This window comes from Stenotrophomonas sp. TWI602, from assembly GCF_039674045.1.
Lineage (GTDB): Bacteria > Pseudomonadota > Gammaproteobacteria > Xanthomonadales > Xanthomonadaceae > Stenotrophomonas.
In genome coordinates this window covers 1-56,499 of record NZ_JBDJMT010000016.1, presented here as the reverse complement: position 1 = coordinate 56,499, position 56,499 = coordinate 1, and the positions used below count along the sequence as shown (strand labels likewise).

50 protein-coding genes (1 of these 50 only partly in view) are annotated in these 56,499 nt (G+C 67.6%); 28 read left to right on the top strand and 22 right to left on the bottom strand.

Annotated features, from left to right (window positions below; genetic code table 11):
* The 3 genes from ABE483_RS14265 to ABE483_RS14255 all read left to right on the top strand — a co-directional run.
* On the top strand, positions 1-146 hold the final stretch of the coding sequence (locus tag ABE483_RS14265) for a cation diffusion facilitator family transporter (RefSeq protein ID WP_346481904.1). It extends 871 nt beyond the left edge of the window; only the last 146 of its 1,017 coding nucleotides appear in the window; the start codon falls outside the window, past its left edge; it ends in the stop codon at positions 144-146.
* Between the two features lie 86 nt (positions 147-232).
* Positions 233-982 carry a 2,3-diphosphoglycerate-dependent phosphoglycerate mutase gene (gene gpmA / locus ABE483_RS14260; RefSeq protein ID WP_346481903.1) on the top strand — a complete coding sequence of 250 codons (750 nt, stop codon included), beginning with the start codon at positions 233-235 and terminating at the stop codon, positions 980-982.
* Between the two features lie 221 nt (positions 983-1,203).
* Complete coding sequence (locus tag ABE483_RS14255; protein ID WP_313212864.1) at positions 1,204-3,297, top strand: M13 family metallopeptidase; 2,094 nt, start codon at positions 1,204-1,206, stop codon at positions 3,295-3,297.
* An 86-nt stretch (positions 3,298-3,383) separates the two neighbouring features.
* On the opposite strand, the gene ABE483_RS14250 is transcribed toward ABE483_RS14255, so the two are convergent.
* The 4 genes from ABE483_RS14250 to rlmJ form a co-directional block, all read right to left on the bottom strand.
* Complete coding sequence (locus tag ABE483_RS14250) at positions 3,384-3,965, bottom strand: HD domain-containing phosphohydrolase (RefSeq protein ID WP_259260099.1); 582 nt, start codon at positions 3,963-3,965, stop codon at positions 3,384-3,386.
* A gap of 114 nt (positions 3,966-4,079) precedes the next feature.
* Positions 4,080-7,547 carry a transcription-repair coupling factor gene (mfd, locus tag ABE483_RS14245; protein ID WP_313212860.1) on the bottom strand — a complete coding sequence of 1,156 codons (3,468 nt, stop codon included), beginning with the start codon at positions 7,545-7,547 and terminating at the stop codon, positions 4,080-4,082.
* A 180-nt stretch (positions 7,548-7,727) separates the two neighbouring features.
* Positions 7,728-8,273 carry a GNAT family N-acetyltransferase gene (locus ABE483_RS14240; protein ID WP_019184458.1) on the bottom strand — a complete coding sequence of 182 codons (546 nt, stop codon included), beginning with the start codon at positions 8,271-8,273 and terminating at the stop codon, positions 7,728-7,730.
* A 126-nt stretch (positions 8,274-8,399) separates the two neighbouring features.
* Positions 8,400-9,257: a 23S rRNA (adenine(2030)-N(6))-methyltransferase RlmJ gene (gene rlmJ, locus ABE483_RS14235; protein ID WP_282263631.1), complete on the bottom strand. Its 858-nt coding sequence runs from the start codon at positions 9,255-9,257 to the stop codon at positions 8,400-8,402.
* Between the two features lie 45 nt (positions 9,258-9,302).
* On the opposite strand from rlmJ, the gene creB reads away from it, so the two are divergent.
* From creB to ABE483_RS14210, 5 genes are all read left to right on the top strand, one after another.
* Entirely contained in the window at positions 9,303-9,992 is a 690-nt protein-coding gene (gene creB / locus ABE483_RS14230; protein ID WP_346464395.1) for a two-component system response regulator CreB, read from the top strand.
* A gap of 2 nt (positions 9,993-9,994) precedes the next feature.
* Complete coding sequence (gene creC, locus ABE483_RS14225) at positions 9,995-11,452, top strand: two-component system sensor histidine kinase CreC (protein WP_346481902.1); 1,458 nt, start codon at positions 9,995-9,997, stop codon at positions 11,450-11,452.
* A 92-nt stretch (positions 11,453-11,544) separates the two neighbouring features.
* Positions 11,545-12,864 carry a cell envelope integrity protein CreD gene (gene creD / locus ABE483_RS14220; RefSeq protein WP_313217675.1) on the top strand — a complete coding sequence of 440 codons (1,320 nt, stop codon included), beginning with the start codon at positions 11,545-11,547 and terminating at the stop codon, positions 12,862-12,864.
* 9 nt (positions 12,865-12,873) lie between these two features.
* Positions 12,874-13,305, top strand: a complete 432-nt coding sequence (locus ABE483_RS14215) for a hypothetical protein (protein ID WP_346481901.1) — start codon at positions 12,874-12,876, stop codon at positions 13,303-13,305.
* Positions 13,306-13,405: 100 nt separating this feature from the next.
* Positions 13,406-14,992, top strand: coding sequence for a M20/M25/M40 family metallo-hydrolase (locus tag ABE483_RS14210; protein ID WP_346481910.1), 1,587 nt, complete (start codon positions 13,406-13,408; stop codon positions 14,990-14,992).
* 8 nt (positions 14,993-15,000) lie between these two features.
* Here ABE483_RS14210 and ABE483_RS14205 read toward each other — a convergent pair whose 3' ends face one another.
* Positions 15,001-15,699, bottom strand: coding sequence for a hypothetical protein (locus ABE483_RS14205; protein WP_346481900.1), 699 nt, complete (start codon positions 15,697-15,699; stop codon positions 15,001-15,003).
* Positions 15,700-15,837: 138 nt separating this feature from the next.
* Between ABE483_RS14205 and gltX the strand changes: the two genes are divergently transcribed.
* On the top strand, positions 15,838-17,241 hold the full coding sequence (gene gltX, locus ABE483_RS14200; RefSeq protein WP_346481899.1) for a glutamate--tRNA ligase: 1,404 nt from the start codon (positions 15,838-15,840) through the stop codon (positions 17,239-17,241).
* A gap of 16 nt (positions 17,242-17,257) precedes the next feature.
* A complete protein-coding gene (locus ABE483_RS14195) occupies positions 17,258-17,743 on the top strand; it encodes a Fur family transcriptional regulator (protein ID WP_346481898.1) in 486 nt (161 codons plus the stop codon).
* A 65-nt stretch (positions 17,744-17,808) separates the two neighbouring features.
* Here the strand turns inward: ABE483_RS14195 and ABE483_RS14190 are convergent, their stop codons facing one another.
* The 6 genes from ABE483_RS14190 to ABE483_RS14165 form a co-directional block, all read right to left on the bottom strand.
* A complete protein-coding gene (locus ABE483_RS14190) occupies positions 17,809-18,993 on the bottom strand; it encodes an HlyD family secretion protein (RefSeq protein ID WP_313217679.1) in 1,185 nt (394 codons plus the stop codon).
* 8 nt (positions 18,994-19,001) lie between these two features.
* Positions 19,002-20,687, bottom strand: a complete 1,686-nt coding sequence (locus ABE483_RS14185) for an MFS transporter (RefSeq protein ID WP_313217681.1) — start codon at positions 20,685-20,687, stop codon at positions 19,002-19,004.
* Positions 20,684-21,250: a TetR/AcrR family transcriptional regulator gene (locus ABE483_RS14180; RefSeq protein ID WP_313210773.1), complete on the bottom strand. Its 567-nt coding sequence runs from the start codon at positions 21,248-21,250 to the stop codon at positions 20,684-20,686. The genes ABE483_RS14185 and ABE483_RS14180 overlap by 4 nt, the downstream gene beginning before the upstream one ends.
* A 100-nt stretch (positions 21,251-21,350) precedes the next feature.
* Complete coding sequence (locus tag ABE483_RS14175) at positions 21,351-22,592, bottom strand: MFS transporter (RefSeq protein WP_346481897.1); 1,242 nt, start codon at positions 22,590-22,592, stop codon at positions 21,351-21,353.
* On the bottom strand, positions 22,589-23,023 hold the full coding sequence (locus tag ABE483_RS14170) for a MarR family winged helix-turn-helix transcriptional regulator (protein WP_313217685.1): 435 nt from the start codon (positions 23,021-23,023) through the stop codon (positions 22,589-22,591). Before ABE483_RS14170 ends, ABE483_RS14175 begins: the two co-directional genes overlap by 4 nt.
* Before the next feature lie 114 nt (positions 23,024-23,137).
* The gene (locus ABE483_RS14165) at positions 23,138-25,333 is read right to left on the bottom strand and encodes a TonB-dependent receptor (protein WP_346481896.1); all 2,196 of its coding nucleotides are present in this window, start codon (positions 25,331-25,333) and stop codon (positions 23,138-23,140) included.
* A gap of 157 nt (positions 25,334-25,490) precedes the next feature.
* Here ABE483_RS14165 and ABE483_RS14160 point away from each other — a divergent pair, with 157 nt between their 5' ends.
* Both ABE483_RS14160 and ABE483_RS14155 read left to right on the top strand, forming a co-directional pair.
* Positions 25,491-25,904: a MerC domain-containing protein gene (locus tag ABE483_RS14160; protein WP_121041406.1), complete on the top strand. Its 414-nt coding sequence runs from the start codon at positions 25,491-25,493 to the stop codon at positions 25,902-25,904.
* Between the two features lie 118 nt (positions 25,905-26,022).
* Positions 26,023-26,205, top strand: coding sequence for a 30S ribosomal protein THX (locus ABE483_RS14155; protein ID WP_019184443.1), 183 nt, complete (start codon positions 26,023-26,025; stop codon positions 26,203-26,205).
* Positions 26,206-26,286: 81 nt separating this feature from the next.
* Here ABE483_RS14155 and ABE483_RS14150 read toward each other — a convergent pair whose 3' ends face one another.
* From ABE483_RS14150 to ABE483_RS14140, 3 genes are all read right to left on the bottom strand, one after another.
* Positions 26,287-27,549: an ectonucleotide pyrophosphatase/phosphodiesterase gene (locus ABE483_RS14150; protein WP_346481895.1), complete on the bottom strand. Its 1,263-nt coding sequence runs from the start codon at positions 27,547-27,549 to the stop codon at positions 26,287-26,289.
* Between the two features lie 75 nt (positions 27,550-27,624).
* A complete protein-coding gene (locus ABE483_RS14145) occupies positions 27,625-28,116 on the bottom strand; it encodes a methylated-DNA--[protein]-cysteine S-methyltransferase (protein WP_313210785.1) in 492 nt (163 codons plus the stop codon).
* Positions 28,113-29,579, bottom strand: a complete 1,467-nt coding sequence (locus ABE483_RS14140) for an AlkA N-terminal domain-containing protein (RefSeq protein ID WP_313210787.1) — start codon at positions 29,577-29,579, stop codon at positions 28,113-28,115. Before ABE483_RS14140 ends, ABE483_RS14145 begins: the two co-directional genes overlap by 4 nt.
* Positions 29,580-29,755: 176 nt before the next feature.
* On the opposite strand from ABE483_RS14140, the gene ABE483_RS14135 reads away from it, so the two are divergent.
* From ABE483_RS14135 to ubiM, 4 genes are all read left to right on the top strand, one after another.
* Positions 29,756-30,898, top strand: coding sequence for a hypothetical protein (locus ABE483_RS14135; RefSeq protein WP_346466592.1), 1,143 nt, complete (start codon positions 29,756-29,758; stop codon positions 30,896-30,898).
* A gap of 61 nt (positions 30,899-30,959) precedes the next feature.
* Positions 30,960-31,505 carry a DUF4019 domain-containing protein gene (locus tag ABE483_RS14130; RefSeq protein WP_313217691.1) on the top strand — a complete coding sequence of 182 codons (546 nt, stop codon included), beginning with the start codon at positions 30,960-30,962 and terminating at the stop codon, positions 31,503-31,505.
* A gap of 18 nt (positions 31,506-31,523) precedes the next feature.
* Positions 31,524-31,913, top strand: a complete 390-nt coding sequence (locus ABE483_RS14125) for an MAPEG family protein (protein ID WP_313210793.1) — start codon at positions 31,524-31,526, stop codon at positions 31,911-31,913.
* A gap of 89 nt (positions 31,914-32,002) precedes the next feature.
* Positions 32,003-33,175: a 5-demethoxyubiquinol-8 5-hydroxylase UbiM gene (gene ubiM / locus ABE483_RS14120; protein WP_313217693.1), complete on the top strand. Its 1,173-nt coding sequence runs from the start codon at positions 32,003-32,005 to the stop codon at positions 33,173-33,175.
* 23 nt (positions 33,176-33,198) lie between these two features.
* Here the strand turns inward: ubiM and ABE483_RS14115 are convergent, their stop codons facing one another.
* The gene (locus ABE483_RS14115) at positions 33,199-33,429 is read right to left on the bottom strand and encodes an RNA-binding S4 domain-containing protein (RefSeq protein ID WP_019184435.1); all 231 of its coding nucleotides are present in this window, start codon (positions 33,427-33,429) and stop codon (positions 33,199-33,201) included.
* Positions 33,430-33,696: 267 nt separating this feature from the next.
* Here ABE483_RS14115 and ABE483_RS14110 point away from each other — a divergent pair, with 267 nt between their 5' ends.
* The 5 genes from ABE483_RS14110 to ABE483_RS14090 all read left to right on the top strand — a co-directional run bounded on the left by ABE483_RS14110 (position 33,697) and on the right by ABE483_RS14090 (position 41,904).
* The gene (locus tag ABE483_RS14110; RefSeq protein WP_346464416.1) at positions 33,697-35,646 is read left to right on the top strand and encodes a DEAD/DEAH box helicase; all 1,950 of its coding nucleotides are present in this window, start codon (positions 33,697-33,699) and stop codon (positions 35,644-35,646) included.
* Positions 35,647-35,868: 222 nt separating this feature from the next.
* Positions 35,869-38,250, top strand: coding sequence for an EAL domain-containing protein (locus ABE483_RS14105; protein ID WP_346481894.1), 2,382 nt, complete (start codon positions 35,869-35,871; stop codon positions 38,248-38,250).
* Positions 38,251-38,351: 101 nt separating this feature from the next.
* A complete protein-coding gene (locus ABE483_RS14100; protein ID WP_346481893.1) occupies positions 38,352-39,986 on the top strand; it encodes a diguanylate cyclase in 1,635 nt (544 codons plus the stop codon).
* Positions 39,987-40,042: 56 nt separating this feature from the next.
* Entirely contained in the window at positions 40,043-40,765 is a 723-nt protein-coding gene (locus ABE483_RS14095) for a pseudouridine synthase (RefSeq protein ID WP_019184431.1), read from the top strand.
* Between the two features lie 68 nt (positions 40,766-40,833).
* A complete protein-coding gene (locus tag ABE483_RS14090; protein WP_313217701.1) occupies positions 40,834-41,904 on the top strand; it encodes a sensor domain-containing diguanylate cyclase in 1,071 nt (356 codons plus the stop codon).
* Between the two features lie 52 nt (positions 41,905-41,956).
* Here ABE483_RS14090 and ABE483_RS14085 read toward each other — a convergent pair whose 3' ends face one another.
* Positions 41,957-42,904 (bottom strand): DMT family transporter, encoded by a 948-nt coding sequence (locus tag ABE483_RS14085; protein WP_293981624.1) that lies wholly within the window; start codon positions 42,902-42,904, stop codon positions 41,957-41,959.
* 78 nt (positions 42,905-42,982) lie between these two features.
* Between ABE483_RS14085 and ABE483_RS14080 the strand changes: the two genes are divergently transcribed.
* Positions 42,983-43,639: a Pr6Pr family membrane protein gene (locus ABE483_RS14080; RefSeq protein WP_346481892.1), complete on the top strand. Its 657-nt coding sequence runs from the start codon at positions 42,983-42,985 to the stop codon at positions 43,637-43,639.
* Positions 43,640-43,643: 4 nt separating this feature from the next.
* Here the strand turns inward: ABE483_RS14080 and ABE483_RS14075 are convergent, their stop codons facing one another.
* Both ABE483_RS14075 and ABE483_RS14070 read right to left on the bottom strand, forming a co-directional pair.
* Positions 43,644-44,462, bottom strand: a complete 819-nt coding sequence (locus ABE483_RS14075; protein ID WP_346481891.1) for a DUF72 domain-containing protein — start codon at positions 44,460-44,462, stop codon at positions 43,644-43,646.
* Positions 44,459-44,899, bottom strand: coding sequence for a VOC family protein (locus tag ABE483_RS14070; protein WP_346481890.1), 441 nt, complete (start codon positions 44,897-44,899; stop codon positions 44,459-44,461). The genes ABE483_RS14075 and ABE483_RS14070 overlap by 4 nt, the downstream gene beginning before the upstream one ends.
* Before the next feature lie 111 nt (positions 44,900-45,010).
* Between ABE483_RS14070 and ABE483_RS14065 the strand changes: the two genes are divergently transcribed.
* Complete coding sequence (locus ABE483_RS14065) at positions 45,011-46,588, top strand: serine hydrolase (RefSeq protein ID WP_346481889.1); 1,578 nt, start codon at positions 45,011-45,013, stop codon at positions 46,586-46,588.
* Between the two features lie 89 nt (positions 46,589-46,677).
* Positions 46,678-48,510 (top strand): multidrug efflux ABC transporter SmrA, encoded by a 1,833-nt coding sequence (gene smrA, locus ABE483_RS14060; RefSeq protein WP_346481888.1) that lies wholly within the window; start codon positions 46,678-46,680, stop codon positions 48,508-48,510.
* 193 nt (positions 48,511-48,703) lie between these two features.
* On the opposite strand, the gene ABE483_RS14055 is transcribed toward smrA, so the two are convergent.
* Complete coding sequence (locus tag ABE483_RS14055) at positions 48,704-50,512, bottom strand: DUF885 domain-containing protein (protein ID WP_346481887.1); 1,809 nt, start codon at positions 50,510-50,512, stop codon at positions 48,704-48,706.
* A gap of 156 nt (positions 50,513-50,668) precedes the next feature.
* Here ABE483_RS14055 and ABE483_RS14050 point away from each other — a divergent pair, with 156 nt between their 5' ends.
* Entirely contained in the window at positions 50,669-51,439 is a 771-nt protein-coding gene (locus tag ABE483_RS14050) for a DUF4349 domain-containing protein (protein WP_313210880.1), read from the top strand.
* A 45-nt stretch (positions 51,440-51,484) separates the two neighbouring features.
* On the opposite strand, the gene ABE483_RS14045 is transcribed toward ABE483_RS14050, so the two are convergent.
* Together ABE483_RS14045 and ABE483_RS14040 are read right to left on the bottom strand one after the other, a co-directional pair.
* On the bottom strand, positions 51,485-51,778 hold the full coding sequence (locus ABE483_RS14045; RefSeq protein ID WP_019184421.1) for a hypothetical protein: 294 nt from the start codon (positions 51,776-51,778) through the stop codon (positions 51,485-51,487).
* A gap of 87 nt (positions 51,779-51,865) precedes the next feature.
* Positions 51,866-52,816, bottom strand: coding sequence for a LysR substrate-binding domain-containing protein (locus ABE483_RS14040; protein WP_313210822.1), 951 nt, complete (start codon positions 52,814-52,816; stop codon positions 51,866-51,868).
* A gap of 160 nt (positions 52,817-52,976) precedes the next feature.
* Between ABE483_RS14040 and ABE483_RS14035 the strand changes: the two genes are divergently transcribed.
* The gene (locus ABE483_RS14035) at positions 52,977-53,858 is read left to right on the top strand and encodes a DMT family transporter (RefSeq protein ID WP_313210824.1); all 882 of its coding nucleotides are present in this window, start codon (positions 52,977-52,979) and stop codon (positions 53,856-53,858) included.
* A gap of 98 nt (positions 53,859-53,956) precedes the next feature.
* On the opposite strand, the gene ABE483_RS14030 is transcribed toward ABE483_RS14035, so the two are convergent.
* Complete coding sequence (locus ABE483_RS14030) at positions 53,957-54,856, bottom strand: peptidylprolyl isomerase (RefSeq protein ID WP_346464149.1); 900 nt, start codon at positions 54,854-54,856, stop codon at positions 53,957-53,959.
* Positions 54,857-55,006: 150 nt separating this feature from the next.
* On the opposite strand from ABE483_RS14030, the gene ABE483_RS14025 reads away from it, so the two are divergent.
* Together ABE483_RS14025 and ABE483_RS14020 are read left to right on the top strand one after the other, a co-directional pair.
* Positions 55,007-55,372, top strand: coding sequence for a PadR family transcriptional regulator (locus ABE483_RS14025; RefSeq protein WP_313210828.1), 366 nt, complete (start codon positions 55,007-55,009; stop codon positions 55,370-55,372).
* A complete protein-coding gene (locus tag ABE483_RS14020) occupies positions 55,369-56,346 on the top strand; it encodes a sensor domain-containing protein (RefSeq protein ID WP_346481886.1) in 978 nt (325 codons plus the stop codon). Before ABE483_RS14025 ends, ABE483_RS14020 begins: the two co-directional genes overlap by 4 nt.
* Positions 56,347-56,499 lie beyond the last annotated feature (153 nt).

The following is a 56,499-nucleotide window of genomic DNA, read 5'->3' as shown; positions in this document are numbered from 1 at the left end:
GCGATCCCTGCAGCGTCGGCAGCCCCCGCGACCGGCACGCCGATGACCATGCCGGGCACGACCACGCCGCTCACGCGCACGGCAGCCACGACAGCCGCCGCCCTGCACCGGACGCGCAGGGCCACCACGGGCATCCGCATCCCTGAGGGTCAGGGGCGGGCCGCGGCGGACGGGCAGGGCAGGGTTGCCGCTACAATGCGGGTCTGCCTTGCCATCTGTCGGAGATACTGCAGTGACCCGGAAACTCGTACTGTTGCGCCACGGCCAGAGCCAGTGGAACCTGGACAACCGCTTCACCGGCTGGGTGGACGTGGAACTGACCGAACAGGGCCGCCGCGAGGCCGCTGCCGCCGGCCGCCTGATGCGTGAAGAAGGGCTGCAGTTCGATGTCGCGCACACCTCGGTGCTCAAGCGCGCCATCCACACCCTGCAGGGTGCCCTGGCCGAACTGGACCAGGACTGGCTGCCGGTCAGCAAGAGCTGGCGCTTGAACGAGCGTCATTACGGCGGCCTGCAGGGCCTGGACAAAGCCGAGACCGCCGCCAAGCACGGCGAGGACCAGGTCAAGATCTGGCGCCGTTCCTACGACATCCCGCCGCCGGCGATGGACATCGAGGACCCGGGCCACCCGATCCACGACCGTCGTTATGCCGGCCTGGACCGCAACGCGCTGCCGGGCACCGAATCGCTGGCCACCACGCTGGACCGCGTGCTGCCGTACTGGTTCGATGCGATCGCCCCCCAGCTCAAGGACGGCAAGACCGTACTGGTCACCGCCCACGGCAACTCGCTGCGCGCGCTGTACAAGTACCTCAACAACGTCTCGCAGGACGCCATCCTGGAGCTCAACATCCCGACCGGCATCCCGTTGCTGTTCGAGCTCAACGACGACCTGACCGTGCAGTCGTTCCGCTACCTGGGTGACCCGGAAGCGGCACGCAAGGCCGCTGAGGCCGTGGCCAACCAGGGCAAGGCGAAATAACAACGAAAGGCCGGCGCAAGCCGGCCTTTTCTTTACCCCCGCGGGTAGAGCCACCCCATGGGTGGCTGCACGCAATGCACGGTTCACGCAGCCACCCATGGGGTGGCTCTACCGCTGCGCGATGGTGTGACCTTTGGCCGGTCCGCCCCGGCGCCTCCCGCGCTACGCTGCCCGATTGCCCGTGATCCGGGTGATGCATCCATCTGTAGCCGGAGAGTCGAATGAAGTTTTCCAAGCTGGTCCCGCTGGGCCTGACCGCCGCCATCGCCGTGTCGCTGGCCTCCTGCGGCAAGACCGATACCGCGCCTGCCGCCACCGCCGATGCCAAGCCGGCGTTTGATCAGTCGCAGATCAAGACCGCGCTGATCTCGCTCAACACGGCCGATCTGGACACCGCCATCGCCGCCTGTACCGACCTCAACGGGTTCGTGAACAGCAAGTGGCTCAAGGCCAACCCGGTCCCGAACGACCAGACCACCTGGGGCAGCTTCGAAATCCTGCGCGAGCGCTCGCTGGAAGTGCAGCACGCGCTGGTCCAGCAGGCTGCCGCCAGCCAGGCCAAGGCCGGCACGGTGGAAGCCAAGATCGGTGACATCTGGAAGACCGGTTCGGACGAAGCCAAGATCGAGGCCGCCGGCATCACCCCGCTGCAGCCGCAGCTGGACAAGATCGCCGCGCTGAACGATACCGCCGCCATTACCCAGTACCTGCGCGACAGCCAGGCGGTGGGCCAGGGCGTGCTGTTCTCGCTGTTCGCCAATGCCGATTACAAGGATTCGGCCAACGTCATCGCCTATGTCGGCCAGGGCGGCCTCGGCCTGCCGGAGAAGGGCTACTACTTCGACGATTCGCAGGCCAAGATCCGCGACGCCTACGTCGCCTACATCGCGCAGGTGCTGACCCTCTCCGGCGTGGACGCCGAGCAGGCCAAGACCCAGGCCAAGGCCGTGATGGACTTCGAAACGCGTCTGGCCAAGGCCTCGATGTCGCGCATCGAAATGCGTGACCCGGCCAAGCGTTACAACCCGGTCAGCGCGGCTGACGCGGACAAGCTGACCCCGAACTTCAGCTGGACCGCATTGTTCGAGACCCTGAAGGTGCCGGCCGCGCAGAAGTTCTCGATGGCCCAGCCGGGCTTCTTCGGCGAAGTGGACAAGATGCTGGCCGACGTGCCGGCCGCCACCTGGCAGGCCTACCTGCGCTTCCACACCATCGATGACGCCTCGCCGTACCTGAGCAGCGCCTTCGAAAAGGCCAACTTCGATTTCTACAGCACCACGCTGCGTGGTCAGAAGGAAATGCAGCCGCGCTGGAAGCGCGTGCTGGAGTCGGTCAACGGCGCCATCGGCGAAGGCCTGGGCCAGATGTATGTCGATGCCGTGTTCCCGGCCGACTCCAAGGTGCAGATGCAGCACCTGGTGGAGAACCTCTCGGTGGCGCTGAAGGCGCGCCTGGAGAAGCTGGAGTGGATGAGCGAAGACACCCGCAAGAAGGCACTGGAAAAGTGGGCCAGCTTCACCCCGAAGATCGGCTACCCGGACAAGTGGCGTGACTGGTCGGGCCTGGAAACCAACGGTGACAGCTACCTGGGCAACATGCAGGCCGCGCGCACGTTCAACTACCGCTTCATGCTCAACAAGATCGGCAAGCCGGTCGACAAGACCGAATGGGGCATGACCCCGCAGACCGTCAACGCCTACTACAACGCCACCAAGAACGAGATCGTGTTCCCGGCGGCGATCCTGCAGGCGCCGTTCTTCGACGCCAAGGCCGATCCGGCGCTGAACTACGGCGGTATCGGTGCGGTCATCGGCCACGAGATGATGCACGGCTACGACGACTCGGGCAGCCAGTTCGCCGCCAACGGCAACTTCGACAACTGGTGGACCGACAGCGACCGTGCCGCCTTCACCCAGCGTACCGACCAGCTGGTCGCGCAGTTCGACGGCTATGAGTCGCTGCCGGGCGTGAACGTGAAGGGCAAGCTGACCCTGGGCGAGAACATCGGCGACCTGGGTGGCCTGACCGTGGCGTACGACGCGCTGCAGATGGCGTTGAAGGAAGACCCGAAGGCCAACGTAGCGGTCGACGGCCACACGCAGGACCAGCGCTTCTTCATGAACTGGGCCACCGTGTGGCGCCGCAACTTCAATGAGGGCGAGCTGCGCGTGCGTCTGAACACCGACCCGCACGCCCCGGCGAATTTCCGTGCCAACGGCGCGCCGTCGAACATGCCGGCGTACGCGCAGGCGTTCGAGTGCAAGGCCGGCGATGCAATGGTGCGGGCCGACGACAAGCGCGTTGTGATCTGGTGATCGCACGCGGTTGAGTGAGACATGAAAAACCCGGCGAAAGCCGGGTTTTTCTTTTCCAGCACGCTCGCGGCAAACCCAGGCCGAGACTAGGTAGTGGCGGCCATCATCCGGGTGAACAGGCCGAACACCTCCGGGTCGACCAGCCCCCCCTGCTGCTCGGCGAGGATGCCCATCGCCTTGGCATGCGGCATCGGGCCGCGGTACGGGCGGGTGGTGGTCATGGCGTCGTAGCCATCGACGATGGTCAGCACGCGTGCGCCCAGGGGAATGTCGCTGCCTTTCAGGCCATCCGGGTAACCACTGCCATCGAACGCCTCGTGATGGCTGCGGATCAACCGCGCCACCTCGGCGGCGTCACTGCGCCCGGTGGTGGCGAAGATGCGCTCACCACGTTCGGGGTGGGTGCGCATGATCGCGCGCTGTGCGTCATCCAGGCGCGCGGGATACAGCAGCACGTTGTCCGGAATGCCGATCTTGCCGATGTCATGGAAGCGGGCGGCCAGTGCCAGATGCGCACGCTGCGTGTCGTCCAGATCGCACAGGCGGCCCAGCTGATCGCCGAGCAGGCCGACCCGGTCGCAGTGGAAACGGGTGTACTGGTCGCGCATCTGCAACGACATCGATAGCGCGTCGATGGAGCAGACCTGCGAAGGGGCGTCGTCGAACATGGGGGCGGTCACGTGGGGTCGGATGGCCGGCCGTCAGTGCCGGGGTCGGGCAGGCCGCCACGTGGCGCCTGCCCAGTGAACGATAGCGCCTGGCGACCGACGCCAGGCGTGAAATCAGCGCGGGGAGAGGGTCAGCAACAGGGCCTTGGCGGCGCTGAAGCGGTCTTCCGGCAGCGGCAACGGGTGCTTGATGCGCAGCTTGTCCGGCCCGTCCATCGTGTACAGCTTGGGCTGCTTCTGGATCAGCTGGATCACCGCCATCGGGTCGATCTCCGGCTTGGGATTGAACACGATGCGGCCGCCGTTCTCGCCCAGTTCCAGCTTGCGGATGCCCAGCACGTTGGCCTGCAGCTTGAGTTCGGCGATCGCGAACAGATGCTTGGCCGGGTCCGGCAGCAGGCCGAAGCGGTCGATCATCTCCACCTGCAGTTCGCGCAGCTCAGCACTGTCACGCGCTGAGCTGATGCGCTTGTACAGGGTCAGGCGGGTATGCACGTCGGGTAGGTAGTCATCCGGGATCAAGGCCGGCACATGCAGTTCGACCTCGGCACCGCGCGCTTCTTCGCCCGCATCCAGGTCCGGCAGCTTGCCCAGGCGGATGCTGCGCACCGCGCGTTCCAGCAGCTCGGTGTACAGGCTGAAGCCGACCTCGGCCATCTGGCCGCTCTGGTCCTCGCCGAGCAGCTCGCCGGCACCGCGGATTTCCAGATCGTGGGTGGCCAGGGTGAAGCCGGCACCAAGTTCGTCCATCGAGGCGATCGCCTCCAGACGCTTCTCGGCATCGGGCGTCATCGCGCGCTTGTCCGGCACCACCAGGTAGGCGTACGCCCGGTGGTGCGAGCGACCCACGCGGCCACGCAGCTGGTGCAGCTGGGCCAGGCCGAAGCGGTCGGCGCGGTTGATGATGATGGTATTGGCGTTGGGAATGTCGATGCCCGATTCGATGATCGTGGTCGACAGCAGCACGTTGAAGCGCTGCTTCTGGAAGTCCAGCATCACCCGCTCCAGCTCGCGCTCGGGCATCTGCCCATGGGCGATGCCGATGCGTGCTTCGGGCACCAGCTCGGCCAGCTCGCGCTGCATGCGGCCGATGCTCTCCACGTCGTTGTGCAGGAAGTACAGCTGGCCACCACGGGCCAGTTCGCGCTGGAAGGCTTCGCGCAGCAGCGCGTTGTCCCAGGCGGTGATGAACGTCTTGACCGCCAGCCGGTTCGGCGGCGGGGTGGCGATGATCGACAGATCCCGCAGCCCGGCCATGGCCATGTTGAGCGTGCGGGGAATCGGCGTGGCGGTCAGCGTCAGCAGATGCACGTTGGCGCGCATCGCTTTGAGCGCTTCCTTCTGGCGCACACCGAAGCGCTGCTCTTCATCCACCACGACCAGACCGAGGTCCTTGAACTTCACGTCCGGCTGCAGCAGGCGATGGGTACCGATGATGACGTCGATGGTGCCGGCGGCGACCTTCTCCAGTTCGGCCTTGATCTCTTTGGTGGATTTGAAGCGCGACAGCACCTCCACCTTGAGCGGCCAATCGGCGAAGCGATCGCGGAAATTGCGGTAATGCTGTTCGGCCAGCAGGGTGGTCGGCACCAGCACGGCGACCTGCTTGCCGGCGCTGGCGGCGGCGAATGCGGCGCGCACGGCGACCTCGGTCTTGCCGAAGCCGACGTCGCCGCAGACCACGCGGTCCATCGGCTGGCTGCTGGCCAGATCGCGCAGCGTCGCGTCGATCGCGGCCAGCTGATCCGGTGTTTCCTCGAACGGGAAGCCGGCCGCGAACGGCTCGTACATCGCGCGGTCCACGTGCAGCGCCAGGCCGGCACGGGCACGCCGACGCGCCTGGATTTCCAGCAGTTCGGCGGCGACGTCGCGGACCTTTTCGGCGGCCTTGCGCTTGGCCTTGGTCCACTGCTCGCCACCGAGCGAATGCAGCGGCGCGGTTTCCGGCGAGGCACCGGAATAGCGGCTGATCAGGTGCAGCTGGGCGACCGGCACATACAGGCGGTCGCCCTTGGCGTACTCGATTTCCAGGAACTCGCCGGGCATGCCGCCGGCATCGAGCACGATCAGGCCCCGGTAGCGGCCGACACCGTGGTCTTCATGCACGATCGGGGAGCCTTCGCTGAGCTCGCCGAGGTCGCGGATGATCGCTTCGGGCTCGCGCCCGGCCCGGCGGCTGCGGCGCTGCTGGCCGGCGCGTTCGGGAAACAGCTGACGTTCGGTCAGCACCGCGATCGGCGGGCTTTCCAGCGCGAAACCGTCTTCCAGCGGCGCCACGGTGATGCCGAAGCGCACGCTGTCGTCGGCCAGGAAGCCGGGCAGATCGGCGACCACCGGCGGCTTCAGCTCGGCGGCGAGCAGCACTTCCAGCAGGGCTTCGCGGCGGCCGGCGGAATCGGCGGCGATCAACACCCGGCCCGGATAATGACCGATGAAGGATTTCAGTGCCTCGGCAGCCGGGGCATCGCGTGCGGCCACCGGCAGCGGCGGCAGGGGCTGGTCGCCCAGCGGCTGTGCATCGCCGATGCGGTCGTGATCCAGCGGCCAGACTTCGACGCGGGCCAGGCCGTTGAGCGTGGCGCGCAGTTGCTCGGGGCTGGCATACAGCTCTTCCGGCGCCAGCAGCGGGCGCTCGACATCGTGGCGGCGCTGCTCGTAGCGGTTCTGCGTCTGCGCCCAGAAGGCGGCCGCAGCATCGAACACGTTCGGCGCCAGCACCGGCAGCACGTTGGGCTGCAGGTAATCGAGCAAGGTTGCGGTCTTGTCGAAGAACAGCGGCAGGTAATACTCGATGCCGGCCGGCGCGATACCCGCCTTGAGATCCTGGTACAGCGCGCTGCGCCGGGTATCCACATCGAAGCGCTCGCGCAGCGTGTTGAGCACCCGCGAGACGCTGAGATCATCCAGCGGTACTTCACGGCCGGGCAGCATGTGCACCGCCTCGACCTTGTCCAGCGAGCGCTGCGACTCCGGATCGAAGGCGCGGATCGAATCGATGTCTTCATCGAGCAGTTCCACCCGCAGCGGCGCCTCGGCCCCCATCGGGTAGACATCGAGCAGGCCGCCACGCACGGCGAAATCACCCGGGTCCATCACCTGCGGCACGTTGCGGTAGCCGGCCGATTCCAGGCGGCGCTTTTCCGCGTCCAGATCCAGGCGCTGGCCGACCGTCAGGTCGAAGCTGCCGCCGATGACGTACTTGAGCGGTGCCAACTGCTGCAGCAGCGTCTGCACCGGCACCACCACGATGCCGCGCTTGAGCGCAGGCAGGGCGTGCAGCGCAGCCAGGCGCTGGGAAATGATGTCCGGGTGCGGACTGAAGGCGTCGTAGGGCAGGGTTTCCCAATCCGGGAAGGCCACGATCGGCACGTCGCCGGCAGTGCCGAGCAGGGTGTGCAGATCGGCTTCGATCTGGTTCGCGCCATGGTTGTCGCGCGCGACCACCAGCAACGGCCCGTCGTGCGACTGCGCCGCGCGGGCGATGTACCACGCCAGCGCCGTGGCCGAAGCGGGGGCGCGCCACCAGGCGCGGAGCTGTCCAGGACGTGGCAGCGGCGGAACGGGATAGGAGGTGCGTGACATGAACCGTCGATTTTAGCAGACCGCAGCGTGGCGGCCGTGTCATCCGGCGGCAGGCAAGCGTACGGCCGATCCACGTTACCGGTATTGCCGGCCGCTGGCCGGCTCCAGGCGATGCGTGATGTGCGGGCAGCCGGCCAGCGGCCGGCTCTGCCGATGAGGGCGCGGAAAGACGCCCCCGCGTCAGCTGTCGAGTTCCAGCACCATGCGCACCAGGCCCGGCGTACCGTTCGGGTGCGGGATCGGCTGGAAGCCCAGCGAGGCGGCCAGCTGCTTCATCGGCTCGTTCTCTTCGGCAACATCACCGTACAGACGATCCAGGTACTTGCCGCGCGCCCACTTGACCAGCTTGCGCATCAACTGCCTGCCCAGGCCCTGGCCGACCAGGAAGCGGCTGACCAGGATGGCGTACTCGGCCTCGCGGGTACCGGGGATGATCGAGGCACGCGCGACCGCACCCACCACGGCTTCACCGGCGGGCAGCGACTCGGCCGCGACCAGGGTGATTTCGCTCTTGGGATTGGGATGGGTCAGGCGCTGCGTCGTTTCCGGCGACAGTTCGGTTACCGACTGCAGGAAGCGGTCGCGGATCTCTTCGGGACCGAACAGACTGAAAGCGGCATGCAGCGGCGGGCCGTCTTCCGGCCGGATGGGGCGGATCAGCAGCTCGTGGCCACTGGGTGCCTTGAAAATCTCGTGCCAGGGCGGCATGCGGTTACGGGTAGCCATACCGGTGATTCCTTGGTGGTCTTCGGATTCTCGCATCCCGGGGGCAGCGTTCCGTGAACGGATCACTCACGCCGCGCCAGACGGGAGGCGCCGGCCAGGCCGGGGTTCCGGCCTGGATTCAGGGGGTCATTCGGCCTGCTTGAGCCACTGCAGGCGGGTCGAGGCGCCGGCCTCGCCCAGGTGCTGCTTGAGCGCCGGCATGGCCGGGGCCAGGACCTGGTCGAACTGCCACGGCGGGTTGAGCAGCAGCATGCCGCTGCCATTGAGCCGCAGCGGGGAGTCGTCCGGGCGGATCAGCAGCTCGGCGGTCAGCACCGATTTCACCGGCAGCGCACAGGCCTTGCGCAGGAAATGCAGGATGGTCCGGCGCTGCTTGATCGGGAACCAGATCGCAAAGCTGGCCTGCGGCCAACGGCCCAGGATCTCGGTCACCGAGGCCAGGATGGCCTGGTACTCGGCGTCCTGCCCCTCGTAGGGCGGGTCGATCAGGACCAGCCCCCGGCCGATCTTCACGCCGTTGGCCTTGGGCGGCAGCAGCTTCTTGTTCTGGGCATAGCCATCGGCGTGATACACGGCCACCCGGCTGTCATGGGCGAACAGTGCCTTCAGCGCGGTGGCTTCGGCATCCTGCACTTCACAGACGGCCATGCGGTCCTGCTCGCGCAGGGTCTGGGCGGTCAGCAGGGGCGAGCCGGGATAGCTGATCATCGCCCCGACCGGGTTGTCGGCCTGGACTGCCTTGAGATAGCGCTCCACCACCGCGGGCAGCTGCGGCTGGGCCATCAGGCGCATCACGCCGTCTTCGGCCTCCAGCGTCTTGCGGCTTTCCTCGCTGGCCAGCAGGTAGCGGCCTGCGCCGCCGTGGGTGTCCAGCACGAAGAACGGGCTGTCCTTGCGCTTGAAAGTGTCGAGCAGGGCAAGCTGCACGATGTGCTTGAGCACATCGGCATGGTTGCCGGCATGGAAGGCGTGGCGGTAATTCATCGGCGCAGTGTACGGGGCGGCGGGCCCAGCGGCTATGCTGCGCGCATGAGCCACCCCCTGCACAACGTCCTGGTGGTCGAGGACGAAACCGCCATCGCCGATACCGTTCTGTATGCACTGCGCAGTGAAGGCTACGGCGCCCAGCATTGCCTGCTCGGCGGGGAGGCGCTGGCCCGGCTGCGCCAGCACGGCTTCGATGTGGTGGTGCTGGATGTCGGCCTGCCGGACATGAGCGGTTTCGAGGTCTGCCGCACGTTGCGCACCTTCAGCGAGGTGCCGGTGATCTTCCTGACCGCCCGCAATGACGAGTTCGACCGGGTGCTCGGCCTGGAGCTGGGGGCGGATGACTATATGGCCAAGCCCTTCTCCCCGCGCGAGCTGGTGGCGCGGGTGCGCGCGCGCCTGCGCCGGTCCGCGGCCCCGGCCGACACCACCGGCTGGCAGCAGCTTGGGCGCTTCTCGATCGACCGCGAGGGCAGCCGGATCCGCTTTGGTGACCAGCCGCTGGACCTGACCCGCTACGAATACGCGCTGATGGCGGCCCTGCTGCAGCGCCCCGGCGCGATCCTCAGCCGCGCCCAGCTGATGGACCGCGGCTGGGACAGCGACGCCGACAGCGCCGACCGCACCGTCGATACCCACGTCAAAACCCTGCGTGCCAAGCTGCGTGCCGCCGGTGCCGAGACCGACCCGATCCGCACCCACCGTGGCCTGGGCTACGCACTGGAGGTGTAGGCATGCGGCTGGGCCTGAAACTGTTCCTGGGCTTCTTCCTGATCGTGGGTATCGCCGCGTTCTTCGTGATGCGTATTTTCGTCAACGAAGTGAAGCCTGGCGTGCGCCAGGCGATGGAGTCCACGTTGGTCGATGCAGCCAACGTGCTGGCTGAAATGGCCGCCGCCGATCTCAAGGCCGGGCACATCCGCGACGGCCGCTTTGTCGCCGATCTGGCGCGTGCGCAGCGGCGTGACCCGAAGGCGATGGTGTGGCGTTTTCCCAAGCGCACGCTGGATTACCAGGTCACCATCACCGATGCCAAGGGCATCGTGGTGTACGACTCGACCGGGCGCGATGTGGGGCGCGACAACTCGCGCTGGAACGATGTCTATCGCACCCTGCGTGGCGAATACGGCGCGCGTTCCAGCCCGGAAACCCCGGGCGACGATACCCACTCGGTGATGCACGTGGCCGCGCCGATCTTCGATCCGGCCGATGGGCGCCGCTTGATCGGTGTGCTCAGCCTGGCCCAACCCAACCGCAGCATCGATCCGTTCATCGCCGCCAGCCAGCGCGCCATCATGAAGCGCGGTGCCTGGCTGATCGGTCTCTCGGCGCTGATCGGCCTGCTGATGACCGCGTGGCTGATGCACGGCGTGAGCCGGCTCAATCGCTACGCCAAGGCGGTCAGCGCCGGTGAGCCGGTGCCGCCGCCGAAGCCGCGCCGCGATGAGATCGGCGATCTGGGCCAGGCGCTGGAAACCATGCGTCGCAAGCTGGAAGGCAAGGCCTACGTCGAGCAGTACGTTCAATCGCTGACGCATGAAATGAAGAGCCCGCTGGCCGCGATCCGCGGTGCCGCCGAACTGTTGCAGGAGCCGTTGCCGGATGCCGACCGTGCGCATTTTGCACGCAGCATTGAAGGCCAGGCGCAGCGGCTCACCGAAACCATCGACAAGCTGCTGGCGTTGGCCGAGGTGGAACAGTACGGCTGGCTGCACAAGCACGAGCGGCTTGCCTTGGCACCCTTGCTGCAGGCCGCGACCGATGCGGTGGCGGTGCGTGCGCAGGCGGCGGGCGTAGCACTCCATGTGGAGGTGCTGGCCGAGAGCGTGCAGGGCGACGGCTATCTGCTGCGCCAGGCGCTCAACAATCTGCTGGAGAATGCCGTGGCGTTCTCACCCGCCGGCAGCAGCATCACGCTCGGTGCGCGTGCAGAAGGCGAGGGCATCGCGCTGACCGTGGCCGACTGCGGCAGTGGCGTGCCCGAGTACGCGCTCGACCGCGTGTTCGAGCGCTTCTATTCCCTGGCGCGCCCGGGCACCGGCCAGCGCAGCTCCGGCCTCGGCCTGTCGTTCGTGCAGGAAGTGGCCCGCCTGCATGGCGGCCGTGTCAGCCTGCGCAACCGCGATGACGGCGGCGCGCAGGCGGTGTTGTGGCTGCCGTCGCGGCTGCCTTCGGTCCCGCCGCGGCGCTGACCGCCGCTGCACTTCACACAGACTTCAAACTCGGCACAAACCCCGCACACCGGCGCGCGGGAAGCTGGCCCCCTCCCAACCGAGGACGGGTCATGAAATCCCTGAAGATGCTGTTGCGGTTCGCCATTGTCGGCGGGCTGATCCTGTTGCTGCTGATTCCGCTGAGCCTGATCAAGGGGGTGATCCGCGAGCGTGAGGCCTACCGCGACGAGGCGTACCAACGCGTCGCGCAGAGCCGCGCCGGCGCGCAGATTCTGACCGGACCGATCCGGGTGGTGCCGTGGACCGAAACCCGCGAAGTCGAGGTCGTGGATGCGGCCGGCACCAAAAAGAAGGAAAAGCAGGTCGAGCAGGGCCAGTGGCTGCAGATGCCGGCCACGCTCACGGTGGACGGCGTGATGCAGCCGGACGAGCGCCGCGTCGGCCTGTTCCGCGTCCCGGTCTATAGCTGGAAGGCCACGATCAGCGCCGCGTTCGCCGATGACGACTACCCGGTGAAAGCCGGCCGCGTGTATGGCACGCCCTTCCTGACCGTGGGCATCGCCGATGTGCGTGGCCTGGTCGGTTCGCCGAACCTGCGCGTGGATGGCAACGCCGTGACGCTGTTGCCCGATGCCGGCGGCGTCAGTGGCATCGGCACGGGCCTGCATGTCGGCTTGCCGGGCCTGGCGGATGAACGGGGTGGCGTGCTCAAGGGCAGCAAGGTCGAGCTGGAGCTGGTGCTGGATGGCACCCGGTCGCTGTCGGTGGTGCCGGTGGGCGATGACAGCCGCATCGCGCTGCGCTCGCCCTGGCCGCACCCGCTGTTCGGTGGCAGCTTCCTGCCCAACGAGCGCAAGGTCGACGCGCAGGGCTTCGACGCCCAGTGGGCGGTGTCCTCGCTGGCCTCGCGTGCCCAGCACCAACTGCGCAACCGCCCGGACATCGACGCCGAGGCGGTAAGCGTGGAGCTGGTCAATCCGGTCGATGTCTATACCCAGGCCGACCGCGCCAGCAAGTACGGCATCCTCTTCATCCTGCTCACCTTCGTCGGCTTCATCCTGTTCGAGCTGATCAAGCAGCTGCGCATCCACCCGCTGCAGTACCTGATGGTCGGCCTGGCGCTGGCGATCTTCTTCCTGCTGCTGCTCAGCCTCTCCGAGCACATCGCGTTCTGGCAGGCCTATGCACTCTCGGCGCTCGCCTGTATCGGCATCCAGACCGTGTATCTGTCCGGCGTATTGAAGAGCTGGAAACGCGGCCTGGGCTTCGCGCTGATGCTCAGTGCCCTGTATGGCGCGCTGTACGGGCTGCTGATCTCGGAGAACAACGCGCTGCTGATGGGCTCGCTGCTGCTGTTCGGCGTGCTGGCCGCGGTGATGTGGGTGACCCGCCGGGTCGATTGGTACGAACTCGGCGCACGCCTGAGCTGAGGAACGGACATGAGCTTGCGCCGCTGTCTGCAGGAACGAGTGCGCCGGGCGCTGCCCGCCCGGCTGGAGGTGGCTTCGCTGCTGGAGGGCGAGGCCTCGGGATGGCCGTCACCGCTGAGGGCGCTGCCCGGTACGCCGGCAGCGCCGGGGCTGCTGCGTTTCGGCTTGGCCCCGGCTACCTGCGAGGCGATCACCGTGCAGGGGCTACGCTTTCTGGAACAGGCACGGCAGGCGCGCGGACGCCTGCCGCTGCCGCACTGGTGTGGCGACTATCGGCCGTGGCGTGAGGGTGCACAGGCGTTGCGTGAGGTGGGCATCCGCGGGTTGCCCGCGGACTGGCCGGTGCATGCGGCGGTCTACGCCAGCGCCTCGGAAGACCGCAGCCGCTGGTTGCTGGTACTGCCTGCCCGTGGCCAGCTCTGGTACGGCTGGATGGCGTGACCATGACTCTTGGCCCGGGGGCACCGGGACCACGCCCGATAGACTCGGGGATTGTTCGTGGTCTGGCCGAGAGGCGGGGGTAATCGTGTTCAAGTGGGGCATGTTGAGCGTGGCATTGGCATTGAGTGGCGTCGCCGATGCACAGACGAAGGAAACGGTGGACCTGGACATGGTCAGCCGCATCCGCCAGGAAGCCTTCCACCGGTCGCAGGTGATGGCGACCTTCAGCCATCTGACCGAGCAGATCGGCCCGCGCCTGACCAATTCGCCCGCGATGGGCGAGGCCAATACCTGGACCCGCAGCAAGTTCAACGAGTGGGGCCTGGTCAACGTCCATGACGAGGCTTTCGATGCGTTCGGCCGCGGCTGGGAGTTCAGCAACGCCAGCGTGGAACTGCTGAGCCCGCGCGTGGCGCCGCTGTATGCGCTGCCGAAGGCCTGGACCCCGGGCACCAACGGCCCGGTCGAGGGCGAGGTGATCAAGGTCGAGATCAAGAAGCTCGCCGATCTGGATCAGTACAAGGGCAAGATCGCCGGCAAGATCCTGCTGCTCAATGATGCACGCGACTACGAACGGGCCACCAAGTCCGATTCGCACCGCCACGATGACGCCGGCCTGGCCGAGCTGCAGGTGTTCGCGGTGCCCAAGGACGTCGCCGATGCCAAGGCCGACCGTGCCAAGAAGGCCAAGGAGTTCCTGGAGAAGCAGGAACTGACCCGTGCCACCAACGCCTTCTTCGCCGAGCAGGGCGTGCTGGCCACGATCAGCATCAGCGGCTGGGACAACGGCATCATCCGCGTCGGTGGCGGTGGCTCACGCAAGGCGGGCGAACCGGTCGGCGTGCCCGAGCTGGCGATGATGGCCGAGCACTACAACCAGCTGGTGCGGGCGGTCGACCAGAAGCAGGCGGTCAAGCTGCGCGTGAATGTCGAGGCCCGTTTCACCGATACGCAGGACCAGCCGGGCTACAACACGCTGGCCGAGATCCGCGGCAGCGGCAAGGCCGATGAGATCGTGATGCTCGGCGCGCACATGGATTCCTGGCACACCGGCACCGGTGCAGCCGACAACGCTGCCGGCGTGGCGGTGATGATGGAAGCCATGCGCATCCTCAAGGCGGTCGGCGCCAAGCCCAAGCGCACGATCCGCGTGGCGCTGTGGAGTGGCGAAGAGCAGGGCCTGATCGGCTCCCAGGATTACGTGTCCAAGCACTTCGCGCGCTACCCCGAGCCGACCGACCCGGCGCAGCTCAAGCTGCCGGCCTCGATGCGTGAACCCACCGGCGCCCTGCAGCGCCAGCGCGATTACGACAAGTTCTCGGCGTACTTCAACATGGACAACGGCTCGGGCCGCTTCCGCGGCATCTACGCGCAGGAGAACCTGGCCGCGGTGCCGATCTTCGAAGCGTGGCTGGCCCCGTTCCATGACGTGGGCGCGACCACCGTGGCCACCCGCAACACCGGCAGCACCGACCACATCGCGTTCGATCGCGTTGGCCTGCCCGGGTTCCAGTTCATTCAGGACCGCCTGGACTACTTCACCAACGTCCACCACAGCAACCTGGACACCTGGGACCACGCCGAGCCGGAGGACCTGAAGCAGGCCGCCGCCATCGTGGCCTCGTTCGTCTACAACGCGGCGATGCGCGATGAAAAGCTGCCGCGCAAGCCGTTGCTGACGCCCTGAGGAGCGGGTTACCGGGCCGGCGACGGCCCGGTGCGGGGCGTGGGATCGAGCGAGAAGACCAGGCGGGAGCCGTCTGGTGCGCCGTCTGTGGGCAGAATGCTGGTCACCATCGCCGCATTGACCGGCAACTGGCGGCCCGCGGCATCACGTGGCTCACCGAACAGTGCGGACGGATTTTCCAGCGTGCCGGTGATCTCGCCCAGGCAATGGGAGATGCTGCATTCCAAGCGGCTCAGTTTCGGTGCATCCGACTCTGTGCCCAAGCGTTGCTGCAGCGCGTGCTCATAGCTGCTGCGCACGTCCTGCGCATCCGCATCGGCAGCGTAGGCCCGGTCCAGCGCTGCCATGGTCTGCTCAAACGCGGCGGAATCATTGAGCAGTCCCCAGAGCCGATCCGAGCTCAGCGCCTCGTTCAAGCCCAGCGCCGCGTCCAGATGCCCGGTCGCCGGATGAGGTCGGGTGACCAGACCGTCCGGTTGCGCGCCGGTCGCTGCAGTAGTCACGGCCGGCGGAGCTGGCCGGAGGGGCGAAGCCTGGGCCACCTGGGCCACCTGGGCCGATGGACGTGCCTGGTGCTGCGCGGGCAGCTCGTTACCGCCCGTGCCGGGTGCCGAACAGCCGCTCAGCGCGGCGAGCACCACTACGGCGGTGATCGCGCCAGCCAGCGGGCGAGGCGGTCCGGGAGGGGCAAAGCGCGACGCTATCATGGCATGCCTGAGGAAAGCGGGGATTCCGTCATCAGACCACGCTCGCACGCAGCAGACAGTAGGGATTCTCCGATTTAGGCAGGGTCCGGCCCGGACAGGTAAAATTGCCGGGATTCCGTTTCCCGCCCTGAGCCCTCCATGACCTGCCGCACCCGTTTTGCCCCCAGTCCCACCGGCTACCTGCACATTGGTGGCGCCCGCACGGCGCTGTACTGCTGGCTGGAGGCCCGTCACCGTGGCGGCGAATTCGTGCTGCGCATCGAAGACACCGACCGCGAGCGCAGCACCCAGGGCGCGATCGACGCGATCCTGGAGGCGATGGAGTGGCTGGGCCTGGGCTATGACGAAGGCCCGATCTACCAGACCCAGCGCGTGGCCCGCTATCTGGAAGTGGCCGAGCAGCTGGTCGCCGATGGCAAGGCCTACTACGCCTACGAGACCAGGGAAGAGCTGGACGCGATGCGCGAGGCCGCCATGGCCAAGCAGGAAAAGCCGCGTTACAACGGCGCCGCGCGTGAGCTGGGCCTGCCGTACAAGGACGACCCGAACCGCGTGATCCGCTTCAAGAATCCGCTCGAGGGCACGGTGGTGTTCGACGACCTGATCAAGGGCCGCATCGAGATCGCCAACAGCGAGCTTGACGACATGGTCATCTTCCGCCCGGACGGTTTCCCCACCTACAACTTCGCGGTGGTGGTGGACGATTGGGACATGCGCATCAGCGAGGTCATCCGCGGCGACGACCACATCAACAACACCCCGCGCCAGATCAATCTGTACGAGGGCATCGGCGCCCCCGTGCCGAAGTTCGGCCATATGCCGATGATCCTGGACGAGCAGGGCGCGAAGCTGTCCAAGCGCACCGGTGCGGCCGACGTGATGCAGTACAAGGACGCCGGCTACCTGCCGGACGCACTGCTCAGCTACCTGGCCCGCCTGGGCTGGTCGCATGGCGACCAGGAGCTGTTCAGCCGCCAGGAACTGATCGATCTGTTCGATGTGACCAACTGCAATTCCAAGGCCGCGCGCCTGGACATGGCCAAGCTGGGCTGGGTCAACCAGCACTTCCTGAAGACCGAACAACCGGCCGACATCGCTCCGCACCTGGTCTACCAGCTGAACAAGCTGGGCCTGGACCTGAACGCCGGTCCGGCGCCGGCCGACGTGGTGGTCGCACTGCGCGACCGCGTGCAGACGCTGAAGGAAATGGCCGAGAAGGCGGTGGTCTGGTATCAGCCGCTGACCGAATACGACGAGGCCGCGGTGGCCAAGCACTTCAAGCCGGGCGCGGAACTGGCGCTGGGCAAGGCCCGCGAGCTGTTGGTCGCGGCCGGGGAGTGGACGGTGGAGAGCGTTTCGGCGGCACTGCATGACGTGGCGACGGCGCTTGAGATCGGCATGGGCAAGGTGGCCCAGCCGCTGCGCGTGGCCATCACCGGCACCCAGGTCAGCCCGGACATTTCACAGACGGTGTTCCTGGCCGGGCGTGAAGAGGCCTTGAAACGCATCGAGGTCGCACTCACTAAAGTACCGACGGCCTGACCACAGGAGACCGCGCATGTCCGCAAAAACCGCTTGTACCGCTCCGCACCATCACGTTCACGACGCCTCCGACTTCGTGAAGGTGGTCGAGCGCGTGTGCTCGGAACGCGGGCTGCGGCTGACGCCGATCCGCGCGAACGTACTGCGCCTGATTGCCGAGGCCGGCAAGCCGGTGAAGGCGTACGAATTGCTGGAGTGGGTGCGCAACGGCAAGGGCGTCGGTGCCGACGCCCCGCCGACGGTGTACCGGGCGCTGGATTTCCTGATGGCCAATGGCTTCGTGCACAAGCTGGAATCGGTGAATGCGTTCGTGGCGTGCCACCATCCGAGCAGTGCGCAGCATTCGGTGCCGTTCCTGATCTGCAACAGTTGCCACAATGCGGTGGAGCTGGAGGACAAGGAGATTGTCAGCCAGCTGGAGAAGCGGGCGAAGGAGCTCGGTTTCCAGCCGCAGGCGCAGACGCTGGAAGTGCATGGCCTGTGCGCGCGCTGTGCGGGGTAGGTACCGACCGTTGGTCGGTACGCTGTTGATGTTGAAAAGCCGCGCATCTGCGCGGCGTTTTCGTTTCACGGCGTCGCATCGGTCGGCTCGCGCCCTTCCGCAGCGGTATCCACTTTGACGATCACCGACATGCCCGGACGCAGGCGCGGTGCCAGCGGCTGATCGGGGTCGATGGAAATGCGGATCGGCAGGCGCTGGACGACCTTGGTGAAGTTGCCGCTGGCGTTGTCCGGACGCAGGACACTGAACTCCGAGCCGGTGGCCGGGGCGATCTGTTCGATGTGGCCGTGCAGCTTCTGGCCATCGAAGGCATCCACGGAGAAGGTGGCCGGTTGGCCGATGCGCATCTTCCAGGTCTGGCCTTCCTTGAAATTGGCGACCACCCACAAGGCATCGGGCACCAGGAACAGCAGCTGCGAGCCGGCGGTGACGTATTGGCCCAGGCGCACCGAGGCTTCGCTGACCTGACCGTCGCGCGGCGCCTGGATCACCGTGTTGGCGAGATCGATCTTCGCCAGTTCCAGCTGGGCCTGGGCCGTCTCGACGCGGGCTTCCAGGCCTTTGCGGGCAACCTGGGTGGAGGTCAGGGTTTCCTCGGCGATGCGGATCTGGGCCTGCGACTGCAGCACGCTGGCCTGCGCCGATTGCGTGGTGGTGCGGAACTTGTCACGGTCGTTGAGGGCGACCAGTTGCTGGTCGGCGAGTTCTTCGTAGCGCTTGAGTTCGGTACGCGAGCGCGAGAGCTCGGCCTGGCCGGCAGACAGGTTGGCCTGCGCGGCCTGGATCTGCGCGCGGTTCTGTGCCTGGGATTGATCGGAGTTGGCCAGCGCGGCCTTGGCGCTGTCCAGATCGGCTTCGGCCTGGACGACTTTCTCGCGGTAGATGCGGTCGTCGATGCGCAGCAGCGGCTCGCCTTGTTTGACGTGCTGGAAGTCCTTGACCAGCACCTCGGTCACATAGCCGTTGACCTGCGGCGCGAGCACGGTGATCTGGCCGCGCACGTAGGCGTTGTCGGTGGTCACCCGGGACGTCTCGAACGGCCACAGTGACCAGGCGCGCAGGATCAGCGCGATGCCGATCAGGGCGATCACGATCATGATGATCACAGCACGCAGGCTCGGCTTGAGGTACTTGGGCACGCCCGAGGGGGCCGCCGCGGGCGGCGGCGCAGGGGCGGGCGCAGCATCGGTCGGCGGCGGTGGGTTGACGTTCTCCGGGGCGGTATCGTCGTGCGGGGGTTGGGTCGACATGGGCGGGCTCATCGGGGCGCGACGCTGCCAGGCGTCGGCGCGGAAAGGGGAGGTGTCGGCGCGTGGCGTTTGCGCCATTGCTTGAGCACGGCGGTGCGCACCGCCAGCAGCAGCAACCAGCCAAGGAAGACCAGCGCGACGCGGCCGCTGAGCGCGAACACGTCATTGAACGCGCGCACGTTGGCTTCGCGGCGGGTGATCTGCGCCAGTTGCGCGGTGCCCTGCGCGCTGCGCTGCACCGGGTCGGTGATCAGCCTGGCGTAGAGCTGCTGTTGCTGTTTCAAGCGCTGGGCAACCACGTTGTCGGCCGGATCCAGTTGGCTGACTAGCGCACCGGAATACACCTGCTCGCGGTGCAGCTGGTAGGTGCCCAGCACGGCCGAGCCGGCCAGGCCACCCAGGGTCTGGGTGATGGAGAGCGTGACCAGGAAGGTGATCATGTGGTCCACGCCCTGCTTCAACGCCTGGGTGATGCCAAGCATGATCAGCGGCCCCATGAACATGCCGGCGCCGACGGACGCCAGGAACTGGCTGGCGAAGAAGTCGTGCGGGCGATCCAGGCTGGTACGGCTCTGGTCGAGCAGGGCCGCGCTGCCCAGCAGCAGGATGGCCATCAACAACTGCGGTATGAGTCGCTTCGGGCCGAAGGTGAGCGAGCTGGCGGCCATGCCGGTGATCACGCCGGCCAGGATCACCGCGAACAACGGGCGCATCTGGTCCGGGCCCATGCCGAGCGTGCGCATCAGGCCGACCACGCCATAGGACTGCTCGGTGGTCAGGAAGCGGATCAGGAACGCACCGATGATGAAGTGCATCACCGGCAGGCTGGCCAGCCAGCGCGTCTGCAGCAACGGGTTGCGGCGGTAGTGCTCGATGATGAAGGCGGTGGTGGACAGCGCGATCGAGGCGACCAGTGCCCAGCCCAGCCACGGCGTATCCAGCCACCAGCGGGTGTAGCCCTGCGCCAGCACGACAACCAGCAGGCCGACGGCGGGAGCGAGCAGCGCGAAGGTGAGGAAGTCGAGCGGTTCAAACGCCTTGATCTGTGCCCCCGGCGGGAGCTTGAGCACCACCACGGCGGCGAACGCGCACAGTGCCAGCCCGGCCTCGAACAGATACAGGTTGTGCCACTGCCCGGTGTCCACCAGGCCGGGCGAGACCAGCCACGCGATCGGCACCGCAAGCTGTGAGATGCCCACGCCGATCACCAGCAGATTGCCGGTGTATTTGCGCGGCAGCGATTGCAGCATGTACAGCGTGCCCAAGGTGCTGCAGGCCGCACCGGCGAAGCCGCTGGCCGCGCGCATCAGCACGGTGGTTTCGAAGGTGCCGACGAACAGATGCAGTACCGCCAGCGCGGCATACAGGCCCAGCCCGATCTCGGCGAACAGGCGGATGCCGTATTGCTGGCGGAACTTGAAGGCGAGCAGGTTGGCGGTGACGTTGACCATGGCATACGCGGCCACCAGCCAGCTGCCCTGCGCCGGGGTGAGCCCGAGCTGGCCCTGCAGGAACGGCAGGTTGGCACTGACCAGCGCATTGCCCAGGCCGCCGGTGATCCCGACCAGCAGCGCCACCAGCGCATAGGCGAGGCGGCGGTGCGGCGGATGCCACGGCATCGAAGCCGAGCCCGGCAGGGTCGGTTTTTCGTGCTCCTCCCAGTCCGGAACCGGCTTGAGGTACTGCGGCATCATCCCTCCCCGTCGGCAGGCCCCCGCAATCCGCCACGCAGCAATTGCAGGGCGCGCGTGGCCAGCCGGGCGCGTTCGTCACGCGTCTTGCCACGCAGCGCGGCTCCCAGCATGCCTGAGATAAGTGAAATGTCCGTCGTTTCCAGATCGGGGCGGCACAGACCTGCGGCCACCGCACGGGCAATCGGTTCGCGCAGCAGTTCGAAGATCGTTTCGCGCGCGGCCCGGATCGGGATCTGATCCGGATCCACCGCGCGCCAGTAGTCCGATAATGCCGGCGACTGCACGATCCGGTTCGCCATCCCTTCCAGCACTTCGAACAGTGCATCGTCGCGGTCGCCGAGGGTCTGCACCTGGCGCGCGATGCGGTTGACGGTGCGCTGCAGCAGCGCCTCCACCAGGGCGGCACGGTCAGGGAAGTTGCGGTACAGCGTGGCCCGGCCGACCTGGGCACGCTCGACCACCAGGTCCAACGGGGCGGTCACGCCGTGTTGGCCGAACACGGCATCGGCAGCGTCGAGGATCTGGGCACGGCGGGCGGCCGCGTCGGCACGTTGGGTAGGCATGCGCGCATCATCGGACACAACTGTCCGGCGCGGAAGGGGGGGCGTCGGTTTTGGCACGCGCGGGTTGGCGCGCGCTGGGCAATGTCGAGGGCGGGTGAGCTCAGCGCGGCGCGGGCACGCCGTGACAGCCGCCCATGCGGGCTTCGCGGATGGGTAGATTGATCAACGCGGCGAGCACGGCCAGGCCCATGTCGGCGTACCACATCCACAGGTAGTTGCCGGTGTGCGCCAGCGCCAGGCCGCCGAGCCATGCACCAAAGAAACCGCCCAACTGGTGCGAGAGCAGGGTCAGGCCGAACAGGGTGCCGAGGTAGCGCGGGCCGAACAGCTTGCCGACCAGGCCGGCGGTGGGCGGAACGGTCGCCAACCAGGTGAAGCCGAGCGCGGCGGAGAAGACGTAGAAGGTGAGTGGGGTGGGCGGCGCAACGAGGTAGACCCCGATCATCACGGCGCGGCTGGCGTACATCCAGAACAGCAGGTACTTCATGCGGTAGCGCTGGCCGAGGGCGCCGACGATCAGGCTGCCGGCGACGTTGAACAGCCCGATCAGCGCGATGGAGGATGAGGCGACGGTGGGCGAGAGGCCACACAGCGCGATCTCGCCGGGGAGATGGGTGACCAGGAAGGCGATGTGCAGACCACAGGTGAAGAAGCCCAGATGGAGATACCAGTAGCTGCGATCGCGCACCGCGACGCGCAACTGCGCGCGCAGCCCGCCTTCATCGGTGGCGCCGGCGGTGGGCGCATGGTCGCCCGCGCGACGTCGCAGCGGCCAGGCCAAGGGCACCGAGAGCAGGGTGATCACCGCCATGGTGATCATGGACCGTGCCCAGCCGGCGGTGCCGATGATCCATTGGACCAGCGGCGCGAACACGAACTGGCCCAGCGAGCCGCCGGCATTGATGAGGCCGGCGGCGAACGACCGCTTTTCCGCTGGCAGGCGATGGGCGGTGGCGCCGATCAGGACCGAGAAGCTACCGGCGCCGGCACCGGCGGCCATCAGCAGGCCGAGGGTGAAGGTCATGCCCAGCGGGCTGGTCAGCAGCGGCGCCAGCAGCAGCCCGGCCGCCAGCAGCAGGGCACCGAAGATGAGCACAGGCAATGCGCCGCGCTGGTCGGCGACGGCCCCGAACACGGGTTGCACCGCGCCCCAGACGAACTGGCCGATGGCCAGTGCAAAGCTGATTTCGACGATGCTGACGCCGGTGCCGCGGTGGATGGGGTCGACGTAGAGGCCGGAAGTCTGGCGCACGCCCATGGTGACCATGAGGATGGCGGAGGCCGCGACCAGCAGGCCCCAATGCATGGAGGGTGCGCGGGTCGCAGGGGTTGACGTGCTCATGCGTCGGCTCCGGTGGGCAGGGCGTGGTCGAGTTGGTCGAGCAGGGCGTTGAGCCGGGCGGTCGGAGTGGGCCCGAAGGTGGTTTCCACGTCGTGTTGCGCCTGTTGCCACAGGGGACGCGCGCGGCGAAGGCAGGCCTTGCCGGCAGCGGTGATGACGATCAGGCGTTGCCGGGCATCATCACCGCGGCGTTGTTCGAGCCAGCCGGCGCTGAGCAGGGGCTTGAGGTTGCGGGTGAGCGTGGTGCGGTCCATGCCAAGCGCCTCGGCCAGGTCGCCCAGCTGGCGCGGTGTGGGGGCGCGACGCAGGATGGAGTACGCGTTGAGGCTGAGTCCGGCGGGGGCGAGGTGGGCGTCATAGATCTGCGAGAGCCGGCGTGCGGCGCGGCGCAGGCGGAAGCAGGTACAGGGGCTCTGGGTCAGCGGGTCCATGGGCGTGCGCCGGGGTGGGTGCTGGATGATACGTGCATATGCACGTAGTTGGTCAAGCACCAAAAAAGGGGGCCTTTCGGCCCCCTCGGGTCAAGCAACCACCCAGTGAATCGATCAGAAGTAAGCGCGGATCCCGAATGCCACGCCGCGGCCCGGCAGCGGGGAGTAGTCGCGCAGCAGGGAGGTGTGCGGACGGACCTCGCGGTTGGTCAGGTTGCTGCCGTCCAGGAAGACTTCGTAGCTGTTGCTGTCGGTACGGTCCCAACGGTAGGCGAAGTGGGCATCGACCAGGGTGTAGCCGTTGCTCGGCTCTTCATTCTGGGCGACGTCCTTCTGGCTGCTGTAGCGCACGGCACCGACCGAGGCGCGCCAGCCATCCTTGGCCCAGCGCAGGTCCGCGCCGACACGGCCCGGGGCGATGCGCGGGAGGTAGCCGGTGTTGGCCAGATCCACGGTGTAGTTGTGGTTGTGATCACCGTGCGGCACGGCGATGTCGACGCTGCGGCTGCCGCTGCCATCCAGTTCTGCTTTGACGTAGTCGCCGAACACGCGCAGGTCCCAATCGCCAGTGTTGCCTTCGAAGAGATGGAACAGCGCTTCGGCTTCAGCCCCCTTGAAGGTGGCGTCCTGCTGCGTCCACAGGCGGACCGGCAGCGATTCGACCACGCCGGTGTCGGCCAGGTAGATGAAGTCCTTGAACTTGGTCTGGTAGATGGAGGCGGAGAAGTCGACACGGTCGCTGTGGGTGTGGATGCCCAGTTCGACGCGCTGGCCGCGTTCGGTCTTCAGGTTCGCATCGCCGATTTCCAGCGAGCGGGTGGCGATGTGCGCGCCGGCGGCGTAGAGCTCTTCGTTGGTCGGGGCGCGCTCGGAGCTGTCGATGCCGAAGCGCAGGTCGACGGCGTCGTTGAGGGTCCAGATGCCGGCGGCGGAGAGATTGGTGGCGTCGAACGTGCGGGCGCGGTAATCACCGGTCGGGTCCAGCTTCACCTGGTCATGGCGGCCGCCGAGCTCCAGCTTGAACGCGCCGAACTGCTTTTCCTGCAGCACGAACAGGCCGATGTTCTTCGTCGCGGTATCCGGCACGAAAGCTTCTTCGCCCTTGGCGCCGAAGTCGCTGTTGCCGAACTGCAGGCCGAACGCGCCGTCCCAGCCGCCGATCTGTTCCTGCACGGCTTCCAGGCGGCCTTCGATGCCGCGGTTGGTGAAGCGCGTGGCCGGCGTGCCGGCTTCGAGTTCGGTGTGCTCGTAGTCTGTGTAGGCGGTACGCAGGGTGATGTTCTTCAGGAACGAGGTCGGCTGGTAGATGCCGCCCTTGGCTTCGAAGCGGTTCTGCGCCATGTCGATGCGGACGTCATGCTCGTCACCTTCTTCCTCATCGCCATGGTCGTGATCGTGGTCATGATCATGGTCGTCGTCGGCATGCACGTGCGCGCCGTTGGGAATGCCGTAGTTGGTGCGGTAGGTGCTGGCGGACACACCGAAGTAGCCGTCATCGCCCAGCCAGGTGGCACCGACGCCGCCGGCGCGGGTGCGGACCGAACTGTTGTCCAGACGGCCGCGGCGTGGTTCGTCGGTGTCGCCTTCCTCATGGTCGTGGCCGCTGTGATCTTCCAGGCCATCGATCACCGCGTAGCCGGGAATGCGGTAGTCATCGCCGTTGCGGACCAGGCCGTCCACATGCAGCACGACGTTGCCGCTGACACCGTCCAGGCGGAACATGCCGCTGCGCTCGTCGTTGACCGAATTGCCGCGCAACTCTGCGCGGCCGCTGAGCGGACGGTCCGGCAGTTCGCGGGCGATGCGGCCGTCGACCACGTTGACCGCGCCGCCGATCGCGCCGCTGCCGAACAGCAGGGTCGCCGGGCCCTTCAGGACCTCGATCTGATCGGCCAGGAACGGCTCGATGCTGGTGGCATGGTCGGCGCTCACCGTGGAGGCGTCCATGTTGCCCATGCCGTTGGACAGCACCGCCACGCGCGGACCTTCCTGCCCACGGATGATCGGGCGGCCGACCCCGGGGCCGAAGAAGGTGCTCTGCACGCCGGGCAGCTTGGCCACGGTGTCGCCGAGGGTGCCGGCCTTCTGCTCGTCCAGGCGCTCACCGGCCAGCACATCAACCGGGCGGGCCAGCGATTCGGCATCGCCCTGCAGCGGCGAGGCGGTGACCTTCACGGTGGAGAGTTCGGTCAGGTGGCGGTCGCGGTGGTTGCCGGCATCCTCGGCGGCCATGGCCAGCGAGGGCAGCATCGCGGCGGCAAGGGCCAGCGACAGGGTGTGGTGTTTGAGCAGGAGGGAGCTGGAGCGCATAGGGCAGGGGCCTTCGGTCAATTGTTACAATATATCAATGGTGGGGCGCGCGAATCCCGTAACGGGACGGGGGAAGGGAAGTCAGGGGGAGGCAAGGGTGCGCGTCAGGATTGATGTTATATTATTCCATAACGCTTCGCCGACCCTGCTGGAAGTCATGCCCCTGTTCGCTCGTGTTCGCCATCTGCTGGATCGTTTCGGTGCCACCGGCTCGCTGCTGTGCGCCGTGCATTGCGCTGTGCTCCCGGTGCTGCTGGCCGCTGCGCCATCGCTGGGCCTGTCGGTCTGGATGAGTGACGGCGTTGAGCTGGCGCTGGTGAGTTTCGTCACCCTGCTGGGCCTGTTCAGCCTGGTCTGGGGCTGGCGCCGGCATGGCGCGCTGCGCGCGCTGGGCTTCCTGATCCCGGGCCTGACCGCGTTGTGGGCGGGCCTGTTGTACGGCCCGCTGCACCACTCGGCGGTGCCGCATGCGGTGGTGATGACCCTGGGCGGCGTGCTGGTTGGCGTGGCCCATCTGGTGAATCTGCGCCTGAACCACGGCCACGTCCATGACGCCAGCTGTGCTCATTGAGAGCGCGCATGGTAGGCTTTCCGATCGTGCGCGGGGGCGCCTGAGAGGGCGGCCCCGCCGAACCCGTGTCAGTACGGGGTAATCAGATTTCGCAGCATTCAGACTAAGGAGTTACGACATGGGTAAGGGTGACCGCAAGACCGCCAAGGGCAAGCGCTTCAATGCCAGCTACGGCAATTCGCGTTCGCACGTCGTGAGCAAGGCGGCCGTGGGCGCAGCTGCGCCGGTTGCCAAGAAGACCGTGACGAAGGCGCCGGCCAAGAAGGCCGTTGCCAAGAAAGCGGTGGCCAAGGCCGGCTGATCCAGCCAGGCGGGTCATGAAAAACGCGGCGCTTGCGCCGCGTTTTTTTTTGCCTGCGTTCCGACTGAAGCCGATGCGCGCTCAGCGCAGGGCAGGCAGCAGTCGCTCGGCGTCGCCATCATTGGGCGCCGCTGGAATCCCCAGCAGGCGGGTCAGCAGCGGGTAAACATCTACGTTGTCGAACGGGGGAAGGGTCTGCCCCTGTTTGAACGCCGGGCCACGCGCCGCGAACACCGCGCGCATGGACGGCAGCGCATTGTCATACCCGTGGGAGCCGCGATCGCCCGGCCCGCGTTTGGCGATGCGCTCGCGGGTCAACGCATCCCAGCCTTCGTGCATCTGGCAGACGATCGGTGGGATGCGCGGGTTGCTGCCGTACTTCCAGCGCGCCGGCAGGGTCTGGCGCGTCCAGCAGTCGTACTGGGCATGCGCGCCCAGCAGGATCTGCTCGGCCTGCGCCTGCTTGCCTGGCAACGGGGCGAACCCGATCGACTGGCCGACCGAGATGTCCTCGGCAATGGCGGGATCGATCATGTCTTCGGTGGCCACCACCTGGCCGTCCGGCACGCCGGCCATCCCGTGGTCGGAGACCAGGATCACGTTGGTGGCCTCGGCCAGACCGCGTGCCTGCAGACCGTCCAGCAGGCGACCGACCGCGCCGTCGGCCAGGGCCACCGCGGCGGCGTACTCGTGCGATTCCGGGCCGTGATTGTGGCCGGCCTTGTCGACCTGCTCCATGTACAGCGTCACCAGTCGCGGCGCCTGCGGGCCGTGCTGGTCCAGCCAGCCCAGTACCTGATCCACGCGATCGGGCAGGGTCACGGTCTCATCGTAGCCATGCATCTGGCTGGGGCGGATGCCCTGGATCGCCGCCTCACTCCCCGGCCAGGACCACACGGCCGTGCGCACGCCAGCCTTTTCCGCACCCACCCAGATCGGCTCACCGCCCCACCAGCGGGAATCGGCCACCGATTCGCGCACGTGCAGCTGGAATCTACCCAGTGCATCCTCGTGCATGCTGTTGTGGATGATGCCGTGATGGTTGGGCCGCAGGCCGGTCACGATCGTGTAGTGGTTGGGGAACGTCAGCGCGGGATAGGAGGGCGTCATCCATTGCGCCCGCACGCCCTCGTGGACGAGCCGACTGATGTTCGGGGTAATGCCGCGGTCGAGCATGTCCGCGCGCAGGCCGTCGATGGAGATCAGCAGCAGCTTCTGCTGCTGCGCCGGGACGCTCCGGGCGACGGTCGCCGCAGACGCGACAGGCGGGGAAGACGGTGCGGTGGCGCAGGCGGCCAGCGAGAGAGCGGCGGCAAGCGCCAGTGGAAGGCGGACGGAAATCATGACGACATGATAGTGCGTGGCGGTGACGCGTCGAAGACAACCGATGGCATACGCCACCCCACGGCGCATGCCCTGTTACGCGAACAGCGAATCGCGCCGTGCTTCCAGTTGCAGCAGGGCAGCCTTGGTTTCCAGGCCGCCGCCGAATCCGGTGAGCGCACCACTGCTGCCGATCACGCGGTGGCAGGGCAGCACGATCGGCAGTGGATTGCGGCCATTGGCGGCACCGACCGCGCGGCTGGCGGTGGGGTGGTTGATGTGCCGCGCCAGTGCCACGTAACTCCAGGTCTGGCCGAACGGAATATCGGCCAGCGCCTTCCACACCCGCAGCTGGAACGGCGTGCCGTGAGGGGCAAGCGGGAGATCGAAGCGCACGCGCTCACCGCGCAGGTACTCCAGCAGTTGCCCACGTGCACCGCGCAACGCATGGGCATCGCGCTGCCAGTGCTCGCGCCCCTTCGCGTCGTAACGGTTGTTCTCGAACAGGATGTGGTGGATGCCCTGGCTGTCACCGGCCACGGTGAGCGCGCCGATCGGGCTGTCGAAGGTGTCGTAGAGCAGGGTCATGAGGTAACTCCCGAAGACGGTGTGGCCAGATGCCACAGATGCAGAACGGCGTAGGCACGCCACGGTCGCCACGGCTGCGAGCGGGCCTCGGTGGCGCGTTCGCTCAGTCGCGTATCACCACCGAGCACCTGCTGCAGCACCAGATCGCCGGCCGGGAACGCATCGGGCAGTGCCAGCGCACGCAGTGCCATGTAATGCGCGGTCCATGGGCCGATGCCGGGCAAGGCGACGCAGCGCGCCACGAAGCCGGCCAGCGACTGGCCGGCACGGAAATCGAGCCGGCCATCGACCACCGCCTGCGCAACCGCACGTACGGTGGCCGCGCGGGTGCGCGGCAGCCCGATGGTTTCCAGCGGTGCCTGGGCCAGCGCTTCCGGCGAGGGGAACTGGCGGTCCAGTCCTGCCGGCATGCCTTCGAGGGTGGCGCCGAAGCGATCCACCACCCTGCGCGCCAGTGTGGCGGCGGCCGCCACGCTGACCTGTTGGCCGAGCACGGCGCGCACGGCCACTTCAAACCCATCCCAGCCGCCGGGTACGCGCAGCCCGGGGCGTTGTGCGATACCCGTCGCCAGCAATGGTTCCTGCGCGAGCGTGGCGTGCACCATGCGCAGGTCGGCATCGAGATCGAAGATGCGGCGTACGCGGCGCACGATGCCCGGAATCGCACGCGGATCGATCTGGCCCAGGTGCAGCAACAGCTCCGGGCGCCGTGGATCGGCGGTCACGCGCAGCAGTGAGGGGCGCTCGGGCGGCCCGATCACGCGCTGGTAGCTGTCCGTGTCGATCTGCTCGATGCCGGGAATCGCACGGCGGCGCAGGAAACCGAGCATCGCGGTGAAATCCAGTGGCGGACGGTAGCCCAGGCGCAGGGTCAGCGCGCCCTCGGTCAGCGCACCGCGCTGGCGGCGGATCGCGGTCGGGGGCATGCCGCAGCCGTCCACAAAGGCTGCGTTGAAACGGCGCAGGCTGTTGTAGCCCGAGGCCATCGCGACATCGGTGACCGGCAATGCAGTTTCGGTGAGCAGTTGCTTGGCCAACAACAGCCGGCGGGTCGCGTGGATCTGCGCCGGCGCCGCACCGAGCCGGGCCACGAACAGGCGCTGCAGCTGGCGGGCGCTCAAGCCGACATGCGTGGCCAGATCGGCCACCGGCTGGTCCTGCAGATAGCCATCGTGAATCAGGGCGAGCGCGCGCTGCAGCGTTTCATTGTTGAGTGCGTCCTGCGCCTCGGGGGCCAACTCGGGGCGGCAGCGCAGGCAGGGGCGGAACCCGGCCGCTGCGGCGGCGGCAGCCGTGGGGTAGTAAGTGACGTTGGACGGCTTCGGCGCCGGTGCCGGGCAGACCGGTCGGCAGTAGATGCCGGTACTGCGCACGGCAGTGAAGAACACCCCGTCAAAGCGCGCATCGCGGGCAAGGCGGGCGCTTTCGCAGGCGGCGTGGTCCAGGGGCAGGGCGGTCTCCATGGGGGCCAGTCTATGCCCGGTGAGCAGCGCTGGCTCGCCATTTTCGGACGCCAATGCCAGCCCCGGGTCGCCCGGTTCAGGACAGGTTGCCGCGCCGCGCCGGTCGCGCACTAGACTGTGCATCTGCGCTGGTTTTGCCGCGCATTCCCCCTCGCAAGGATTCCGGGTTGTCCATGTTGCTCAAGTCGTGGTGGTTGCCGTTGTTGTGCCTGGGTCTGGCCGGTTGCAGCCAGCTGGAAAACCCGGGCAATGTCACTGCCGCCGACAAGGCCGTGCGGGCACAGACCGCCGATGGCGACCACATGGTCTCGATCAACGCCGCCGATGCGCCGCCACCACCGCCGCCCGCGCCCAAGCGCGGTGACCTGAGCTGGCCGGAAGCAGCCCTGGAAAACGGCAAGGCGTGGATCAGCTGCGATACCGACTATGCCGGCGACGCGGGCGATGGTGCGCCGCTGGAGGCATTGGACAGGCCCAGTATCGATGCCGCCCTGCAGCCGTGCGCCGAACGTGGCCTGCTGCGCGTGCGCTATGTGGGCAAGATCAATCCCGGTTTCTCCGAGCTGGTCGCGCGGCTGGCCGTGGTCGCCGATGCCCAGCGTATTTCCCGCCGCATTCTGGATCTGGATTCGAGTGGTGGCCAGGTCGAAGCCGCCATCGTGGCGGGGGATCGCATCGGCGAATCCAACTGGACGATCTGGGTGCGCGAAGGCTCGGTCTGCCACAGCGCCTGCGTGTTCGTGCTGGCCGCCGGCGACAACCGGTTGGTATCGGGCAAGGTGGGCATCCACCGGATGATGCGGATCAGCTCCAAGGCGACCTCGCGCGCCGAGCTCAACCGCGAACTCCATGAGGTCTACGACAACGTCAAGGATTACCTGCAGCGCAACGGCGTGGCCGTGGGCGTGGCCGACCTGATGATGACGGTGCCCAACCGCAGCCTGCGCCTGCTCACCGCCGAGGAGCTGCGTCAGTTCGGGCTGGATGGCACCAACGCGGTGCAGGATGACCTGGAACGGATCAAGCAGATGCGCAAATGCGGCGATGCGTTTGTCCGCCGCAAGGATGCCTTCCTGGTCGCTTTCGATCAGGAGTGCAAGCGCGAAGGCAGTGAACTGGAGGCCGTCAACAGCTGTGGCCAGGCACTGAAGCAGCGCTTCGGCTTCCCGGATGAGACCTGCCCGGACGAGAGCCCGCTGTCGGAGATCGATGTCTCCACGCTGCTGCCGGACACGACGGCACCGGGTCGGCCGGAGACGGTGGAGCAGACCCTCGGCGATGCTCGCCCCGCACCGCCCGAGGCGGCCGAGCGCAACTGACGGAGGACTCACGTCCATCCCGTAGACTGGCAGGCAGTTCCTTCCAGCCAACGGTGTCCTGATGCGTGTTCCGCTGCTGCTGTTGTCCGCTCTGCTGCCTTTCGCCGCGCTGGCCCAGACGCCTCCGCCGCCGGCCACGCCTGCACCGGCTCCGGCGCGCCCCGCGCCCGCTGCCGCGCCGGCCGCCGCTCCTTCGGCACGCCCGGCATTGAGCCCGGCGCAGCAGGCGCAGGTACAGAAGCAGGATGCGGAGATGAGCGCGGCCGCACTGCAGGTCGCCCATCTGATCGATGCCAACCGTGCGGGCGAGGCCTGGAAAGGCGCCTCCGCCGTGGCGAAGAAATCGGTCACCGAGCAGGCCTTCGTCAGCCAGCTCACCGCCGATCGTCAGCGCCTTGGCGCGCTGGCCTCGCGCGGCCAGCCAGTGGTCACCCGGGTCAAGTACGCCGCCGGCGCGACCGTCCCGGAGGGCCTGTACATCAACGTCAGCTTCCCCACGCGCTTTGCCAACAGTGCCCAACCGGTGCGCGAACTGGTCTCCTTCCGGTTCGATGAAGACCGCATCTGGCGACTGGCCGGTTACAGCGTGCGTGCCGCCACCCCCTGATTGCCGGAGCCTGCACAGATGAGTATCGAGATCCAGATGCTGGTGTGGTCGATGCTGCTCGGCCTCGTGCACGTGTTTGCGCCTTCCACCCTGATCACCCGTGAGCGCGGGATCGGCTGGAATGCGTCGGCGCGCGATCAGCCGATGCCGGCGCCGAGTCCGCTGGCTGGCCGCCTGCAGCGGGCGCAGAGCAACTTCATGGAAACCTTCCCCTTCTTCGCCGCGGCGGTGCTGGCGGTGGTGCTGACCCAGCGCCAGGACGGGATGACGGCCGTGGCCGTGCAACTGTACTTCTGGGCACGACTGATCTATCTGCCGCTGTACGCCGCCGGCGTGCCGTATGTGCGCAGCCTGGTGTGGCTGGTATCGCTGCTGGGCATCGTGATGCTGCTGTGGGCGCTGCTGTGAACCCGCGCTGGCGCGCCTGATCCAGATCAAGGACGGCGCCGGCGCTGCGGCGTTAAGCTGCGATGGACACGTAACGGCAGGATGGGATCATGCAGTCAGTGGATGTGGTGGTGGTGGGCGCCGGCCCGACCGGGCTGTGCTTCGCGCGCGCGCTGGCCGATACCGGCCTGAGCGTCACCCTGATCGAACAGCAGCCGCGTGCCGCGTTGGCGCAGGCCGCGTTCGACGGCCGCGAAATCGCGCTGACCCATGCCTCCCGCCAGATCCTGGTATCGCTGGGCCTGTGGGCGCAGCTGGATCCCGCCGAGATTTCCCCACTGCGCGATGCCAAGGTGATGGACGGCGGATCGCCGTTCGCGCTGACCTTCGCCGCGGACCAGCGCACCGGTGACGACCTCGGTTGGCTGGTGCCCAACCATCTGATCCGCCGCGCCGCCTGGCAGAGCGTGCAGGGCCAGGCCGGTCTGGAGATCCTGGACCAGGCCAGCGTCACGGCCGTGAGCCCGGGTCCGGCCCACAGCGTGGTGACCCTGGCCGATGGCCGCCAGCTGGCCGCGCGGCTGGTGGTGGCTGCCGACAGCCGCTTCTCCTCCACCCGCCGCCTGCTGGGGATCGGCGCGCAGCTGCGTGACTTCGGCAAATCGATGCTGGTCTGCCGCATGCAGATCGAGGTGCCGCACCAGCACACCGCCTGGGAGTGGTTCGGCTATGGCCGCACCATGGCCCTGCTGCCGCTCAATGGCGACCAGGCCTCGGCCGTCATCACGCTGCCGCCGCGGCAGATCGCGGCCTTGATGGCCCAGGACGAGGCCGATTTCGGCCGCAGCCTCAGTGGCTTTTTCGAGCATCGGCTGGGCGCGATGCGGCCGGTGGCCACGCCGGTGGCCTATCCCCTCGTGGGGGTGTATGCCAACGCGTTCGCCGGCGATCGCTGTGCGTTGATCGGCGATGCCGCTGTCGGCATGCATCCGGTCACCGCGCATGGCTTCAATCTGGGGTTGCAGAGCCAGCATCGCCTGGCCGGGCGCCTGCGCAAGGCCGCCGGGCAGGGACGCGACATCGCCGCACCCGCCGGGCTGGCCGCTTACGAGCGCGGGCACCGGCTGGCCTCGCGGCCGCTTTACGAGGCGACCAATGCGATCGCTTCGCTGTACACCGATGACCGTCTGCCGGCGCGGCTGCTGCGCCGGGCCGGACTGCGGCTGGCGCACGGGGTGGCCCCGTTCCGCCAGCTGATCGCGGCCCACCTCACCGGTAGGTGATGACCGTTGGTCGTCACACAGGGTCAGGGCGCGTCGCTGTCGGCGATCACGTGAATGACGGTGTCGGCGAACTGCACCTGCTGGCCCGCGCGGATCTTGCATGCCTTGCGCAGCTCGACCTCGCCGTCGACCAGGACCTGGCCGTCGCCGATCACGGTCTTGGCCTCGCCGCCGCTGGTGACCAGGTCGGCCAGCTTGAGCAGTTGCTTGAGCTCGACGTAGTCGCGGTCCAGTTCAAATTCGAGGGTCTGCATGGAGCGGGTATCCTGGGAAGAGGCGCGGACGTGGGACCGGGCCGTGAAAGGGCGCGTATTGTGCGCCAGCAGGCGGGGCAACGGGATCCATCCCGGAATCTGTATACGTTGTTCAGGAACGATGCGGTATCATCGCCCCCTGAGTGAGTGAATTCTCCTCCGACCGAGCAGCGCCAGGGCACGCGATAAGAAAGGGCGCCCAAAGCGCGGACCATCCCCCTTTTTTATCTCACTGCCTTCCAAAACGGCGGTGTTTCGGAGTTTCCCATGTCCCAAGAATCCCCCGCGCCGCTGCTGTTCGCAGATCTCGGCCTGTCCGACGCTGTGATGCAGGCCGTCGCCACTGTCGGTTACGAAACCCCGTCGCCGATCCAGGCCGCCACCATTCCGGCCATGCTGGAAGGCCGTGACGTGCTCGGCCAGGCCCAGACCGGTACCGGCAAGACCGCCGCCTTCGCGCTGCCGGTGCTGTCCAACCTCGATTTCAACCAGACCAAGCCGCAGGTGCTGGTGCTGGCGCCGACCCGCGAACTGGCCATCCAGGTCGCCGAGGCGTTCCAGACCTATTCCTCCGGCATTCCCGGCTTCCGCGTGCTGCCGGTGTACGGCGGCCAGCCCTATGGCCAGCAGTTGTCGGCCCTGCGCCGTGGCGTGCACGTCATCGTCGGCACCCCGGGCCGCGTGATCGATCATCTCGAGCGCGGCACCCTGGACCTGTCCGAGCTGAAGACGCTGGTGCTGGACGAAGCCGATGAAATGCTGCGCATGGGCTTCATCGACGACGTCGAAGCCGTGCTCAAGAAGCTGCCGGAGACCCGTCAGGTCGCCCTGTTCTCGGCCACCATGCCGTCGCAGATCCGCCGCATCGCGCAGACCTACCTGAAGAACCCGGCCGAAGTGACCATCGTCAGCAAGACGACCACCTCGGCCAACATCCGCCAGCGTTACTGGTGGGTGAGCGGCATGCACAAGCTGGACGCGCTGACCCGCATCCTGGAAGTGGAACCGTTCGACGCGATGATCATCTTCTCGCGTACCAAGGCAGCCACCGAAGAGCTGGCCGAGAAGCTGCAGGCACGTGGCCTGGCCGCGGCCGCCATCAACGGCGACATGCAGCAGGCCCAGCGCGAGCGCACCATCGGCATGCTGAAGGAAGGCAAGCTGGACATCCTGGTCGCCACCGACGTGGCCGCCCGTGGTCTGGACGTGGAGCGCATCAGCCACGTGCTGAACTACGACATCCCGTACGACACCGAAAGCTACGTGCACCGCATCGGCCGTACCGGCCGTGCCGGCCGCACCGGTGATGCGATCCTGTTCGCCACCCCGCGCGAGAAGGGCATGCTGCGGGCGATCGAGCGCGCCACCCGCCAGCCCATCGAAGAGATGCAGCTGCCGAGCGTGGACGCGGTCAACGACACCCGCATCACCAAGTTCATGAGCCGCATCAGCGATGTGCTCGATGCCGGTGGCACCGAGTTCTACCGCGACCTGCTGCAGCGCCTGGAAGGCGAGAAGAACGTGCCGGCGATCGAGATCGCCGCCGCGCTGGCCAAGCTGCTGCAGGGTGATTCGCCGTTCCTGCTGACCCCGCCGGTCCGTGGTGCCCGTGAAGAGCGTGCCCCGCATCAGCGCAACGAGCGCAGCAACGACCGTGGCGAGCGTCCGGCCCGTTTCGAGCCGCGCTTCGAGCGTGGTCCGCGCCGTGAAGACGACCGTGGCCCGCGTCCGCCGCGTCCGGAAGGCGACTTCGGCAACAGCGAAGGCGGCGTCGAGCGCGCCCCGCGCCGTGACATCGCCCCGCGCGGTGCCGCCGAGCCGGGCATGGAAACCTTCCGTATCGAAGTGGGCCACGTCCACGGCGTGAAGCCGGGCAACATCGTCGGCGCGATCGCCAACGAAGCCGGCCTGGAAAGCCGTTTCATCGGCCGCATCGACATCCACGACGACTTCTCGGTGCTGGACCTGCCGGCCGAAATGCCGCAGGACCTGCTGACCCACCTGAAGAAGGTGTGGGTCTCGGGCCAGCAGCTTCAGATGCGCAAGGTCGAGCCGGGTGAAGACCTGACCCCGTCGGCGCGTCCGGCCTTCAAGCCGAAGTTCGGTGGCAAGCCGCGTGGTCCGGGCGGTCCGGGTGGCCCGCGCAGCGGCCCGGGCGGCAACGACCGCCCGCCGCGTCGCGACGGCTTCAAGCCGCGCGGTCCGCGCAACTTCTGATCGCCCCAGGGTGATCACCGCGACGCCAGCCTCCGGGCTGGCGTCGTCGTATCCGGCCTCCGCGTCTCGGTCGGCCGGTTTCGCACCGTCTCAACAGTGCTGGCCCTAGCCTGCGGATTGGACCATGCTCCAATGGAATGAGTTTCCACATCCGCAGCCCCGGGGGGATCGGCGATGTCTGGAGGTCGCAGGGAGAGTGGCAGGACCGCGATACCGTGTTCGATGCGGGGCCTGACCCTGCGCTTCGTGTTGTTGACCGGCATGGCCATCGGCCTGGTCGGGATTTCCGCGTTGATCCAGGAGCTGCAGGCGGCCTCCACGGCGTGGATCATGGGCCAGAGCCACTGGTCGCGTGGCCAGCAGCAGGCCACTCACGCGCTGTCGCGGTACATCGCCTCGGGGGATGCTGTTGACCTGGGCGCAACCCGGCAAGCGCTGCGGGTGCCGCTGGGCGATCTCACCGCCCGCCGTGCCCTCGAGCAGGCCGACCCGGACATCGCCGCAGCACGCCAGGGCTTCATTGAGGGCGGCAACGCCCGCGGCGACATCAACCGTTTGATTCTCTCGTATCGCTACCTGCGCGATCAGCCGTATTTCCGCGATGCGGTACGGCTGTGGCGCGACACCGATGACGATCTGCTGCAACTGGTGGCCATCACCGACCGGGTCCAGGCCGGGCATGCCGCCGGCACACTGACACCGGCGGCGCAGCAGGCCCTGCTGCGCCGGGTGCAGGCGCTGGATGTGGGGATGCAGAACCAGGCGCGTGCGTTCTCCAGCGCGTTGCTGCATACCGCGGCGATGGTGCGCATGACGACCTTCATCGTCGGCGGGCTGTCGGTGCTGGCGATCACCCTGGTCGCCGTGCTGCTGGCGCGGCGCGTGCGCAATGACCTGACCGAACAGGAGAGCCGCTTCCGGGCCGCGTTCTACCAGGCCACGGTGGGCATGCTCAAGCTGGATGAGGACGGCGGCATCATGGAGGCCAACCAGGCAATGGCCGATATCCTCGGCCAACGCCGCGAAGCGCTGCTCAGTCTGTCGCTGGCCGATCTGCTGGTGGAGGGCGAGCTGGTCCTGGACGAGCACGGCCGGATCGACTGGCCGCGGCAGCTGCGCCCCGGTGAGCTGCGCTTCCTGCGTGCCGACGGCAACCTGATGTGGGGGCGCTGGAGCGGTACCGTGGTGCACACCCGGGCGCGGGCGCCGGCGGTGTTCGCGCTGGTGGAAGATGTTTCGCAGAACCATGCCCTGGCACGCGAGGTGGAGCACCACGCCAGTCACGACCCGCTGACCGGGCTGATCAACCGCCGCGAGATCGAGCGGCTGCTCGAACAGGCGCTGGTGGCGGTACGGGCCGCGGGCGGCACCCACTCGCTGTGCTACATCGATCTGGACTACTTCAAGCTGGTCAACGACGGGCTCGGCCATGCTGCTGGCGATCAGCTGCTGCGCAGCTTCGCCGATTACCTGGTGGGGGCGGTGCGCGATGGCGACTGGGTCGGCCGCCTGGGTGGCGACGAGTTCGCCCTGTTCCTGGCCAATGCCGGGCAGGATGAAGCCAAGCAGGTGCTGCAGCGGGTGGTGCGCACGCTTGGCCAGGTCAGCATCCAGCAGGGCGACGGCGCACCCCGGGTGAGCTGCAGCATCGGGGTCGTTGAGATCAGCCCGGATGCGCCGGATGTGAACTGGTTGATGAGCGCCGCCGATAGTGCCTGCTACGCGGCCAAGGAAGCCGGTCGCAACCGGGTGCACTGCTACAACGAGAGCCGCATGGCACTGGATGAGCGGCGGCGCGAAGCGGAGCGGTTGGCCCATGTTTCCAGCGCGATGGCCGAGAACCGCATGCTGTTGTATGCCCAGCGTATCGAGCGGGTCGGCGATCCGGAGTTCCTGCATTACGAAGTGCTGGTGCGCATGCGCAGCCCGGAAGGCGCTTTGCAGGGGCCGGCCGAGTTCATGGGCGCGGTGGAGCGATACGGCATGGGCATGGCACTGGACCGGCATGTGCTGTCGCTGCTGTTCCGGCACCTGCAGGTGTGCCCGAGCCATGTGCAGCAGCTGGGCCTGTGCAACGTCAACGTGTCCGCGCAGTCGATCGCCGAGCCGAGCTTCCTGGCCTTCGTCACCGATCTGCTTGAACGCAACCGCGGCCTGGCGCGCAAGCTGTGCTTTGAAATCACCGAGACCGCGGCGGTCAGCAACCTGGACCAGGCGCGCGCCTTCATCGATGCGGTGAAAGCGCGTGGCTGCCGCATGGCGCTGGACGATTTCGGCTCGGGGCTGTCCTCGTTCGGCTACCTGCGGCAACTGCCGGCGGACATGCTCAAGATCGACGGCGTGTTCGTGCGCGACATGAACCTGGATCCGGTCAACCGCGCCGCGGTGCGCGCGATCACCGAGGTCGGCCGCGAGCTGCACATGATGGTGGTGGCCGAATGGGTGGAATCGGCGGTGGTCGCCGATCAGCTGGCGCAGATGGGCGTGGAGGGCCTGCAGGGGTATGCGATCGAACGGCCGATTCCGCTGGAGCGGATGACCCAGCTGGCGATACGGCCGGTGGGCGCGGGGCGGCCCTCCGAGGCCTGGCGGGGCGCGCCATGATGCGATAATCCTCGCCGACGACAGCGGACACGGTGTGCGCGGGCGATCACGGGCGGGCAGGGCGCAGTGTGAGCAACGGGGGCGGGTATTCAATCGGGTGGATGGCGCTTGCGCTGGTGCTGCTGTGGCTGTTGCCCTGGAGCCTGCAGGCGGCCCCGCGCGTGGGGCAGGATTTCCTGTTGCTGGGCGGGGCGACCGATGCGGTCACCCCCCAGCGCGCGTGCACCCCGGATGTGCTGGCACGCCACCAGGAAGTGCTGTCCATCCCGGCCCCGGCCGCCGGCTGGTCGGGCAAGCCCCAGGCCGTGGATGTGTTCGGCGTGCTCACCGGCGAGGTCCGCATCAGCCACGGTGACCGCGAGATCTGCGGCAGCATGCACGATGCGCGTACCCGTGATTCGCGTTTCCGTGCAGGGGTCGGGCTGGTGGTGGTGCCCGAGGCCGGCAACCATGACCCGATCGTGGTCTCCTGGACACGCCCGCTCAAGCCGCGCTGGGTGCCGACCATCCAGTTGGGGGCCCCGAGCCCGGTGCAGCAGAACGATACGGCACGGCTGCTGATGCGCGCCGCCTGCATCGCGGTGGCGATCGCGCTGGCACTGTCGGCAATGATGGGGTGGGTCACCACCCGCGACCGCTCGTTCCTGGTGTATGTCGGCGCGTGCGGGGTGTTCGTGCTGTGGCAGGCGGTGCTGGGGGGCTTGAGCGGCTATCCCGAGCCGTGGCTGCCCGTGCACGAACACGCCTCGTGGTGGCTGGTCGCGCTGAGCGCGTTCAGCGAAGCGCTGCTGCTGCCCATCCTGTGGCGACTGAACGGCGGCGATCGCCGCTGGCCGCGCTCCCGCCCGGCCCAGCATGCGGCGCTGTGGGGACTGGTGGCCATGGGGCTGACCGTGCCTTTGTGGGGGCCGGACGGCCTGGCCGTGGTGTCCGAGCTGCTGGAGTGGGTCTTCCTCACGGGCTGCACGCTGTGTCTCGGCGCAGGCCTGTGGGGGCTGTGGCAGCGCGATGCGCATGCACTGCCGGGGCTGGCCGCGCTGGCCCCCTGGTGGATCATGATCGGGGCCGATGCGCTGGATGCGCAGTGGCTGGTGGCATACCGGATCGAAGCGTTGCAGCTGTCGGCGACCTGGTTCCTGATGATGGCCGCCTATGCCCTGAACCTGCGGCTGGGCCGGCTGCGCCGCCAGCGCGATGAAATGCGCCAGCTCGCCGATACCGACATGCTGACCGGCCTGCCCAATCGCCGCGCCGGCCTGCGCCTGCTCGCCGAATACCTGGAACGGGCACGCCAGGAACCGCATGCACTGGCAATCGGCTTCCTGGATATCGATCTGTTCAAGAACATCAACGATCAGTTCGGCCACGACGTCGGCGATCAGGTCCTGGTCGCGGTGGCGCGCGCGCTGCGCGGCTCGGTGCGCAATCACGACGATGTGATCCGGATGGGCGGCGAAGAATTCCTGGTGCTGTTGCCCGGCGCCGGCCATGCCGCCGCCGTGGCGCGGTTGGAGACGGTGCGCCAGCAGGTGGCCGCAGTCACCCAGACACTCGGCATTCCCGGCCTGACGGTCTCGGCCAGCATCGGCCTGGCCGTGCTCAAGCCGGGCAGTGACGACCTGGCCGGGCTGCTGCGCCGGGCCGACCACGCCATGTATTGCGCCAAGCGCAACGGTCGCAACCAGATCCATGACGGCGAGCGCACCACGACCGCCGGCGATCCGCTGCCGGCCTGAACCGCCGACACGCGGAAAAACGCAGCAGCGACCGCCTTTTGCCCGATAATGGGCCGATGACAACCCGACTCAACAAGCATATTGCCGACACCGGCTTCTGTTCCCGGCGCGAAGCCGACCGCCTGATCGGCGAACGCCGCGTCACCGTCAATGGCCATCCGGCCGGTACCGGTGCGGTGGTGGGCGAACAGGACGTGGTGCTGGTCGACGGCCAGCCGCTGCGCGCGCGCGAAGCGAAGAAGGCCGGCGGCCGCAAGCACGTCTATATCGCGCTGAACAAGCCGGTGGGCATCACCTGCACCACCGAAAGTTCGGTCAAGGGCAACATCGTGGAGTTCGTCGGCCACGAGCAGCGCATCTTCCCGATCGGCCGCCTGGACAAGGATTCCGAAGGCCTGATCCTGCTGACCAGCAACGGCAACATCGTCAACCAGATCCTGCGCGCCGAGAACGGGCACCAGAAGGAATACATGGTCGCGGTCAACAAGGCCGTCACCGATGAGTTCCTGCGTGGCATGGCCCGCGGCGTGCGCATCCGCGATGAGGTCACGCTGCCGTGCCGGACCAGCAAGCTGGCCAAGTTCGGGTTCCGGATCACGCTGCAGCAGGGCTTGAACCGGCAGATCCGCCTGATGGCGGCCGCGTTCGGTTTCCGGGTCACCCAGCTGCGCCGCGTGCGCATCGACAACATCAAACTCGGTGCGCTCAAGCCGGGGCAGTGGCGCAATCTCACCGATGCCGAGCTCAAAGGCCTGCTGCCCAAACAGCTGGACTGGTGATGCTGTGCGTCACGCCGTGACACCGTACCCGGGCTAGACTGATCCGGCACACGCCACCGCCTGCCACGATGATCAAGCCGTCCAAGCCGGACAACGAAGCACAGCGCCTGCTGGCGCTGCAGCGGTATCAGATCCTGGATACGCCGCGCGAGCGGTCCTTCGATGATCTGGTCACGATCGCCACCGCGCTGTGCGGCACCCACATGGGCGCGGTGACCCTGGTCGACCAGGAGCGCCAGTGGTTCAAGGCGCGGCAGCTGCTGGACGCACCGGAAACCAGCCGGGACATCTCCTTCTGCGGTCACGCCATCCTGCAGCCGGACCAGGTGATGGTGGTCGAGGATGCGCGAACCGACCCACGCTTTTTCGACAACCCGGTCGTGGTCGATGAGCCGCATATCCGTTTTTATGCGGGCGCGCCGCTGCTGAGCAGTGACGGCCTGCCCCTGGGCACGCTGTGCGTGTTCGATGCCGCCCCCGGGCAGCTCAGCCCCGGCCAGCGCGATGCCCTGTCGGCGCTGTCGCGGCAGGTTTCGCTGGTGATGGAGCTGCGCCGGTATGCGCATGAAATACAGCAGCACATGACCGATCGCGCCTGGTACGAGCAGCGCCTGGCGGAGTACAACGAACTGCTGGAACAGCAGAACGCCGACCTGGCCGAACAGAGCCGCACCGACCCGCTCACCGGCCTGCCCAACCGCCGCGCGATGAGCACCGCGCTGGAGGCGGCGGTGGTGGATGCCGATGGTCACCCGCGCGCGACCGCTGTGGCGCTGCTCGACATCGACCACTTCAAGACCGTCAACGATCTGTACGGTCATGCCACCGGCGATCACGTGCTGGCCGAACTGGCCCGGCTGCTGCGCGCGCATTTCGCCGGGCATGGCCTGGCGGCGCGCTATGGCGGCGAAGAGTTCGTGGTGCTGATGCCCGACACGCCGTTGGCCACGGCAGAGCTGCAGTGCGATTTCCTGCGCATGGCGGTAGCCGATCTGCCGCTGGGCCTGCCGTTGACGATCAGCATCGGGGTGGCCGCGCACCGCCACGGCGATGCGATCGAGCAGACCCTGGCCCGCGCCGATGCAGCGCTGTACCGGGCCAAGGGCGAGGGGCGCAACCGGGTCATCCGCGCCGACTGAGGTGCACGGGCCGTATCCGCGGCAGGTACCGGGTGTTGGCCGGTACGCCCGCTCAATCGGCGATGTTGCGTGCCTCGGACGTCGCCAGGAGTTCCGGGTGCTGCACCTTCCGGCGGCGATTGAGCAGCGGGTGCAGGAACACCGCCCCCACGATGATCGCCACGCCGGCATAGAACAGCGGGGTCAGCTCCCGTTGCTCGCTGAGCAGCACCATCGCCAGCAGGATCGCGTAGACCGGCTCAAGATTGGTCACCAGCTGCGAGGTGTAGGCGCTGATGTGGCGCAGGGCGACCAGCGCGAGCGCGAACGGCAGCAGCGTGCACAGCCCGGCCAGGGCCAACAGCAGCAGGCCGTCGTGCAGGTCCGGGATCACCCACAGGTCGCTGGCCAGGGCCGGCAGCAGGAAGGGAAGTACCGGCGCCAGCAGGGTCAGGGTCAGCGTGCCCGCACCTAGTTCCAGCGCGGTCACGGTGAGCGGGTCGGCATGACTGACTAGGCGCTTGTTGAGTGAGCCGAAGATCGCCACCAGCAGCGCCGAGAGCGCGCCGATCAGGACGCCCAGGCGCATGCCATCGGGCACGCCGCCCACCACCAGCGCGACGCCCGGCAGGACCAGGATCCCGAAGGCCAGCTCACGGAACTGGAAGGGGCGCTTGGCCACCCAGGGTTCGATCACCGCGGTGAACACCGGCGCCAGCGCGATGCAGGTCGCCGCCACCGAGGCATTGGCCAGCTTCACCGCGCCATAGAACGTGAGCCAGTGCAGCGCGACCAGCGCGCCCACACCGCAGTAACCGGCGACCAGCCGCGGGGACAGCTGGCGCAGCCCGCGCCACACGCGCGGCACCAGGGCCAGCATCGCCACCACCAGCAACATGCGCCACCACACCAGCGGCAGCGCGGGCAGGGTGATCAGCTTGCCAAGGATGGCGGTGACGCCCCACAGCAGCACACAGAAATGGATTTGCAGCAGGGCTCTGCGGGTATCGGTCATCGGCATCCGCCTATTGTGCGACAAGCCGCGCCGCGAAGGATGCCCTACAAGCGATCCCGCGCGGGGTCATGGCATTCTGCGGCGATGACGCGCCTGCCCATCGCCCCTGTCCCCGCCGGACTGCCGCACGCCCTGCGTGCCCTGGCCGGCCTCACCGCCGCGGTCGCCGTGGTGGCACTGCTGCTGCAGTACCACCTGCTGCTGCGCACGCCCGGCCTGGTGGCTGCGGACGCGACGCTGCGCTACCTGGGCTACTTCACCATCCTGAGCAACATCGGCGTCGCCGCGGTCTGCCTGGCACTGGCCCGGGGCCGCCGTGAAGGGCTGGCCGGCCCGGTCCCGCGCGCGGCGGTGGCGCTGTTCATCGGCATCACCGGGTTGATCTACGTGATCATCCTGCGTCCGCTGTGGCACCCGCAGGGCGCGCAATGGTGGGCCGATGCCGGCCTGCATTACGCGGTGCCCGTGCTGTATCTGCTTGGCTGGCTGGCCGGGCCGCATGGCGGCCTGCATCGGCGTGGGTTGCTCAGCACACTGGCGTTGCCGACGGTCTACCTCGGCTGGGCCCTGCTGGTCGGGCGGCTCAGTGGGCAGTACCCGTATCCCTTCCTGGACCTGGGCGCGCTGGGCATCGCGCTGGTTGCGCGCAATGCGCTGTCCGTGGCAGTGGTGTTCGTCGTGTGCGGTGCGCTGGTGTGGTGGCTGGATGGTGCCTTGGCGGCGCGCCGCCGGAACCGCTAACGCATCAGCTGCCGCCGAGCAGCTGCAGCTGATCGCGCAGCGCCATCGCCGCGCCGGGATTGCGCTGTTTGGCCGCACCGATGAACAGCACATATACCTCGCGCGGTGGCTGCGCGGGGCGTTCGGCGCAAAGGTGGGGAAGGTCCGGATTGTCTTCGCCGCGGGCCCAGCGCATCGCACGCAGGCACCATTGCTCCATGGCCCTCGCCGGGTAGCCGGCGCGCAGGTTGGCGCGCGAGCGCATCAGCCGCGCATAGAGGAACCCCGCGGTCGGGTCGGCAAAGCTGGGGTACTCATCCGAGCCACTGAATACCAGCGCTGCACCGTGGGCGCGGGCAGCGGCCAACAGCGCCGGCGTCCATGCGGCGGGATTGCGTACCTCCAGTGCATGCTGCAGAAGCCGACCGTCGATCTTGCGCGGGAGCATGCCCAGGAACTGCTCGAATTCGTCCGCACCGGCGGGATGGCTGTCGCCGAACTGCCAGATCAGCGGTCCCAGCCGGTCCTCCAGCACGCTGATGCCCTCGATGAAGCGCTCGGCGCGTTCACCAACGGTGGCCAGGTCATGGGTCTGGGTGATTGTGCGCGGCGCCTTGGCCGAGAAGCGGAAGCCCGCTGGCGTCTGCTCGCGCCACTGCGCATAGATGGCCGGCTTCTGCGCACGGTAGAACGTGCTGTTGATCTCGATGCAGCCCAGCTGTTGGCTGGCGTAGGCCAGTTCTTCGCGTTGCGGCAGCCCGGCCGGATAGAACGTGCCGCCGCGCCATGCCGGGAAGACCCAGCCGCCGATGCCGGTGCGGATGGTGCCGGGCGGTGTGCTCATGCGCCGCCCGCATGGTCGGCCCACGGGTCGTAGCTGCCGAACCACCACAGGTAACCTTCCAGATCGCGGCAGGCATAGCCGCGGCCGCCATACGGTTGGTCGGCGATGTGCATGACGATCTGCGCGCCCGCAGCGACGGCGCGCGCATGGTGCGCATCCGGATCGGCCACGATCACGCAGGCGCTCTGGGTCTGCCGACCGCCGACCTCGTCCGGGTGGACGCTGTAGCGGCCCCACTCGCTGGCGTTGTCGACCGAGCCGAGCATGATCATGCCGTGGCCATACACCAGCTGGGCGTGGTGGACGATATCGCCCTCGGCATACACCGCCTGTTTCTGGAAGCCGAACGCGCGCTGCAGCCACGCCATCGCGGCGTGTGCATCGCGGTAGCGCAGGCAGGGAATGATCGTGGCGGTGGTCTCGGCGGGCGCGGTCATGGCGGGCCTCCTTCTGGCACAGGCGAGCCTGATCCGGGCCGCGTTACCATCGTGCGAAACCGGGGCATCGACACCCTCGACGCCCCCGCCACACGCAACCGGAGACACTGCTTGAACACATCCTGGATCGGAGGCGCCGTGCTGCTCGCATGCGCACCCTTGGCATCGGCCGCCGTGCCGGCCGAACTGCAGCGGCTGGACGCCACCATCGGACGCGCCCGCGCCGAGTTCGACATCCCCGGCATCGCCGTGGCGGTGGTCAAGGATGGCAAGGTAGTGATGGAGCGCGGCTACGGGGTGCGCGAGCTGGGCAAGCCGGATCCGGTCCAGGCCGATACGCTGTTCGCGATCGCGTCCAACACCAAGGCGTTCACCGCCACCGCGCTGAATCTGCTGGCCGAGCAGGGCAAGCTGAAGATGGAGGATCGCGTGATCGATCATCTGCCCGGCTTCCGCATGTCCGATCCGTACGTCACCGGCGAAATGCGCATCCGCGATCTGCTCTCGCACCGCAGTGGCCTGAGCCTGGGCGCGGGCGACCTGCTGTTCTGGCCGACCACCTCCTACAGCAACAAGGAGGTGGTGCAGCGGCTGGGCAAGGTGCCGCTGAAGGCCGGTTTCCGTGATCGCTATGCCTACGACAACATTCTCTACGCGGTCGCCCAGCAGGTGATCGAACAGGTGTCCGGGCAGACCTATGCGGACTTCCTGCAGCAGCACATCTTCACCCCGGTGGGCATGCAAGGCACCCGCTGCAACGCCGATCATCTGCAGCCCGGCGACAACGCCGCGGTCGGTCACGCCAAGTACGATTTCAGCCAGCTGCGGACCGTCGCGCCGCTGACCTGGTCCAACAATGCCGGCGCCGGCGGCATTTATTCCAGCGTGCACGACATGGCGCGCTGGATGAACGTGCAGCTGGCCCACGGCACGCTGGAGAACGGGCAGCCCCTGTTCACCGCCAAGACCCAGCAGGCGATGTGGCAGATGATTACGCCTCAGGTCGTGCCCGAACCGAGCGTGCCGCAGCTGGCGGCCGCACGGCCGAACTTCGCCGGCTATGGCGAAGGCTGGAGCCTGAGCGACTACCGCGGCCAGAAGCTGGTCTGGCATACCGGCGGCTGGCCGGGGATGGTGTCGCGCGTGACCCTGGTGCCGGAGCACAAGCTGGGCATCGTGGTGCTCACCAACCAGGAAGTCGGCGCGGCCTTCAATGCCATCACGATGGAAGCGCTGGATGCCTATCTGCAGGCCCCGGCCACCGACTGGGTCGCCGCGTATGCCGCTGCCGTTGCCAAGTCACAGGAGAAAGCAGACGAAGGCTGGGCCAAGCACCAGGCCGCACGTGATGCGAGATCCAAGCCGTCGCTGCCACTGGCGCGCTACGCAGGGGGCTACCGCGACGCATGGTACGGCGATGTATTCGTTGAGCAGCAGGGCGGCAAGCTGCGCCTGCGCTTCGGCAAGACCGCGCAGTTGATCGGCACGCTGGAACATTGGCAGCACGATACCTTCCTGGTGCGCTGGGACGACCGGTCACTCAATGCCGACGCCTTCGTGAATTTCAGTCTGGATCCGGACGGCAACGTCCGTGAGGTCCGCATGCAGGCGGCGTCCTCGCTGACCGATTTCAGTTTCGATTTCCAGGACCTGCTGCTGACACCGATCGCGCCCGAGGCCAAGGGCTGAACCCCGTCGCCGGCGTGTGATGGAGGTGAGAGTAAAAGGACAGGCCGCGGTGGGATAATCGCGGCCTGTTTTGTTTTTGGTGCACTGCGATGTTCCGCTGGTTCGAATCGCTGATTCCGGTTTTCCCGCCGATCGATGCGCGCATGCCACCGCGCAAGGTGGTGCCGTTCTATATCCACTATCTGCGCCCGGTGTGGCCGGTGCTGCTGGCCACGTTGATCGCCGGCCTGCTGTTGGCGCTGGTCGAAGTGGCGATGTTCGATTTCCTTGGCCGCATCGTGGACATGGTCGCCGAGCAGCCCGGCAGCGATTTCTTTGCGCGGCATGCCAACACGCTGATGTGGATGGCCGGCATCACCCTGATCGCGCGCCCGCTGCTGGTGTCGTTGCACAGCCTGCTGGTGAACCAGGCGATCGTACCGGGGCTGAGCAACCGCTCGCGCTGGTTGATGCACAACTATGTGGTGCGGCAGAGCCTGAGCTTCTTCCAGAACGATTTCGCCGGCAGCATGGCCAATCGGGTCATGCAGACGGGGACGTCGCTGCGTGAATCGGCCGTGCAGATGGTCGATTCGCTCTGGTACATCATCGTCTACACCGGCACCGCGCTGTACCTGTTCGCGCAGGCGGACTGGCGGCTGATGATTCCGTTGGGGCTGTGGATGGTCGGCTACGCGGTGATCATGTGGTACTTCGTGCCGCGGGCCAAAGAGCGCGCGTGGATCGCCTCCGAAGCACGCTCCAAAGCGATGGGCCGCATTGTGGATGGCTACACCAACGTGCCCACGCTGAAGCTGTTCGCCCATGGCGGGCGCGAGCAGGCCTACGTGGCCGAGGCGATCGACGAACTGGCCACCAAGCACCGTGGCCAGACCCGGGTCACCACCGGGCTGGAAGTCACCATCGCCATCGTCAACGGCTTCCTGATCGTGGGCACCTGCGGCCTGGCGCTGTGGCTGTGGAACGGCGGCCACATCACCGTCGGCGCAATCACCCTGGCCACCGGCCTGGTGATCCGCATCCACAACATGTCCGGCTGGATCATGTGGACCATCAACGGCATCTTCGAAGATATCGGCACGGTGCAGGACGGCATCACCACCATCTCCCAGCCGCTGACCGTGCAGGACCGTATCGACGCCGTGCCGTTGGTGGTCAGGCAGGGCGCCGTGCATTTCGATCACATCCATTTCCATTACGGCAAACGCGGGGGCGTGATCGCCGGGTTGGACCTGCAGGTGAAACCCGGTGAGAAGATCGGCCTGGTGGGTCCCTCGGGTGCCGGCAAGTCGACCCTGGTCAACGTGCTGCTGCGTCTGTACGACCTGGAGAGCGGGCAGATCCGCATCGACGGCCAGGACATCGCGGGTGTCACCCAGGAGAGCCTGCGCCGGCAGATCGGCGTGGTCACCCAGGACACCTCGCTGCTGCACCGCTCGATCCGCGACAACCTGCTGTACGGGCGTCCGGATGCAACCGAGGCGCAGCTGCATGCCGCCGTGGCCAAGGCACGCGCCTCGGCCTTCATCGATACACTGGTCGATGGGGAAGGGCGCCGTGCTTACGACGCGCACGTCGGCGAGCGCGGGGTGAAACTGTCCGGCGGCCAGCGCCAGCGCATCGCGATCGCGCGGGTGCTGCTCAAGGACGCCCCGATCCTGGTGCTGGACGAAGCAACCTCGGCGCTGGATTCGGAAGTGGAAGCGGCGATCCAGGACAACCTGGACGAATTGATGACCGGCAAGACGGTGATCGCGATCGCGCACCGCCTGTCCACCATCGCGCGCATGGACCGGCTGGTGGTGATGGATCAGGGCCGCATCGTGGAGACCGGCACGCACGCCGAGCTGATCGCGGCGGGCGGGTTGTATGCGCGGCTGTGGGCGCGGCAGACCGGGGGCTTCGTCGCCGCCGATGCCTAACCGGTGCCGACGCTGCCGGGGGGTAGAGCCGACTGTCAGTCGGCTGCTTCCCGCGTAGAGCCGGGTTCTACCCGGCTGCTCCTGCTGTTGCGTGGCGCAGGCAGCCGGGTAGAACCCGGCTCTACGAAACCCCACAAAAAAACGGCCCGGTTCGCACCGGGCCGTTGCCTGTCTGACGAGGAACCAGGCGGGTTTACTCGATCGGCTGGTCCAGCATCAGCTGGCGCGCGAAGCGCACCGGCGGGGCGCCGTAGGACAGCATCTGATCGTGGTACGCCTTCAGGTTGAACTTCGCGCCCTGCTTGTCCTGCACGGCCTTGCGGGTATCGAAGTGTTCCTGCGCGCCGACGAAGTAGGTCGGCAGCTGCGCGGAGGTCAGCTGCGCACGCACCCACTTGCCCGAAGCTTCGCTTTCCTGCTGGAAGGCATCGTGGGTCATCAGGTGCATCGCCTGCTCACGCGTCCAGTTGTCCACGTGCACGCCCTGATCCAGGATCGCGTTGGAGATGGTGCGCAGGTAGAACTTCAGCTGCACCAGGTGGAACAGCGGATCGTTGTCCAGGTAACCCTGCTCCTGCATCATCCGCTCGGTGTAGACCGCCCAGCCTTCGGCGAACAGGCCCGAACGCAGCACCGCACGCAGCGTGGAGGGGAACTTGCCCGAGTGCCAGCCTTCCAGGTAATGGCCCGGGGTGCCTTCGTGGATGCTCAGCAGGTGGATCATGCGGCTGTTGTATTCGCGCAGGAACGAGTCGACCTGCTTGTCCGTCCAGTCGTCCGGGATCGGCGAGACCGCATAGAAGGTCTTCAGGTTCTTGTCGAGCGGGCCCGGCGAGTCGCAATAGGCCACGGCCACGCCACGCTGGAATTCCGGCATCAGGATGATGTCGACCGGCGAATCGGGCAGGGTCATCAGGTCATGCTTGCGCACGAACTCGGTGGACTGCTCCAGCGCGGCCTTGGCGTCGTCAACCACCTTGTCGCGGGCCGGCTTGTCGGCATAGGCCAGCTCCAGCGCGGCTTCGATCGCGGCCTGCTGCTGCTCATCGCTCGGGTTGGCCGGCAGCGCCGGCGCGCCCGGCTTGTCCTTGAGCACGGTCTGCGCGATGCCGTACATGTCCTGGCGCACACGCTTGAGCTCGGCACGCGCGCGCTCGCCGATCTCGGCGCGCGAGAGCGAGGAGTTCAGCGCGAACTTCAGCTTCTGGTCGTACAGGTCCGCACCGATGCGGAAGTCCCCCTTGGCGTTCGGCACCAGGGTCTTGTCCAGCCAGGTCTGCTGCTCGTCGACAGCCTTCTTCAGGCCCTCGATCGCAGCCTGCAGGCGCTTCTGGTCCTCGGCCGGCAGCTCACCGATGTGCGGGGTGATGAAGGTATCGACGATGCTCAGGATGCCGCGGTTCTGTTTGGCCACGGTTTCAGCATGGATCTTCGGCACGCGGGCCGGGTCCAGGTTCTCGCGGGCCTGGGCGAAGATCTGCGGCAGCTTCTCCATGCGCGCGGTCGCCGACTTCAGGCGGTCGGGCAGCGGGGCGAACTCACGCGCCATCAGGCCGTAGAGCGCGCTGCCGGCCATGCCGTTGTACATCTGCGGGTCCCACTTGGGCGACTGCAGCACTTCCGCGGTCCAGACCTCGGACTGCAGCTGGTTGCGCAGGATCGCCGCATCCACCTGGTTCTCGCGCGAGAGCTTGCTGACGTCGATCTTGTCCAGGTCGCCCAGCAGTGCCTTGTATGCGGTCAGCACCTTCTGCTGGCCGGCCGCGCTCAGGTCGTCGATCTCGCTGTCGTAGCGGTGGTCGCCGATCTGCGTGGCGCTGATCGGGGACAGCTGCATCCAGGTGTCGAGGGCGCGCTTGGACAGATCGGCGAAGGCCGCATCGACCGCGGCATCGCCAGCCGGGGTGGCCGCTTCGGTGCCGGTGGTGGGCGTCGGGGAGTCGGCCTGCTGGCAGCCACCAAGGGCGGCGATCAGGGCGAGGGCAAGCAGATGCTGGCGCATCGGTGTTCCTGTACTGGGGACAATCCCCGAGCATAGGGCCGATGGCCGCCGTTGTCCCCGTGCCATTGGATTACCATGCGCCGTGAAGATCACCGCTTTTGATGGAGCTGCACTGTGACCGAGTGGAAAGGACTGGCCCGCGCCGGGCTGGCAGGGATGCTGTTGTTGGTCCTGGTGGCCTGTGGCCGCAGCGGGCCGAACTACGCCGCCGATGCGGCCGCCGGGGCCGTGGCGTCCCCCGAGGGCGCGTTCCTGGCGTATGAACACGACATCCGCATCCAGCTGGATGCCAAGCGCATCAGTGAGCGGGTCAAGGCCGTGTCCGCGGCCTGCCAGAGCAACCGGTTCGGGGACTGTGCCGTGCTGCAGGTAGGCGAGGAAGGCGGTGAAACCCGCTCCGGCTCCATCCGCGTGCGCATCGCGCCCAAGGGCGTGGAACCGATCATCGCCCTGGCTGGTGAAGGCGGCGATGTGGCCTCGCGCAACACGCATGCCGAAGATCTGGCCCAGCAGGTGGCCGATACCGCGCTGACCCAGACGCGGTTGCAGAAAGAACACGCGCAGCTGCAGGCGTATCAGCAGCGCAGTGACATGAAGGTGGCCGACCTGTTGGCGGTCTCGCAGCGCATGGCGGAGATCGAGGCGGGGCTGGAGCAGGCCAACAAGGACGCGGCACAGCAACGCCGGCGGATCGACACCCAGCTGGTGACGATGCACTTCGAAGGCCCGGCCGGGCAGCGCAGCCGCAGCGAAATCGGCAAGGCGTTCAGTGAGTTCGGGGCGATCTTCACCACCAGCATCGCCTTCGTGATCCGCGCGATCGCCGCCTTGGTGCCGGTCGGCGTGGTGGTCTGGGCGGTCGGTGCCGTGGTCGTGGCGCTGTGGCGCCGTCGCAAGCGGCGCAAGGCCGCGGCGGCCGCACGCTGACCAGACCGGTCGTGCCGCGCCTGAAAGCGCAGCACGACGGTTGACTCAGCCTTCGTCCTGCTCGTATTCCACGAAGACATCCAGTTCCAGCGCCAGTTCCTGCACGGCGTCACGCACGCGCTGGGCACCGAGTGCGTTGCCTACTTCCACTTCCAGTTCGTGCGTGCCCGGGCCGATGTCATCGGACAGGCCGGCCGAGCTGGAATCGTCGTCGTCCATGTGCGGCATCAGGTCGTCGGTTTCCTCGACGTGTTCGATCCCCTCGATGCTCTGCAGCAGGTCGGTGATGGCACGTGCATCGTCTTCGGTGCCGGTGATTCGCAGTCGCAACAGGGCCATGGGTCGAGCCTCGGGGAAAGGGACTCCAGCCTAGCCAGCACGCGGAAAAGATCGGGTGAGGACATGCGCCGGACCGTGGCGTCCGGTTCAGTCGTGCGTGCCGTCCGCAGGCGGCAGGCCCAGCAGTTCATCGGGCAGTGCGGGCAGCGGGGTGCGCTCATCCAGTGCCTCGCGCTTGAGCCAGTCCATGAACGCCTGCGCGGTCGGGCTGAGTGGGCGGTGTTCGGCGTGGACGACGTAGTAGGCGTAGCGCGCCTTGAGTGCGGGGCCGGGCAGGCGCACCAGCTCATAACGCTGCAGGTAGGGCTGGGCGATGTGCTTGCGCGCCAGCACTGCGCCGATGCCGTAGACCGCGGCGCGCATCGCATCGGTGCTGTCGCTGAAGGTGTGCAGCGAGGGCAGGTCCAACCCGCGCACACCCGCCGCCCGGAACCAATCGCGCCAACCCTGCGGCGACATGTCGCTGAGCAGCGGCAAGGCGGCGATCTGAGCCGGTTCGCGCAGCATCGAGACGCCCGCCAGGGAAGGTGAGGCCACCGGGCAGAGTTCATCGTCCATCAGGTGATGCGCGGCCATGCCTGGCCATTGGCCAAGGCCGTAACGGATGCCCAGTTCCGGACCGGTTTCGTCAAAGCGGACCAGTTCGGTGCTGGTCTGCAGCTCGATACGCATGCGCGGATGCTGTTGGGTGAAGCGCGGCAACCGCGGAATCAGCCAGCAGTACGACAGCGAGCGGATGGTGGTGACCCGCAGCGGCACGATGTCCGCCTGCGGATGCAGGTTGCCGGCCACTGCATTGAGATCACTGAGCGCCGCCGCCGCCGCATCGGCCAGCTGGCGGCCTTCGGCCGTCAGCCGCACGCCGCGCGCATGGCGCTGGAACAGGATGGTTCCAAGCAGGTCTTCCAGCCGTCGCACATGGTGGCTGACCGCACTGGCGGTGAGGTGCAGTTCCTGGGCGGCGTGGGCGAAGTTCTGGTGGCGTGCGGCAACCGCGAACACCCCCAGCGCGGGCAACAGGGCAGGGCGAAGGATCATGGTCGAGACCCAAATCATATTTGTGGCTTGCACGGATACTACGCGCTTGTGAGTGCCTGACGGCAGGCGGATGCTGTCGTCCTTCCCCCCCCGGATTCACGCGCATGTTGCCGCCCCTTACCCCCTGTCCCGCGCGCCTGCCCTGCTTCGGGGGCCGGTCATGAGCGGAGCGCCGCTGGCCGCCGCTACGGTGGCGCGCGATTGGCGCACGCCGCTGGAACTGACCGCACTGGGCGCGATATGGGGCTGCTCGTTCCTGTTCATGCGGGTGGCCGTGCCAGCCTTCGGACCGTATGCACTGGTGGAGGTGCGGCTGCTGCTCGGCGCGCTCGTGCTGCTGCCGTTCCTGTGGCAGGCGCGCGCGCAGTTCCCGGCCCGCCGCTGGCTGTGGCTGGCGCCGATCGGGCTGATCAACTCGGCCATCCCGTTCGTGCTGTTCGCCTGGGCCGCACAACGCGCTCCGGCCGCGATCGGTGCGATCTGCAATGCGATGACCGTGCTGTTCGCCGCGCTGATCGCGTTCCTGTTCTTCGGCGAAAAGATCGGCATGCGCCGCGCGATCGCCCTGCTGGTCGGCTTCGCCGGGGTGGTGGTGTTGGCCACGGCCAAAGTGTCCGGTCTGAGCATCGGTGCGGCGGTGATGGCCGGTGCCCTGGCCGCGCTGTTGTATGGCCTGGGCGTCAATCTGGTGAAGCGCCACATGACCGGCCTGCCACCGGCGGCCTCGGCCGGTGCCACGCTCGGCTGCGCGGCGATCCTGCTGCTGCCGATGGCGCTGACCCATTGGCCGACCGCCCCGATCCCGATGCTGTCCTGGGCCTGCGCGATTGCGCTGGGCGTGGTCTGCACCGGCCTGGCGTTCCTGATGTTCTACCGCCTGATCGCCCGCATCGGTCCGGCCCGTGCCTCGACTGTGACCTACCTGGTGCCGATGTTCGGCGCGCTGTTCGCGTGGCTGTTCCTGGGCGAACCGGTGACTGGCGCGATGGTCGTGGCGGGCGTGCTCATTCTCGGCAGTGTGGCGGTGTCCCAGAAGCGATAGAGATCGCCTCTGCGGAGGCGATCAGCCGGCCAGCGGCCGGCGCGACCGGGACGGGCATGTCCACCCCCATGCACGTTCACCGCGCCGGTGGCGCGGCCTTACCGCACCGGCACCGGGATGTTGCACAGGTCGATGTGGCCGGCCGGGCGCTTGTAGAAATCATCGACGCGGTTGCGGCGCGCTTCGGTCGCATCGGCAAAGGTCCTGGAGTCCGTGCGCAGCACCTGCAGCTTGGGGCGTTCCGCGGCCGGTACATCGCTGGCACGCTGGATCGACTGGATCGCCGTACGCTGCGCCGGATCGGCGTAGAAGCCCATCGGGGCCGGGCCACGTGGCAGCGCGCTGAGCAGCTCCATGCCCTGCAGCACGCGGCCGACCACGGTGATGTTGCGGTCCAGCTGACGCGGCGACTGCCCGGTCACGACGTACAGTTCGGCACCGATGCTGCTGTCTTCCTCGTTGTTGCGGCCGGCGCCCAGCGCGCCATAGCAATGCGCCAGCCAGGTCTTGCCGTCCTTGCGATCCTGGCCCACCGGGAAGCCGTCGACGAAGCCGGTCTGGTCGGCCCAGCCATCACGGTCGGGCAGGAGGCTCACCTTCAGCCCCTTGCTGTCACGCTGGAATTCGGCCGGGAGCGTGCGCTTGGCGCTGCCGAGCGGCTTTGCCTTGGCGGCATCGTCGGCATCGGCATCGCCGAACTGCACCACGAAGTTGTCCTGCGCGCGGTAGATGCTCTCGCCATCCCAGAAATGCTCGTGGGCCAGGGTCTGGATGTTGCCCACGTGCTGCGGCGCGAACGCCGGGGCCAGTTCGATGATGACGCGGCCGGCGGGCAGGTTCATGTACAGCAGGTTGGCCGGGTCGGGCGTGCGCCAGTCGCTGTCCGGCGACGCGTCCAGGATCTGCTGCGGGCTGCGGTAAGGCGTGGCCGCGCTGACCAGGCCGGGGAGCAGGCAGGCCAGGGCGAGGGTGAGCAGGGCAGGACGACGTGGCGACATGGCAGACCCGTTCAGGAAGGGAGTGCCCGATTGTGCGCGAAGCGCACCGGCTACGGCCAGCCAGGGGATGTCCTGCGGCACGGTGACTAACGACACATCCGCTATAGCGAACTTCGGACTAGTGTGGACTCCACGCTAGCGGAGACCGTCATGAGCGACCACGAGGTCCACCTCAAGAAATTCCAGAAAGAGCTCAGCTCCGGCACGGTCTCCCTGGCCTTGCTGGCGGTGCTGGCCAAGGCCGGTGAGCCGCTGTACGGCTACCTGATCGCCAAGGAGCTGGAGCGGGTCGGTGAGGGCGTGCTGAGCGGCAAGCAGAGCGCGCTCTACCCGGTGCTGCGCAACCTGGAAGGGGCCGGGTTGCTGGAAAGCCATGTTGAACCGTCGGTGGCGGGTCCGCCGCGTCGCTACTACCGCATCAATGACACGGGGCGTGAAGTGCTCAGCCACTGGACCGCCGCATGGCGTGCCACCCGTGATTCCGTCGATTCCGTCCTGGAAGGGGTAACCGCATGAACATCGAATCCGTGGCCGGTCGGGCCTTGCCGACCACCATCCCGGCGTATCTGGCACAGCTGCGCGCGGCGTTGCACGACGCCGATCCGGCGATGGTGCAGGACGCCCTGTACGACGCCGAGGAGTACCTGCGCTCGGAGCTGGCCGCACAGCCGGGCCGCAGCGAGGCCGAGGTGATCGCCGATGTGGCCGGCAGTTACGGTGCGCCGGAAGAAGTGGCCGAGATCTACCGCGAAACGGAAATCACCGTGAACCGTGCGCTGCGCACGCCGAGCGCGGGTGCGGCATCGATCCGACGTGCAGCGCCGGTCAGCGCTGGCGCGCAAACGGCACCGCCGCAGGCGCCGTCCAAGCCACGCTCGGCCCTGGCCCGCTTCTTCGGTGTGGCGCTGGAGGCACGCACCTATGGCGCGCTGTTCTACATGCTCCTGTCGCTGGCCACCGGTACGTTCTTCTTCACCTGGGTGGTCACCGGCCTGTCGCTGTCGCTGGGCCTGATGGTGCTGATCATCGGCATTCCCGTGGCGGTGTTGTTCTTCGGCTCGGTGCGCGGTCTGTCGCTGCTGGAAGGGCGATTGGTCGAAGCCCTGCTCGGTGAGCGCATGCCGCGCCGGCCGACCTATTCCGACCGCAGCCGCAGCTGGCTGCAGCGGATCGGTGACATGTTCACCGATGGCCGCACCTGGCTGACCCTGCTGTACTTCGTGCTGATGCTGCCGCTGGGCATCGTCTACTTCACGATCGCCACCACGCTGTTGTCGACCTCGATCGGCTTCATCTGGGCACCGGTGGCGGCGCTGTTCTCCAGTGACTACGTGGGCATCCACATCGACGGCATCCAGATGCTGCCGATCTGGGTCACACCGCTGCTGGCGATCATCGGCGTGCTGCTGCTGTTCGCGACGCTGCACCTGGCCCGCGGCATCGGTCACCTGCACGGGATGATGGCCAAGCATCTGCTGGTGCGGCTGTAAACGGGACACGAGGATGGCGAGGGTGACGACCAACGGTCGTCACCTACCGGCGCTGCAGAACCCGATGATCCGGTAGTGGGGGGGGGGGGGGGGGGGGGGCCCCGCGAGGGGGGGGGTGGAAGGGGGGGAACGGGGAGGCACGCAAGGAGGGAG

Coding starts and splice junctions, on each gene's coding strand:
- ABE483_RS14255 (WP_313212864.1), top strand. CDS start 1,204: ATGAAGTTTTCCAAGCTGGTCCCGCTGGGCCTGACCGCCGCCATCGCC.
- ABE483_RS14250 (WP_259260099.1), bottom strand. CDS start 3,965: ATGTTCGACGACGCCCCTTCGCAGGTCTGCTCCATCGACGCGCTATCG.
- mfd (WP_313212860.1), bottom strand. CDS start 7,547: ATGTCACGCACCTCCTATCCCGTTCCGCCGCTGCCACGTCCTGGACAG.
- ABE483_RS14240 (WP_019184458.1), bottom strand. CDS start 8,273: ATGGCTACCCGTAACCGCATGCCGCCCTGGCACGAGATTTTCAAGGCA.
- rlmJ (WP_282263631.1), bottom strand. CDS start 9,257: ATGAATTACCGCCACGCCTTCCATGCCGGCAACCATGCCGATGTGCTC.
- creB (WP_346464395.1), top strand. CDS start 9,303: ATGAGCCACCCCCTGCACAACGTCCTGGTGGTCGAGGACGAAACCGCC.
- creC (WP_346481902.1), top strand. CDS start 9,995: ATGCGGCTGGGCCTGAAACTGTTCCTGGGCTTCTTCCTGATCGTGGGT.
- creD (WP_313217675.1), top strand. CDS start 11,545: ATGAAATCCCTGAAGATGCTGTTGCGGTTCGCCATTGTCGGCGGGCTG.
- ABE483_RS14215 (WP_346481901.1), top strand. CDS start 12,874: ATGAGCTTGCGCCGCTGTCTGCAGGAACGAGTGCGCCGGGCGCTGCCC.
- ABE483_RS14210 (WP_346481910.1), top strand. CDS start 13,406: ATGTTGAGCGTGGCATTGGCATTGAGTGGCGTCGCCGATGCACAGACG.
- ABE483_RS14205 (WP_346481900.1), bottom strand. CDS start 15,699: ATGATAGCGTCGCGCTTTGCCCCTCCCGGACCGCCTCGCCCGCTGGCT.
- gltX (WP_346481899.1), top strand. CDS start 15,838: ATGACCTGCCGCACCCGTTTTGCCCCCAGTCCCACCGGCTACCTGCAC.
- ABE483_RS14195 (WP_346481898.1), top strand. CDS start 17,258: ATGTCCGCAAAAACCGCTTGTACCGCTCCGCACCATCACGTTCACGAC.
- ABE483_RS14190 (WP_313217679.1), bottom strand. CDS start 18,993: ATGTCGACCCAACCCCCGCACGACGATACCGCCCCGGAGAACGTCAAC.
- ABE483_RS14185 (WP_313217681.1), bottom strand. CDS start 20,687: ATGATGCCGCAGTACCTCAAGCCGGTTCCGGACTGGGAGGAGCACGAA.
- ABE483_RS14180 (WP_313210773.1), bottom strand. CDS start 21,250: ATGCCTACCCAACGTGCCGACGCGGCCGCCCGCCGTGCCCAGATCCTC.
- ABE483_RS14175 (WP_346481897.1), bottom strand. CDS start 22,592: ATGAGCACGTCAACCCCTGCGACCCGCGCACCCTCCATGCATTGGGGC.
- ABE483_RS14170 (WP_313217685.1), bottom strand. CDS start 23,023: ATGGACCCGCTGACCCAGAGCCCCTGTACCTGCTTCCGCCTGCGCCGC.
- ABE483_RS14165 (WP_346481896.1), bottom strand. CDS start 25,333: ATGCGCTCCAGCTCCCTCCTGCTCAAACACCACACCCTGTCGCTGGCC.
- ABE483_RS14160 (WP_121041406.1), top strand. CDS start 25,491: ATGCCCCTGTTCGCTCGTGTTCGCCATCTGCTGGATCGTTTCGGTGCC.
- ABE483_RS14155 (WP_019184443.1), top strand. CDS start 26,023: ATGGGTAAGGGTGACCGCAAGACCGCCAAGGGCAAGCGCTTCAATGCC.
- ABE483_RS14150 (WP_346481895.1), bottom strand. CDS start 27,549: ATGATTTCCGTCCGCCTTCCACTGGCGCTTGCCGCCGCTCTCTCGCTG.
- ABE483_RS14145 (WP_313210785.1), bottom strand. CDS start 28,116: ATGACCCTGCTCTACGACACCTTCGACAGCCCGATCGGCGCGCTCACC.
- ABE483_RS14140 (WP_313210787.1), bottom strand. CDS start 29,579: ATGGAGACCGCCCTGCCCCTGGACCACGCCGCCTGCGAAAGCGCCCGC.
- ABE483_RS14130 (WP_313217691.1), top strand. CDS start 30,960: ATGCGTGTTCCGCTGCTGCTGTTGTCCGCTCTGCTGCCTTTCGCCGCG.
- ABE483_RS14125 (WP_313210793.1), top strand. CDS start 31,524: ATGAGTATCGAGATCCAGATGCTGGTGTGGTCGATGCTGCTCGGCCTC.
- ubiM (WP_313217693.1), top strand. CDS start 32,003: ATGCAGTCAGTGGATGTGGTGGTGGTGGGCGCCGGCCCGACCGGGCTG.
- ABE483_RS14115 (WP_019184435.1), bottom strand. CDS start 33,429: ATGCAGACCCTCGAATTTGAACTGGACCGCGACTACGTCGAGCTCAAG.
- ABE483_RS14110 (WP_346464416.1), top strand. CDS start 33,697: ATGTCCCAAGAATCCCCCGCGCCGCTGCTGTTCGCAGATCTCGGCCTG.
- ABE483_RS14105 (WP_346481894.1), top strand. CDS start 35,869: ATGCGGGGCCTGACCCTGCGCTTCGTGTTGTTGACCGGCATGGCCATC.
- ABE483_RS14100 (WP_346481893.1), top strand. CDS start 38,352: ATGGCGCTTGCGCTGGTGCTGCTGTGGCTGTTGCCCTGGAGCCTGCAG.
- ABE483_RS14095 (WP_019184431.1), top strand. CDS start 40,043: ATGACAACCCGACTCAACAAGCATATTGCCGACACCGGCTTCTGTTCC.
- ABE483_RS14090 (WP_313217701.1), top strand. CDS start 40,834: ATGATCAAGCCGTCCAAGCCGGACAACGAAGCACAGCGCCTGCTGGCG.
- ABE483_RS14085 (WP_293981624.1), bottom strand. CDS start 42,904: ATGCCGATGACCGATACCCGCAGAGCCCTGCTGCAAATCCATTTCTGT.
- ABE483_RS14080 (WP_346481892.1), top strand. CDS start 42,983: ATGACGCGCCTGCCCATCGCCCCTGTCCCCGCCGGACTGCCGCACGCC.
- ABE483_RS14075 (WP_346481891.1), bottom strand. CDS start 44,462: ATGAGCACACCGCCCGGCACCATCCGCACCGGCATCGGCGGCTGGGTC.
- ABE483_RS14070 (WP_346481890.1), bottom strand. CDS start 44,899: ATGACCGCGCCCGCCGAGACCACCGCCACGATCATTCCCTGCCTGCGC.
- smrA (WP_346481888.1), top strand. CDS start 46,678: ATGTTCCGCTGGTTCGAATCGCTGATTCCGGTTTTCCCGCCGATCGAT.
- ABE483_RS14055 (WP_346481887.1), bottom strand. CDS start 50,512: ATGCGCCAGCATCTGCTTGCCCTCGCCCTGATCGCCGCCCTTGGTGGC.
- ABE483_RS14050 (WP_313210880.1), top strand. CDS start 50,669: ATGCTGTTGTTGGTCCTGGTGGCCTGTGGCCGCAGCGGGCCGAACTAC.
- ABE483_RS14045 (WP_019184421.1), bottom strand. CDS start 51,778: ATGGCCCTGTTGCGACTGCGAATCACCGGCACCGAAGACGATGCACGT.
- ABE483_RS14040 (WP_313210822.1), bottom strand. CDS start 52,816: ATGATCCTTCGCCCTGCCCTGTTGCCCGCGCTGGGGGTGTTCGCGGTT.
- ABE483_RS14035 (WP_313210824.1), top strand. CDS start 52,977: ATGAGCGGAGCGCCGCTGGCCGCCGCTACGGTGGCGCGCGATTGGCGC.
- ABE483_RS14030 (WP_346464149.1), bottom strand. CDS start 54,856: ATGTCGCCACGTCGTCCTGCCCTGCTCACCCTCGCCCTGGCCTGCCTG.
- ABE483_RS14025 (WP_313210828.1), top strand. CDS start 55,007: ATGAGCGACCACGAGGTCCACCTCAAGAAATTCCAGAAAGAGCTCAGC.
- ABE483_RS14020 (WP_346481886.1), top strand. CDS start 55,369: ATGAACATCGAATCCGTGGCCGGTCGGGCCTTGCCGACCACCATCCCG.